Source organism: Shewanella sp. DW31 (genome assembly GCF_015767295.1).
GTDB classification, from domain to species: Bacteria; Pseudomonadota; Gammaproteobacteria; order Enterobacterales; family Shewanellaceae; genus Shewanella; species Shewanella oncorhynchi.
The window spans coordinates 1-57,671 of the sequence record NZ_JADWMP020000020.1 but is presented as its reverse complement, the minus strand read 5'-3'; the positions used below and the strand labels follow the sequence as shown (position 1 = coordinate 57,671).

The window sequence follows — 57,671 nt, the reverse complement described above, 5'->3', positions numbered from 1 at the left end:
CTATTTACTGGCAGCGCAGGCACATGGTGAACGCTGTGTCATGTTGATCCACGGTAAAGGCTATCAGAGTCAACCCTTTGCGGGATTGCTCAAATCCGCTGTGTGCTATTGGTTATCACAACTCGACATGGTGCTTGCCTATCATTCGGCGAAAACCGAGCAGGGCGGTGCTGGAGCACTTTATGTGATGTTAACTAAGTCAGAACAGCTTAAGCTTGAAAACCGTGAAGCCAATCGCAAAGGAATGGGATGGCGTTAGATTAAACAGATAAGTATTGAATAAAAATGCCCAATTTTATTGGGCATTTTGTTTTATGTTATTGGGTAATGATTTAACGAACCCTTACCAACCACACTGGCGGTTTGCGGTGGTATTTTGCTCATCTAACCATGTTTTAAGTGGGGCGAAGTAATCGAGCACCGCTTTTGCATCCATCGTTTCTTTGCCGGTGACTTCTTTCAATGCTTCTGGCCAAGGTTTACTTAAGCCTAACTCGAGCATCTTATTGAGTTTCTCTCCCGCGGCTTGATTGCCATAAATACTGCATCTGTGTGCCGGACCTTTATCGCCTGCAGTTTCACACAGCGCTTGATGGAATTGGAATTGCAAAATATGCGCTAGGAAGTAACGGGTGTAGGGTACATTGCCTGGTACATGGTATTTAGCACCCGGATCAAAATCTGCTTCACTACGTTCAGTCGGTGCTTTGACGCCTTGGTATTTTTCCCTCAGATCCCACCAAGCTTGGTTATATTGGGCGGGCGTGATTTCGCCGCTAAACACTTTCCAGCGCCACTGATCTATCATCAGGCCAAAGGGCAAGAAAGCAATTTTGTCTAAGGCTTGTTTTAGTAAGAGGCCGATATCCTTAGATGCATCAGGTACTTCTTCTAATAAGCCGATTTGCTTTAAATAGCTTGGCGTAATCGACAGTGCAATCGTGTCACCAATGGCTTCATGGAAACCATCGTTGGCGCTGTTTTTAAATAGGAAGGGTTGTTGCTTATAAGCGCGTTGATAGAAGTTATGCCCAAGTTCGTGGTGGATAACGCTAAAATCTTCGGCAGTTTTTTGGATACACATTTTAATGCGGATATCGTCGAGATTATCGAGATCCCACGCCGAAGCGTGACAAACCACATCACGGTCCTTTGGTTGAACGAATAGAGAACGTGCCCAAAAACTTTCTGGCAATGGTGCGAACCCTAATGATGTGAAGAAGCCTTCGGCTTGTTTCACCATTTTATGCTCGTCATAGCCTTTCTTTGCCAGTAACTCAGTGACATCGTAACCCGGATCGGCATTGTCAGGGGCGACGAGATCATACACATTGCCCCATTGCTGGGCCCACATGTTGCCAAGTAAGTGTGCAGGGATGGGGCCAGTGGTCGGTGCGACGCTATCGCCGTATTCTTTATTGAGTTCACCGCGCACATAACAGTGCAAAGATTCATAAAGGGGTTTTACTTGGCCCCAAAGACGATCGAGTTCCTGTGAAAAATCATCGGGTTTCATATCATATTGACTGCGCCATAGCTCAGACAGGTTGGCATAACCGAGATCCTTCGCGCCTTCATTGGCCAGTTCAACTTCGCGTTGAAACAAGGGGCGCATGGGTTTAGCTATTTCACGCCAGCCTTTCCACGCTTCCAGTAATTTTACGGGATCTCGTGATTCGGCCATTAAGCTCGATAGCTCAGGCTGGGTCATACATTTGCCGTCGGCAAAACAGTACTTTCCTTTGCCGTACAAGCCATTTAATTCTGAACTAATTTGCGCCAGCTCGGTATTCTTCGCAGGATCGAGCGGCGCGGGTAACACTAACGCACTGCGCAGGATATTGAGCTTGCGGGCATTTACGGGATCGAGTTGCACATTGGCATACTTAGCCGCCTCGGTTGCAAATTTTACCGACGCGGCACTGACCTTTTCGCCGACTACGGCAGACAGGGCCGCGGTATCATCAGTAATAAAGTTGCTGTAAATCCACTCGGCGCGATTAGATTCAATCGATAATTCGGCCATCTTGGCTTCAGCATCGTTAATAAAAGCAATGGCTTGTGCTTTATCTGGGGCGATATTGATGACAGCTGCTTCTGCAGTAGCTGTTTTGTCTGTTTTGTCTGTTTTACTTTGTGCATCATTACAGGCCGTTAATCCCAGCGCGAGTGCCACTGTGAGGGCGATTTTACTGCGACGATTCAATGAAATAACCATGTCTAGTTTTCCTTGTTGTTTTTGTGTTACACAGTTTACCTAAACCACAGGGTTATTGCACAAGGGTTAATTGACTTGTTTTTAACACTTATTCGGACATGTACGACATACCGCTTGTATCACAGACTAGAAAGCGGTGAATTTGTCCAATTTTAGTTTGACATCCGTGGTGCCAATGTTTAATTTAAACGAGTGTTTTAAATTAATTCAAGGTCACGGAATGGCAAGTCGATCCGATACAAAAACTAGAATACTTGATGCCGCAGAAAAACTCTTCGCCGAACGGGGCTTTTCTGAGACTTCCTTGCGACTCATTACCAGCAAAGCTGAGGTGAATTTAGCATCGGTCAATTATCACTTTGGTTCTAAAAAAGAGCTGATCCGTGCAGTGTTAGCCCGCTATTTAGACGTATTTATGCCTGCTGCTTCAAGCCAAATTCACCGTTTAAATGCCGCTCCAGCACAAGCAACACTCGAAGAGATCCTGTCTTCTTTGGTCGATCCTTTATTGGATTTAAACGCGCTACGTACAGAAGGCACCACGATCTTCCTGCAGCTTTTAGGCCGTGGCTATATCGAAAGCCAAGGGCATTTACGTTGGTTTATCACTACCCATTACGGCCAGCATCTGGATGCTTTTGTTAAAGCCGTTTCGGCCAGTGCACCACATATTCCACCCGCTGAAATGTTTTGGCGCTTACACTTTACCTTAGGCACTATCGTGTTCACTATGGCGTCCGCTGATGCCCTAAATGACATTGCTGCTGCTGAGTTTGGTGAGCATAACGACATCGAAGCCGTGATCCGTAAAGTGATCCCCTACATGGCGGCTGGTGTATCAGTCCCCGTTTCTTCTTAATTAAAAGGTCTTGATAATGTTGACGATTATAATTCTTGCCCTGATAGCCATTGTCGTGTTGTTTGCGGTGAAAAATATCCGGATGCAGTTTATTACCCGCCCAGTTTTTAGTTTTTTCAAGAAGGTCTTGCCGCCACTTTCAGATACCGAGCGCGAAGCGATGGAAGCCGGTGATGTCTGGTGGGAAGGGGAGTTATTTCGCGGAAATCCTAACTGGAATACCTTGCACAGCTACGGTAAGCCGACGCTGACAGCTGAAGAAAAAGACTTTATTGATAATCAAGTAATGACAGCACTGACGATGATCGATGATTTCGACATAGTGCATAACCGCAAGGATTTACCGCCGGAGCTGTGGGAATACTTTAAGAAAGAAGGTTTCTTCGCACTGATCATTCCGAAGAAATTTGGTGGTAAAGCTTTCTCTGCCTATGCAAACTCGACCATTGTCAGCAAATTAGCCAGCCGTAGCGTAAGCGCAGCTGTGACTGTGATGGTGCCGAACTCTTTAGGCCCTGGTGAGTTGCTAACCCACTATGGTTCGAGCGAGCAGAAAGAACGTTGGTTACCTGCTTTAGCTAAAGGCGATGAAATTCCTTGTTTTGCATTAACTGGTCCAGAAGCAGGCAGTGATGCCGGCGCTATCCCAGATGTGGGTATTGTGTGTCGTGATACTTTCAACGGCGAAGAAATGCTTGGGCTTAAACTCACTTGGGATAAGCGTTATATCACGCTGGCGCCTGTAGCAACAGTTCTGGGTTTAGCGTTCCAAATGCGCGATCCTGAAGGTCTGCTTGGCGATAAGAAAAACTTAGGCATTACCTGTGCGTTGATCCCAACGGATCATCCAGGTGTGGTTATTGGTCGTCGTCATAATCCGCTGGGTATGGCGTTTATGAACGGTACTACTCAAGGTAAAGAAGTGTTTATTCCGCTGGATTGGATTATCGGTGGCCCTGAGTTTGCCGGTAAAGGCTGGCGTATGCTGGTTGAGTGTTTGTCAGCGGGCCGCGGTATTTCATTGCCAGCATTGGCAACGGCTTCTGGTCACATGGCGACGAAGACGACAACGGCTTACAGCTATGTGCGTCACCAGTTTGGTATGGCAATTGGCCAGTTTGAAGGGGTGCAAGAAGCACTGGCGCGTATTATTGCCAACACTTATCAGTTAGAAGCTGCGCGTCGTTTAACAACCACGGGTATCGATCTTAAAGTCAAACCTTCGGTCGTGACCGCGATAGCTAAGTACCACATGACTGAATTAGGCCGTTCAGTGATGAACGATGCCATGGATATTCAATCGGGTAAGGGCATTCAATTAGGACCTAAAAACTATTTAGGCCACCCTTATATGTCGAATCCAATTTCGATCACTGTGGAAGGCGCGAATATTCTAACCCGCTCCTTGATGATTTTTGGTCAAGGTGCGACTCGCTGCCATCCTTACGTACTTGCCGAAATGGAAGCCGCAGCGATGGAAAACCAACATGAAGCCTTAGAGCGTTTTGATGCGTTATTAATGGGTCACATGGGTTATGCCACGCGTAATGCTTTCAGTGCTTTGTTTAGCGCGTTAAGCGGTAGCCGTTTTGGCAGTGCGCCAGTGAGCGGTGAAACTAAGCAGTACTATAAAGATATGTCGCGTATTTCGTCTGCATTAGCCTTAATGACAGATTTATCAATGCTGATCATGGGCGGCGATTTAAAACGCAAAGAAATGCTCTCAGCACGTATGGGTGATGTGCTCAGCCAGTTATATTTAGGCTCAGCAACCTTGAAGTTGTTTGAAGATAATGGCCGCCAACAGGACGATTTGCCTGCGGTACGTTATGTAATGGCCAATCGTTTGCACTTGGCGGCGAAAGCGTTGGAAGACACGATTCGTAACTTCCCGAGCCGTCCTGTGGCATGGTTACTGCGTGGCTTAATTTTCCCGCTGGGTAATCACTTCACTGCACCGAGTGACAAAATGGCGACCGATTTAGTTAGCGGCATGTTGAAGCCTGGCCCTGCTCGCGAACGTATTACTTTCTTATGTCCTGAATTTGAAGGGGATAAGGGCGGTATTGCTGAAGTTGAGCAAGCATTTATCGCGCAATATGCCTGTAAAGAAATCTATAAAAAACTGAAGAAAGCGCAGCGTGCCGGTGAGTTGCCAGCAAAAGTGCCGAATCTAGTTTTGTTTGCAAAAGCACTCGAGACTGGCGTTATCACTGCCGACGAAGAACAAAAGTTACAGCATGCTGATAAGCTGCGCTTAGCGGCAATTAATGTGAATGATTTCGAAGCGTTATAGTGATTGCTAGTGTTTAATGTTAGCGTTTAATGTTAGTGCAGTTTGGTCTAAGCGGTGTTAAGTTCGATAGCTAGCCGCTTAGGCCGTTTGGATTTCCCTCTGAAATGAGAGACCAACAAATCTTCACCAACAGAAATCTGCACTTACAGAAAACAGTCAATATAAAAAAACCACCTTCATGAGGTGGTTTTTTATTGGCTTTTTTCTAACGAACTTGAGTTGTTAGAAGAAGCTTAAGCTACGATCAACACTTTACAGGTGTTAGTGCCGCCGATGGTTTCCATTGCATCGCCTTTGGTCATCAGCACCATATCACCGCTATTCAAATAACCAGCCGCTGTTAATGCTTCTAACGCTTTTTGCGCTAGCTCATCGGCTGGGTGGATCGTTGAATCGAAGTAGATTGGCAACACGCCGCGGTACAAGGCCATTTTGGCTAAGGTTGTTGCGTGACGTGATAAACCCAGGATTGGCAGTGAAGAACTGATACGAGACATCAATTGTGGTGTTGCACCCGATTCAGTCAGAGCGATAATCGCCTTAACGCCTTCAAGGTGGTTTGCTGCATACATAGTTGATAGCGCAATGGTTTCTTCAACTGAAGTGAAACGCACATCTAATCTATGTTTAGACACAATCACACTTGGGTGAGATTCTGCGCCAACACACACGTTTGCCATTGCCTTAACGGTTTCTTCTGGGAAGTCACCGGCAGCAGTTTCAGCAGATAACATCACAGCATCGGTACCATCAAGCACAGCGTTCGCCACGTCCATCACTTCGGCGCGGGTTGGCATTGGGCTTGAAATCATCGATTCCATCATCTGAGTGGCAGTGATGACGACTTTATTCAGTTGGCGTGAACGGGCGATTAACTTCTTCTGCACTGCAACGAGTGCAGCATCACCAATTTCAACACCTAAGTCACCACGGGCAACCATAACAACGTCAGACGCTAAGATAACATCATCCATAGCGGCATCGGTCGCAACCGCTTCAGCACGTTCAACTTTAGCAACGATCAACGCATTACAACCTGCTTGACGAGCAAGATCGCGTGCATAGTCCAAGTCTGCACCACTGCGCGGGAAAGACACGGCTAAATAATCCACTTGGATCATTGCTGCAGTGAGAATGTCAGCCTTGTCTTTTTCGGTCAGCGCAGCAGCAGAAAGTCCGCCGCCTTGTTTGTTAATACCTTTGTTGTTAGATAAAGGGCCAGCCACAGTCACTGTGGTATGCACTTTACGGCCTTCAACACGCTCAACGCGTAATTGAACACGGCCATCATCTAACATCAGGATATCACCAACAGTTACATCGTCTGGCAATTGCTTGTAATCGATACCTACTTGGGTCTCGTCGCCTTCACCTTTGGCTAACTCGGCATCAAGTACATAGGCTTGACCTAATACGAGTTGTACTTTCTTATTGTCTTTGAAAGTAGAAACGCGGATTTTAGGGCCTTGTAAGTCACCAAGAATGGCCACATGAACGCCTAACTCTTTAGCGATTTCACGCGCTTGAGTTGCTCGTTTTAAGTGATCTTCTGGGGAACCGTGGGAGAAATTAAGACGTACAACGTTTGCACCTGCCGCGATGATGCGGCGTAGGTTATCATCACGATCGGTAGCGGGACCTAGAGTGGTGACGATTTTGGTTCTGCGGAACATAAGGATACTCCGTTAAAGTTAAAAAAATCTTGGGACTATATTACCATGCAATTCCAAATTTTGTAGTAAAGTTACAATCAAATTGATCTAAAGTTATGTATGAAAATTGTGAGGTATCGCTGATATTTGCACGATAAATGGCTAGGTTAAGGATCAACGCTAGCCATTTTTAGAAAAGGAAGTGAGTTACAGTATCGGATCTTTATTGATGCGAGACTCTTTTAACACTTCTTTCACTCGTTTCAAATTATCGCGGAAACGTGGGCCTCTACGTAAGGTAAAACCCGTTGCCAATACATCTATAGTGACTAATTGGGCTAAACGCGAGGCCATAGGTAAATACATGTCAGTATCTTCTGGCACTTCCATTGTCACGGGCAGTGTACATTCCATTGACAAAGGCGAGTTGCGGGCGGTAATACCAATCACAGCTGCACCATTTTCTCTCGCTAAACGCGCGATTTCAATCAATGACTTAGTACGGCCAGTGTGGGAAATCAATACCACCACATCGCCCTCATTACTGTTAATACAGCTCATGCGTTGCATTAGAACATCGTCAAAACAGATGACAGGGACATTAAAGCGGAAGAATTTATTTTGCGCGTCATGGGCAACTGAAGCGGATGCGCCTAGGCCAAAAAAGGAAATAGTCTTAGCTTGAGTGAGAATATCAACGGCTTTATTAATGGCTGAAATGTCTAGGCTTTGACGTGCGGTATCGAGCGAAGCCATTGAAGATTCGAATATTTTTGTCGTATAAGACTCAGTCGAATCATCTTCTTCAACGTGGCGGCTCACATAAGGTGTACCGTTCGCAAGACTTTGCGCTAGATGTAACTTAAAATCAGGGAAACCTTTAGTATCTAAGCGGCGGCAGAAACGATTCACAGTAGGTTCACTGACATCTGCCATCTTAGCCAGTGTGGCGATGCTAGAATGTATAGCTGTCTGTGGTGATGCTAAGATCACCTCTGCAACTTTGCGTTCTGATTTACTAAAATGGGTGAGGCTTTTTTGAACCTTTTCTAGGGTATTCATACGCGTATGTCCGCTAAATTGAGAATGTAATTTTATTTATTTTTATTTCGTGGGAGCAGATCAAGACTGGCGGCCCACTAATAGACTCTATGTAGTAACTTTTCAGTACAATTTTGAAATAAGACTTTACTACCTTCAGTAATTTAAGCACAAAAAGCATATCAGATTTATGCAGCAAGTGACTAGTTAGCAAGAATGTTAATATTTATAAAAATAGATGCATTTAACAAATTCTGTTGTTATATTACAACAAAAGTGTGGATTTCTTCATCGACATGAAGGGACACGACATACAAAGGAGATCGTAACGCAATGGGCAAAACAACATCAGGCGCCAAAGCTTGTGACTTCGTACTCTTTGGTACTAAAGGCGATTTGGCACGACGCAAGTTGTTACCTTCTTTATACCAGCTAGATAAAGCTGAACTTCTCGATAAAGATACGAAAGTGATCGGTGTCGCGAAAGACGAGTTTACTCAAGATGAGTTTATCGAATTAGTCACGCTTGCATTAAACACCTTCGTGAAAGAGCCTTTGTGCGAAGAGACTCTCCAGCGTTTCCTGTCCCGCTGCCACTATATAGGCACTAACTTTACTGATTCAGCGGGCTACAGTGCCTTCCATGATCTGCTCAAACCAGAAGAGCGCGTGATGGTCAGTTACTTTGCTACGCCACCTGCAATATTCGGCGACATTTGCCGTTGTTTGCATGAACAAGATCTTATCCACCCAGATTCACGCGTGGTGCTCGAAAAGCCCATCGGCTCAGATTTAGACTCTTCTCGCGTCATCAATGACCAAGTTTCCGCTTACTTCAAAGAACGTCAGGTTTACCGTATCGACCATTACTTAGGTAAAGAAACCGTACAGAACTTGATTGCCCTGCGTTTTGCGAACTCTTTATTTGCCTCTAAGTGGGACAACCGTACGATTGACCACGTCCAGATCACAGTCGCAGAAGAAGTGGGTATCGAAGGCCGTTGGGGTTACTTCGACAAAGCGGGTCAGATGCGCGATATGATCCAAAACCATTTGCTGCAAGTGTTAACGCTCGTTGCCATGGACCCACCTGTTAACTTAGACGCTGACAGCATCCGTGATGAAAAAGTCAAAGTGCTCAAATCACTGCGTCCGATTAATTCTGACAATGTGTATGAAAATACCGTACGCGGTCAGTACAGCGCAGGCTTCTTAAAGGGCAGCCCAGTCCCGGGTTATTTAGAAGAAGAAGGCGCCAACCTTCAATCACACACAGAAACCTTCGTGGCTATTCGTGTGGATATCGACAACTGGCGTTGGGCGGGCGTACCTTTCTATTTACGTAGCGGTAAACGTATGCCGTTTAAGAGCTCTGAAATTGTGGTGTATTTCAAAAACCCACCGCATAACTTATATCGCTCAAGCTACCGTAATCTGCCACCGAACAAGCTGACGATCCGTCTGCAGCCCCATGAAGGGGTTGAAATCCAGATGATGAACAAAGTGCCAGGTTTGGAGCAAAAACAACGTCTACAAACCACTAAACTCGATTTGAGCTTCTCTGATACCTTCAAAAATGAACGTATCGCCGATGCCTACGAGCGTCTGTTACTCGAAGCTATGCTCGGTAATCAAGCGCTGTTCGTGCGCCGCGACGAAGTCGAGCAGGCATGGACTTGGGTGGATGGTATTATCCAATCGTGGGAACAAAGCAACGAAAAACCAAAACCTTATCCTGCGGGTACTTGGGGTCCAGTTGCGTCAGTTGCTTTGATCACCAAAGATGGCCGTTCGTGGGACGAGTAGGAGACTTTGATGATTAAAGAAACCGTATTCAAATCTTTCGATACGCCAAGTGCGTTAGAACAACAGCTTGCGAATAGAATTGCGAGCCAGTTGCAGGAAGCCGTCGATGCCCGCGGAAAAGCGAGCTTAGTGGTTTCCGGTGGTTCGACGCCGCTTAAGTTATTTCAACTATTGAGCATGAAATCCATCGATTGGAGTGATGTTTATATCACGCTTGCCGATGAGCGCTGGGTTGAAGCCGACGCCGATGCTTCTAATGAGCGTCTCGTGCGTGAACATTTATTACAAAACCGTGCGGTGAATGCCAAATTCCGCGGTTTAAAAAACATGTTTTCGACCGCAGAAGCGGGCGCCGATATGGCCGCCGAGTCCTTGTCTAACTTCCCACGTCCTTTTGATGTGGTGGTGTTAGGCATGGGTAACGATGGTCATACCTGCTCTTGGTTTCCCTGCAGTGCTGAGCTTGAAAATGCGCTCACAACCCAAGCCTTGTGTGTGGCGACGAACCCCACCACAGCGCCCCATGGTAGAATTACGCTCTCTAAGAGTGCGATTCTGAACAGCAGACAAATTTATCTGCACTTGGTCGGGGAACAGAAATTATCCGTATATCGTCAAGCGTTAGAAAGTGATGATGTCCATGCTATGCCTATCAGAGCCGTATTAGCGCAGCGTAAAACGCCCGTTGATGTGTTCTGGAGCGCTTAAGGAGTCACTATGCACTCAGTAGAAATACACTCAGTAGTTCAAGCTGTTACCGACAGAATTATTGCCCGTAGCAAAGCGTCACGTGAAGGTTATCTCGCCGCATTGAATGATGCCCGTAACCATGGTGTACACCGTAGCTCATTGAGCTGTGGCAACTTAGCCCATGGTTTTGCCGCCTGTAATCCAGACGACAAAAATGCATTGCGTCAATTGAATAAGGCGAACATCGGCATAGTGACGGCATTTAACGATATGTTATCTGCGCACCAACCCTATGAAAAATATCCTGAATTGCTTAAAAAAGCCTGTCAGGAAGTTGGCAGTGTTGCACAAGTGGCAGGCGGTGTTCCGGCCATGTGTGATGGTGTGACTCAAGGTCAACCCGGTATGGAATTGAGCTTACTGAGTCGTGAAGTGATTGCGATGGCAACGGCTGTGGGCTTGTCTCACAACATGTTCGATGGCGCTTTACTGCTCGGTATTTGCGATAAAATTGTTCCAGGCTTACTCATAGGGGCCTTAAGTTTTGGTCACTTACCTATGTTATTCGTGCCGGCAGGGCCGATGAAATCAGGTATCCCGAACAAAGAAAAAGCCCGTATTCGTCAACAATTTGCTCAAGGTAAAGTGGATCGCGCGCAGCTGCTCGAAGCAGAAGCACAGTCTTACCACAGTGCAGGAACTTGTACTTTCTACGGCACGGCAAACTCGAATCAGTTGATGCTTGAAGTGATGGGTCTGCAGTTACCTGGCTCATCTTTTGTGAATCCTGATGATCCACTGCGCGAAGCGTTAAATAAGATGGCGGCTAAGCAAGTGTGCCGTTTAACTGAAATGGGGACTCAATATACCCCAATCGGTGAAGTGGTCAGCGAAAAATCTGTGGTTAACGGCATAGTCGCGCTATTAGCGACAGGCGGTTCAACTAACTTGACGATGCACATTGTCGCCGCGGCTCGTGCTGCCGGTATTATTGTGAACTGGGATGATTTTTCTGAATTATCCGATGCTGTACCATTAGTGGCGCGCGTGTATCCAAACGGTCATGCCGATATTAATCATTTCCATGCAGCCGGTGGCATGGCGTACTTAATCAAAGAATTGCTCGATGCGGGTCTATTGCATGAAGATGTGAATACCGTTGCGGGCTTTGGTTTACGCCGTTATACCCAAGAGCCAAGGTTACTTGACGGTGAACTGCGCTGGGTCGATGGCCCAACGACTAGCTTAGATACTGAAGTGTTAACGTCAGTCGCATCACCTTTCCAAGGCAACGGTGGCTTAAAATTACTCAAAGGTAACTTAGGCCGCGCTGTGATCAAAGTGTCAGCAGTACAAGAACAACATCGTGTCGTTGAAGCGCCCGCAGTGGTGATTGACGATCAAAATAAACTCGATGCCTTGTTCCAAGCCGGTGCTTTGGATAGAGATTGTGTTGTGGTGGTTAAAGGTCAAGGCCCGAAAGCTAACGGTATGCCAGAACTGCACAAGTTAACCCCATTATTGGGAACGCTTCAGGACAAAGGCTTTAAAGTCGCGCTGCTGACCGACGGTCGCATGTCTGGTGCGTCGGGTAAAGTCCCTGCGGCCATTCACTTGACGCCAGAAGCCTTAGATGGCGGTTTAATTGCTAAAGTCCAAGATGGCGACTTGATCCGTGTCGATGCGTTAACAGGCGAACTGAGCCTGCTTGTATCTGAAGCTGAACTTGCCACCAGAGCCGCGGGAATAGTGGATTTACATCGCTCACGTTATGGCATGGGCCGCGAGTTATTTAGTGCGCTACGTTCAAATCTAAGTAGTCCAGAAACTGGTGCGCGTTGTACTAATGCCATCGATGAACTTTATTAATACAAAGGAAGAATAACGCAATGCTTGAGAATAACTGGTCACTACAGCCACAAGATATTTTTAAACGCAGCCCTATTGTTCCTGTTATGGTGATTAACAAGATTGAACATGCGGTGCCATTAGCGCGAGCACTGGTTGCCGGTGGCATTAGCGTGTTAGAAGTGACTTTGCGTACGCCTTGTGCACTCGAAGCTATCACTAAAATCGCCAAAGAAGTGCCTGAGGCCTTAGTGGGCGCAGGGACTATCCTAAACGAAGCTCAGCTTGATCTTGCGATTGCCGCTGGCGCGCAGTTTATTATTACCCCAGGTGCAACGGTTGAACTACTTAAAGCGGGTATGCATGGTCCAATCCCTTTAATTCCAGGGGTTGCGAGCATTTCAGAAGTGATGACGGGGATGGCGCTCGGTTACACCCACTTTAAATTCTTCCCAGCCGAAGCCTCGGGTGGTGTCGATGCTCTTAAAGCCTTCTCGGGTCCGCTAGCGGACATTCGCTTCTGCCCAACAGGTGGCATTACGCCAAGCAGCTATAAAGATTATTTAGCGCTGAAAAACGTCGATTGTATTGGTGGTAGTTGGATTGCGCCAACGGATGCAATGGAACACGGCGATTGGGATCGTATCACTCAACTTTGTAAAGATGCCATTGGCGCTTTATAAATCGAGTTTGAAATAGTGACAAAATAAAAAACCACCGCGAGGTGGTTTTTTGTCTTTTATCTTTAGCCTTTGATAAAGAATGTCTGCGATAGCCGACGCTATAGAAAGTCTAGCTTTTATAGAAACTCGTACATTTACAAACGGTCTGGCTTTATAGCAAGTCGGGCCGCGCAATGTCTGTTTACCTACATTTCCTTGCTCAGTTCCACATTTGAGCCGGCTTTTGGGCTAAATAGCTGTTGATACAGTCTGCCTGCAAACTCATCGGTCATCCCCGAAATATAGTCCGCCAACACTCTGTGACTGTTTAAGCCTTGTTGCTCACTTTCGTGCCAGCGCTCTTGGGTGTTCAGTGGCAGTAAACGCTCTGGATCGGAAGCGAAGGCTTCGAATAAACCCATCACAATTTGCTGGCCCTTATATTCGAGCATTTGGATCTCAGGTTTACGAATAACGTATTTATAAACCAGTTGCTTGAGCACATTGAGCGCAATGGCAAATTCTGGCTCTAACGTCGCATTAAAGCGCAATAATGGCTCTTCGAACACGTCATCTTCTGAGATAACAATAGCGGTGACAAAGCCATTAACGAGTGTGCCTATGGCATCTTTACGCAGGTGATGCTCATGGGAAAACAGCTTGTTGCCAATATCTGCCAGCTCTTGTTTTATCCACGCATCACTGCTGTTCGTCAGTGTCGGCGCCACATCTTGATGCCACTGGGACGCTGTGACTATGCCCATCACAATCGCATCTTCGAGATCGTGCACCGCATAGGCGATGTCATCAGCCAGTTCCATGATCGAGCAATCGAAGGATTTAAACTGGGTTCGCAAATGCGGATAGTGGTGCAGGGCGGGGTGTGAACCTTGCTGAGTTGATGTAAAACGACGGCTATCTGCCTCAGATAAAGGCTCAAGCACCCAAGCGAAGATGTCGTTATCATCGTCGAAAATGCCCTTAACCGGCGGCCATTGTGACGGTTTTAACTGTCTGTGGTTGGTGATTTCACTATGCTCGCCCGCGACAAACAGCTTCGAGTGCGGCGCAGGGTATTTCAAAATCCCGAGCATGGTACGCCGACACAAGTTCATCCCAAAATCTAAAGTGTAGGGCTCAAGTTTCGATAAAATACGAAAGGTTTGGCCATTGCCTTCAAAACCGCCGTGGTCGCGCATCATGTAATTCAATGCGACTTCGCCGCCATGGCCGAAGGGAGGATGACCAATATCGTGGGCTAAACATAAGGACTCTAATAAGCTCATAGAGCAAAGCAGTTGTTTATGTTGTGGATATTTACGTCTGAGCTGCGCGGCTATGCCGGTGCCAATTTGCGAGACTTCGAGTGAGTGGGTTAATCGGGTGCGATAGAAGTCATTCATGCCAACGCCGAGCACTTGTGTCTTAGCCTGTAGGCGGCGAAAGGCGGCCGAGTGGAGAATACGCGCCCTGTCTCTTTGGTAAGGGCTGCGGTGATCGTTACGCCGTTGTTTATCTTCACCATGACGGCGTTCTTGCCAAACACTTGAAGTCATATGCATTCCTAGCGAGAGTGGAAAATCAAAGCATCTTGTTAATTTCGTCTAAATTCAAAGTGAAACTGGGTACAAAGCAGCTCATAAAATACTGTACTGAGGGATCAGGATTCGTCGACAGCATGTCTTCGAGACGCTTACGGGCGGTATTGAATTCACTGTTGCCAGCACGGTTTTCTTCAAGGCATTTAAGATAGGCACACAGAGTGTCAGCCGATTTCACTATGGTCTTGTAAACGGGATCGGCGTAATCGCTGATGAACAGACTGCGATAATCCTCTTTAAATTCCTCAGGTACCATATCTAACATGCGCTGCTCGGCAATCGCCTCAATCTTTTTATACTCGGCTTCAATTTCTTTATTGAAGTATTTCACCGGCGTCGGTAAGTCACCCGTGAGAATTTCACTGGCATCGTGAAAAATCGCCAGACTCGTGGCTTGATGGGGATCGAGCGTCGTGCCGAATTTCTTATTACTGATGATCACCAGTGCATGGGCCACCATGGCAACTTGCAGCGAGTGTTCTTGAACATTTTCAGTGCGAACGTTGTACATCAAAGGCCAGCGTTGGATAAGTTTCATGCGAGCTAAATGCGCAAATAAGTGACTCATAGTTTTCCTGCTAAAGAGTGAAATCGGTAGGCGACAAGCTGCAATGGAAGACATGATACGAGTGAATAGGCAGTATTGACGCTAGTGAAGTCTTAGATTATCACAGCCTTGGATGACACGTGAGCATGAGCGTGGGGGATTTAAAGAAATAGCTAAAAATAAAGCGACCACTAGGATCGCTTTATGTCTCAAACCGTTAAAGGGATATTTTACTGTCGATAGTTTTCGAGGAAGGCGCCAAACTCGGTAAATGCTTTCTTCAGATCTTCTTTATAGGGCAAGAAAACCACTCGTAAATGGTCGGGCTCAGGCCAGTTAAAGGCGCTGCCATGGACTAACAGGATTTTCTTTTCTCTGAGTAAATCCAGCACTAAACGCTCATCATCCCGCAGATTGAATTTTTTCATATCCAGTTTCGGGAAGGCATAGAGTGCGCCCTTGGGTTTTTTAACGCTCACGCCTGGAATTTGGTTAAGCAATTCGTAACAGGCATCCCTTTGGACTGTGAGGCGGCCATTAGGCAAAATAAGCTCGTTAATACTCTGATAACCGCCGAGCGCAGTTTGAATCGCATGTTGATTGGGCACGTTTGCACAGAGGCGCATCGAGGACAGCATCTCTAAGCCTTCGATGTAACTTTTAGCAGCCTTAAGATTGCCAGATAACATCATCCAACCAACACGAAATCCTGCTGCACGATAAGCCTTTGATAAACCGTTAAAAGTAACAGTTAAAATATCATCTGATAGACCCGCAGCAGGAATATGCTTGGCTTCATCGTATAAAATTTTATCGTAAATTTCATCGGCAAAAAGGATCAGATCATGTTGACGACACAGTTCAACCACTTGCAGCAGTAATTCTCTGCTGTATACCGCTCCGGTTGGGTTGTTCGGGTTAATCAGCACTATGCCGCGGGTACGTGATGAAATTTTACTTTTAATGTCGTTGAGATCGGGGAACCAGTCCGCTTCTTCATCGCAGCGATAATGCACAGCCTTGCCGCCCGCGAGATTCGCCGCTGCTGTCCACAGGGGATAGTCTGGTGAGGGGATTAAGATCTCATCATCGGTATTTAGCAAGCCTTGCATTGCCATCATAATGAGTTCTGAAACGCCGTTACCTATATAGATATCTTCAATATCGACACCAAAAATCCCTTGGGCTTGATAATGTTGCACTATGGCCTTACGGGCAGAGAATAATCCTTTTGACTCACAGTAGCCTTGGGCACTGGGTAAATTGAGGATCACATCGCGCACAATTTCTTCAGGCGCTTCGAAACCGAAGGGGGCCGGATTACCAATGTTGAGTTTGAGGATTCGATGCCCCTCGTCTTCTAAACGTCTGGCTTCCTTGTGCACTGGGCCGCGGATGTCATAGCAAACGGTATCCAGCTTGTTGGATTTGATGATAGGGCGCATTTACACCTCGGAACATGCATAAAGTTTTGGCTTAAGTTAGCGCACCATAACGAAATTTCATTGCAGATGAAAGGGGGGATAAGCACAGAATTGCGCTTTTTTTATAAATATCCCTCAGTTAAATATGCTTTAACAGTCGATTAAAGAAATCTGCACAAGTTTTATGTTCTGACATTGGCATGATTTTAAGATTGTTTATCTATTGGGTTGGTAGGGGAATCTTGTTTATGTTTTTTCATTTCGAAAGATGAAAATGCGTTTTCATTAGCTGACCCATATTTAATTTCTCTATATTAGCCATATCAATCGTGACAGAAGAAAATGTATTTTAGCTGATACTTAATGGTTGATTTTTAATCACAGATTTTTGATAAGGTAAACTTATGCAAGCGGCATTTTATTTTGTGATAATTAGGCATATTTATTGAATGCTTATTAAGCTAAGAAGATCATAAATGTTTAAGTTACAATGGCGTTAAAAGTCTTATGGATTATACGGTTATGTAAAATTGTCTCGCGGAAAATAAATTTATTTTCTATCAAGTTAAATTTATAGTTGACTCAATATTCGATGCGCTTTATTTTCTGCGCGATGTTTTTGGCAAGGCACCTTAGATAGCAAGCAATTCGCGGGTTTTATCTTCAGGGTTAGTCATCATGAAGCAGCTGTGTTGACGTTCTGAATCGTGTTGATTTCAGGCGTTATTCTAAAACCATTTGCCTTTTAGGCGATTTATTTAGAGGACCTAAGTGCATGTCTGAACCGACAGCGTTAAGTCTCATTCCACCTTTGGTGGTATTGGTGTTAGCTATTTGGTTACGCCGTCCTATTTTATCTTTGATCATAGGTGCGGTAACCGGTTTCCTGTTACTCGATCCCAGTCAAGTCTTAAACAATTTTGCTAGTGTGTCATTGAAGGTTATGGCCGATGAAACCATAGGTTGGTTGATTCTGGTGTGTGGTGGTTTTGGCGCGCTCATCGCACTTTTAGTTCGAACTGGCGGCGCATTAGCGTTTGGCCGCAATGCACTTAAATTGGCGAAAGGACCTAAATCTTCCCTATTAATGACTTTTATCCTTGGGATCGTGATTTTTATCGATGACTATCTCAATGCGTTGACCGTGGGTGAAACCATGAAGCGTGTAACGGATAAATTTAAAGTGTCCCGTGAAATGCTCGCCTATGTCGTGGACTCCACCGCCGCGCCCGTGTGCGTGTTAGTGCCATTATCGACTTGGGCGGTATTTTTTGGTGGATTACTGGTGGATAACGGTGTGGCAGCCGAAGGTCAAGGCATTGCAGTGTATATGCAAGCCATTCCTTACATGCTTTATGCTTGGTTAGCTGTGGCTATGGTGCTACTTGTCGCATTAGGTATTGTGCCCGCCATTGGTCCAATGAAGACTGCGCAGCTGCGCGCTGCCCAAGGTGAACCCGCGGAAGCGCAAGTGGATTTCGACCAAGTTCAAACTTCGGATGAATATGCGGTTAAAGCCATAGAAGAGGAATTTAAGCACGCCGATAATCAGGGCAAACTGCATAACTTTTTAGTGCCCATTGGTTTGTTAGTTGCCTTTACCGTGTACTTTGATATCGATGTGTGGAAAGGCTTGCTGGCGACCTTAGTTATCACGATTCCTTATTATGCAGTGCAGCGCTTGATGCCATTTTCAGAGATGATGGACCAAATGATCGATGGCTTTAAAAGCATGCTACCGGCCATTAGCACTGTGATTGCGGCGTTTGTATTTAAGGATGTGTGCGATCAGTTGTTACTGCCGCAGTACGTCATTGAATCATTAAGCCCATTTATGACACCTAAATTGCTGCCTGCGGTAGTGTTCTTATCTATGGCTATACTCGCATTTGCCACAGGTTCGAGCTGGGGTATATTTGCCGTGACGATTCCTATCGTGATGCCATTAGCGCAAGCGGTTGGGGCGGACATCCCATTAGTCATTGGGGCCTTATTGTCTGCATCATCATTTGGTAGCCAAGCGTGCTTCTACTCAGATTCAACCGTATTGGCCGCCCAAGGCTCAGGTTGTAACTTAGTGAGCCATGCTGTGACTCAGTTACCTTATGCACTTATCGCAGCAGTAATAGCATTTATCGGCTTTATTGTGATTGCATAACTTCTGTCACGATTAATATAAGAAACCAGCTACGGCTGGTTTTTTTATGTCTGCCGTAATTAGGTTAGACGGCTAGAGTGAGTAAAAGGTGAATAAAGAGTGATGAGGCTTGAACTAGGATAAACACGATTACACTGTTAAATGAAGATTTTCAACTGATGTCAAATTATATTTTACGAAATTGTCATTTATATTTTACATATTTCATCATCGCCATGTAGCTTTTCAAATCAAAGCCTGATTATACTTTGCATCCTTCAGGGCATTATTTTCAACATTAGTGGCAAACGAATCAAATGGACTCAACTCTTCTTACTGCGTTTTTCGAGCACGGCACAATACGTGATGTCGAGTGTTTATTCCCTGATATTTCAGGCTATCCAAGGGGAAAGCTTATGCCAGCCCGAAGTTTTGCTCAGGGTGCTGAATTACGTATTGCCCAAGCGATTTCGATGCAAGCGATTACCGGTGAGTATTCCTACGATCCTGTTTTCCCTGATGCTGATCCTGATCTTTTACTCGTCCCCGATTACAGCACTCTCAAGATGATCCCATGGAGCACAGTGCCGCGCGCATTTGCCATCCATGACTGCGTATTACTGGATGGCAATTTATGTCCATTTGCGCCGCGCTCTATGTTAAAAAATGTGTTGGCCCGTTACCAAGCCCTTGGGTTAACGCCCGTGGTGGCCCCTGAGATTGAGTTTTATCTGACTGAAGCCAATACCGATCCGAGTGTTCCGTATCAGGCACCCATTTCAAAAAGTGGCCGAGCTGAAAATGGTCAATCTGCGTTTAGCATGAATATGCTCAATGAACTCGCGCCATTTTGGGATGAGTTTAATGCCGCCATCGATGCGATTGGGATTAAAGGTGACACTTGGATCCATGAAATGGGGCTATCACAATATGAAATTAACTTAGTGCATGGTGATCCGTTGGCTCTTGCAGATCAAGCCTTTATATTCAAATATGCGGCGAAAGAAATCGCCATAAAACATGGTTTGAATGCGATTTTTATGGCGAAACCCATAGCGGGTCAACCCGGCAGTTCTATGCATCTACATCAAAGTGTCGTTGATGATAAAGGTAATAATATTTTCAGCCATGCTGATGGTAGCGACACTGACCGTTTTCACCACTACATCGGTGGATTACAAAAGTATCTACCTGATTTAATGTTGTTATTTGCACCCAATATCAATTCATTTAGACGTTACATTTCCGGCAGTCAAGCACCGATTAATTTAAGTTGGGGCGTTGATAATCGCACCACTGGCTTACGTGTGCCATTGAGTGCTCCGGTGGCTAGACGGGTAGAGAATCGTATTGCGGGCGCCGATGCTAATCCGTACCTGATGATTGCCGCATCTTTGGCTGCGGGCCTTGCCGGAATGGAAGAAAAATTATCGCCAAGTGCACCAGAAACCGGGAGCGCCTACGATAGCAGCCATGACCTCGCGCAGACATTTTTAGCTGCGTTAACGCAAATGCGCCAAAGTGATTCGGCACGACGCTTACTCGGGGACGATTTTGTCACTGGCTTTGTATCGGTGAAGGAAATTGAATTCCAAAGTTATTTGAGTGAGATAGGGGCTTGGGAGCGACGTTTCTTAGGGCCGCAATGCTAACGCTTTTATGAATAAGGGAATTATTACTTATAAAAGTTTTAACCCCTTCAATGACTCAAGAGTCTTAAAAATGAGTGACTAAAAAATAGCGACAAAAAAGCCAGTGCAAGCACTGGCTTTTCTTCGTCTGGAAACGAAAAGGGCGATTAAACGCGCTTCTTGAATTCACCAGTACGAGTGTCGATTTCAATTTTGTCGCCTACTTTCACGAAGTCAGCAACACTCACTGTGCCACCGCCAGTGATAGTCGCTGGCTTCATCACTTTACCTGAAGTATCGCCACGAGCTGAAGGCTCAGTGTAGATCACTTCACGTACGATAGTGGTTGGCATTTCAACAGAGATAGCTTTGCCATCATAGAAAGTCACTTGGCAAGTTTCTTCCATACCGTCAACGATATAAGCCGCTGCATCACCTAGGTTTTCAGCTTCTACGTCGTATTGGTTGTATTCTGCATCCATGAATACAAACATAGGATCTGCAAAGTAAGAATATGTGCAGTCAAGACGATCTAGGATGATGTCTTCTAACTTATCTTCACCTTTGAAAGTCGTTTCAGTACCAGAGTTAAGCAGTAAGTTTTTCAACTTTAACTTAACGATAGCAGCGTTACGGCCAGAACGAGTTGTTTCAGTTTTCTGCACAACCCATGGGCTGCCATCTAACATGATCACGTTACCAGGACGGATTTCATGAGCAGTTTTCATTACACTATTTCCTATATTTAGATTTTTCTGTTTTCGCGCAGTATCTTAGCTGTTTTTAACGAACTGAACTAGTCGAGTAGCGAGATCTGCAGCATTTAATGCATTAATTGGCCATTGTTTAGCATGGTGATGCAACAAGGGCAAATTAACAGGATTAAGGTTTTGCCAGTGAAGGCTCACGGCTGATTGCTGTGCTTGGTTGAACGCGAGATTCAATTCAGACCAATAACAAGCAATTTTAGGTGGCAGATTATCGCAGTAAAGTTTAAGAAAAGCTTCTAATTTTACGAGGTGATAATCATCTTCTTGGGGATAAATGTGCCAAATGAAGGGTTTTGCGGCCCATTGGGCACGTAAAAAGGAATCTTCACCGCGCACGATATTAAAATCACTGCTCCAGAGCAGGCGATCAAACCCCTGTTGGTCTGTCATAGGTAAAATGTGCAGGGTTAAATTGCCATGATTTATCTGTTGACCCGGCACTAGAGCGGCAATTTCACAGGGCAGTAAATGTGTCAGACTGTTTAAGCTACGCCCCTTGGGGATCAGCGCATGGATTTTTTCTACCGATTGCTGCCATAACTCACATAATGCGGGTAGCGCCTCGGTCTCATAGCTAAAAACGCTAATAACAGTGTCTTGTGCCTGAATGTCCTTAAGACCTAGATCAGTAAAAAGCTGCAATTTATTGGCAGTATCAGCTTGCCAAGCATCACGCTCTGCAAACAAATTTTGCTCGCAAATGAGTCCACCCGTTTTGGCGCTAAAACCGGGAAAGTAGAAATACTTCTTCAAACCATTGGCTTGTAACGATGGCAAACCATGGCAGCCTTCAACCCAATCCTCAGCACTTAAATACTCTAAATTCAGCCAGACAGGTACAGATTTTGGGGCGTTCTGATGTAAATAAACCAGCTGCGCTTTTACCTGTTCGGGTAATTCACAGGCAAAGGCTTCGATGAGCACAGCTCCTGCAACAAACTTTATAGGCAAAGGCTCTTTCCAATGAATAATATTAACACCATTGAAGGTTTGAGTGGCTTTTAGTGGATAGAGTGTCGGTAAGATATGCGAGAAGCTTGCGAGGTCATCGACCCACAAATTAACGGGAATGTGGTACTCATTAGCCATTTGTTTGGCTAAACGCCAAGTGACGCCAATATCGCCATAGTTATCGACGACGGTACAAAAGATATCCCAATGAGTGGAGCGGAGTGTGTTGGTCATGAGTGTGGTATGTCGTTATTCTTAGTCAGAAATATATGCATAAAAAAAGCGGCGTTAAGCCGCTTTAATCAAATGGTTAACAGAATTAATCTTCTAATTCAGCTAAACACATTTCTTCGTAAATTTGCTTAACCCAAGCATCAACACGTTCTTCAGTCAGCTCTGGCTGGCGATCTTCATCGATACCTAAACCAATAAAGTGGTCGTCATCGACTTGACCTTTAGAGGCTTCAAAATTGTAGCTTGCAGTTGGCCAATGACCGATGATGATGCCACCACGGGCCTGAACAATATCACCAACCATGCCCATGGCATCAAGGAAGTACTCAGCGTAGTCTTCTTGATCACCACAACCAAAAATAGCGACAAGTTTGTCAGTAAAATCAATTTGCTCTAATTCAGGGAAGAAATCATCCCAGTCACATTGCGCTTCACCGTAATACCAGGTCGGGATGCCGAACAGCAGCAAGTCATACTCTGCAATCTGTTCTTTGGTACTTTTGGCGATATCTTTCACCTCAACCATTTTTTTACCCAGTTTTTTCTGGATCATCTTGGCTACAGCTTCGGTGTTACCTGTGTCGCTACCGAAAAAAAGACCTACAGTTGCCATTGTCTATCCTTTAATGTCTAGTTCACTTATTAGGTTAATCTTGCTGGTACTCGTTCAGCACTCAACTTGTTGCTGAAGAATTAATTCGATTAACTGGCTACGGCTGATGTTACTGGCCAATGCCTGCTCATTCAAGGCGTCATACAAATCTTGTGACACCTTTAACTCTATTCGCTTTAATCCGTTGGCTTTATCGCGCTGGATTTGATTGCGTTTGTTGACCTTAAGCTGTTGGCTACGGGACAAAGGATTACTTCTTGGGCGGCCCCGGCGCTTTTCATTGGCAAAAAGGTCAATGGTGGTTCTGTCTGTCGCTTCTTTTGCCATGTTCTTATTGTTAACCGATCCCTGAGCCTTCCCAAGTGATCTGGATAATACCTTTTACAATAAACCCGGCGCAGCCGAGAAATAACACTAACCAAACAATAAATCGACCAAATTTTGGCACGTTACCTTGTTTAAGCACATCGTGGATGGCCATGCCGATAAAGAAAAATATCGAGGCAAAAAACAGGTTCAGGCCGATGGTTTCAATTTGTTCCATGTACTGAGATAACATACTTTCTTAGTCCTTGAGAGTGTTCTAAGGCCAAAAGAGGCGCGAATATATCACAACAAGATGGCGGCTGCCATATGCTTTCGGTCGAGTTTGCTGCTGATTTACATTGAATGTTTGTCAATAAATTCAGACACGATCCGGTTAAAAATGGCGGGTTTTTGCGCATGCAACCAATGACCACATCCTTCAAGTGTTTTTGCCTGTGCCGCGGGGAATTGCGCCATGATAGCGCTTCTGTGCTCACTAGTGACATAATTTGAGTCGCCGCCGCGAATAAACAGAGTTGGTCCAGCATAGCTTTGTACTGGATTTGGCGTCTGATTTTGCCAGCCAATAATATTAGGATAACAAACCTTTAGGCCACTTAAGTTCATTTTCCAACGAAAGCCAGTATCAGTGCGTTGTAGATTTTTGAGTAAAAATTGTGCCGTCGCTTCGTCAATACCATTGTCAATTAAGTGGTTTAGGGCAAAGCGTCTGTCGGTATGGCCTTCTAAGGGCAGACTTTCTAATGCCGCAAACACTGTATCGTGTCTTGGCTCATAGGCGACAGGGGCGATATCGGCTGCCACCATGCTGATAATGCGCTCTGGAAAGGCTAACGCCGTCGCCATGGCGATTTTACCGCCCATGGAGTGACCCACAATATGGGCGCGTTCAATAGCCAGTTCGTCGAGCAAGCTGATCATTGCAGTGGCGAGGCGAGGGTAGTCCATTTGATCCCAATGCTCACTTAAACCATGATTGGGCACATCGACACGAATAACTTGATACTGATTTTCTAATACTTGCCCTAGACCTTTGAGGTTATCTAGATTACCGAACAAGCCGTGGATCAAGAGCACTGTGGGTCCTTGGCCTGTGGAAACAAAGTTCATGGTGATTCCTGTTGGAGATTTTTAGCTTAGCGTGACGCGAATTGTGCCCTTAATGCCGTTGGCTTGACAAGTCAGTTGCCATTTCTATAGTGGGGGCGGCCAGTAACTTGTGTGCTTTTTCGGCAATTGTCGATTAACTGCTAGTTTGCTGTGCTATTTCCCGCACTTTTAGAATAATGGCGCTTTATCAGATTGATAGAGATAGATACACTGGTAACAGATCGCAATGATCTGCCCCGATCGCTGTGGTACACTTTTTTCGGTTAAGCCTGTCGAATAACAAAGGATAATTAAGGTTATGAAATATATCGAAGTAGATGAAGAGCTCTATCGTCATATTGCCAGCAAAACAGAACGTATTGGTGAGAGCGCCTCTGACATTCTTCGTCGATTACTCGGCCTGTCCGTCGATGCGGTCGAACAACCCCAGCCTTTGGCGATTAGCCAACCCAGTCTTGAAGCTGAACCTATTCAGCCCATCGCGGCGCAAACAGTGCCAGCAGTGAATGATTTTAGTCGCTTAGTCGATGAACATCAGTTATCGCAGCAAAAAGGCGCAGTAGGTCGTTTTCTGTTTTTGCTCGAAAGTTTGTATCAATTAGCCCCAGAACAATTTTCACAAATTCTGCAGATCCAAGGGCGCGATCGTTTGTATTTTGCTCGCTCTAAGGAGCAACTGCTCGAAGCGAGTGCTTCGGCTAACCCAAAAGAAATTGGTGCAAGTGGTTTCTGGGTAACGAGTAACAACAATACCGCCAAGAAACGCACTATTTTATCGGAAGTTTTAGTGCAATTTGGTTGTGATGCGACAGTAGCTGCGGGCATCGCCGAGCGCGTTTAATCCGCGGGTGAGCCAAGTTAGTACGACATTTTTCTACTTTTTCTAATTATAATTGAGTGCAGGAGAGCCATAGGTGGCAATACATCAAAGGGCAGGACAAATCGCTAATCAGACGGATCTGGTCAATATTCCAAAACTGATGAGCCATTATTACAGCATCACGCCAAATATGGATGACGTACAACAACGCGTCACCTTTGGCACTTCTGGGCACAGAGGCTGCGCCTTCAATGGCAGTTTTAACCAACAACACATTTGGGCGATTACCCAAGCTGTGGTGGACTACCGTCAATCGGCAAATATCGATGGGCCGCTGATCCTTGGGATTGACACCCATGCGTTATCCTATGCGGCCTATTTGTCGGCCATTGAAGTGCTGGCGGCAAATAAAGTCACAGTGAAAATCCAACAGAACGACGGATTTACGCCAACGCCAGTGGTTTCCCATGGGGTGATTTGCGCCAATCGCGAAGCCAATATTACGGGTGCGGCATTGTCCGATGGTTTGATCATTACGCCTTCCCATAATCCTCCTCAGGATGGTGGCATCAAGTACAATCCACCCCATGGCGGACCAGCCGAAGGTAATATCACGGCTTGGATTGAATCGCGAGCTAATGATTACCTGCGCCAAGCATTAGTTGGCGTGCAAAAATTAACCTATTCCGATGCGCTGACTTCGGGTTATGTGCAATCCATTGACTTGATTACACCCTATGTGGCTGATTTAGACAATGTCATCGACATGCAAGCGATTGCCAACGCTAAGCTGCGTATCGGTGTGGACCCGCTCGGTGGTTCGGGTATTTTCTACTGGGCACCGATTGCTGCGCGTTATGGGCTCGATATCACGTTAGTTAATGATAAGGTTGATCCAAGCTTTAGCTTTATGCCGTTGGATAAAGACGGCAAAATCCGCATGGATTGCTCGTCTCCCTATGCGATGGCAGGTTTACTCGCACATAAAGAATCCTTTGATTTATGCCTTGGTAATGATCCCGATTATGACCGTCACGGCATAGTCTGCCCGGGTACCGGCTTGATGGACCCTAATCATTATCTTGCGGTCGCTATTGATTATTTACTGACACACAGACCAGATTGGAGCGATACCTTAGCCATAGGTAAAACCTTAGTATCGAGTGCGCTTATCGATAAAATCTGTGCTTTCCACGGCAAAAAGTTACTCGAAGTGCCAGTGGGCTTTAAGTGGTTTGTCGACGGTTTAGCTGAAGCCACAATCGCCTTTGGCGGTGAAGAGAGTGCTGGCGCGGCATTTTTACGCCGTGATGGCAGCACATGGTGCACAGATAAAGACGGTTTTATTCTAGGATTACTTGCCGCAGAAATTCTTGCGGTGACAGGTAAAACCCCAGGTCAGCGTCACCAAGAGTTAGTAAAACAATTTGGCCAAAGTTTCTATAAGCGTATCGATAGCCCAATCAGTCTTGAAAACAAAGCCAAGTTTGCTTTGCTCAATGCCGATACCTTAAATGCCACTGTGCTTGCAGGTGAGACAATCGAAAACGTGTTAACCCATGCGCCAGGCAATAATGCGGCGATTGGCGGCATCAAAGTGACTACTGCTAATGGTTGGTTTGCGGCACGTCCTTCGGGCACTGAAGCGTTATTTAAAATCTACGGCGAAAGTTTTATCAGTGAGCAGCATTTGGCTGAGATCATCAAAGATGCGCAGGCATTAATTGATAAGGCGCTAAACGCTTAATGCAGTAGTAGGTTTAGCTAACGTCTCAAAATAAAAAACGCACTCAGATTTGAGTGCGCTTTTGTTTGTGTCTAATTCAGCTGTGAATAGTTAATCTAATACTGATTTGACCGTATTTAGTACTCGATATGACAACTCGGTAAGTTATTCTTATCGATGTAATTTTGATGATATTCCTCAGCCACATGGAACTGTTGAAGTGGCACTATTTCTGTGACGATATGGCGTAATCCCCAACGCCCCGAGCGGGCAAAAGCTAACTTTGAGGCTTCTGCGGCCGCTTTTTGCTCACGGTCGTGGAAGAAAATGGTACTGCGATATTGAGTGCCAATATCTCCGCCTTGCATGTTCAGACTCGTTGGATTGTGGTTTTTCCAAAATACATCGAGCAAGTCTTCATAACTGACAAGGGCAGGGTCAAATTCCACTTGCACCACTTCGGCATGGCCCGTTTTGCCTTTTTTGACTTCTTCATAGGTTGTCGCCGCATTATTGCCGCCCATATAGCCGCAGGTGGCATTGGATACGCCGTTCACTTGTCTAAAAAAATACTCTACGCCCCAGAAACAGCCGGCACCAAAGGTTGCTAACGCCATAATTAAATCCAATAGAAGTCTAGATGGCTAAGGATTGTGATAAAACTTGAGTGCAAAAGCAAGCCTCAAGCTGGAATATTTATCATGGGAAATTCTTAGGGAATGTCCTAAGAATTTAACAATCAGCTTAGTTGAATGTCATTCCGCTTAAAACTGGGTCCTACGGCAATAAATGTCTGAGAACAGCACTAAAAACATGTGTTAGTATTGAAGCCGTTTTTTAGGTGCGAGTGAGATTAACCGCGGTGAGATAAATGCTTAAGTGGTTATTACTGCCTGTACTTATGCTATTGCGCCAATACTGTTACACATCATTATAAGGAGAATTCTGTGTTACAAGCTCTGTTAGATTCAAAGGATTTTTTAGCGCTCACCTTAGCCCATCCTGTACAGTTCGATGGCGAATTTTCATTTAACTTAGGCGATCATACTCAAGTGGAAGTGTGGGATACCGGTGTTATTGTTTTCGAACCAATACAGAATGAAGGAAAAGATATTGTGCTTTCCTGCGGTGTTCACGGTAACGAGACCGCGCCCATTGAACTCTGCAATAGCTTAATTAAACAACTTTTACAGCAAAAGATCATCGCAAAGCAGCGCACTTTATTTCTCATTGGTAACCCATTAGCGATTAATAACGGCACGCGGATTATTGACGAAAACATGAATCGTCTGTTTAGTGGTGAGCATTCCAATCCACCAGGGTTAGTGAACCCTGAGCGAGTACGCGCGAAAAAACTCGAAGCCTATGTCGATCGTTTTTATACTACGGTTGCCGATGGACGTCAGCGCATCCATTATGATCTGCACACGGCGATGCGCGCCTCGAAGCATGAAAAGTTCGCTATCTATCCCTATCGTCCTGGGCGCGCCTTTAGCGGCGAGCAAATTATGTTTTTAGCCGCAAGCGGCGTCGATACGGTACTTTTCCACCACGAACCGACCACGACCTTCAGCTATTTTTCCTCTGAACGCTACGGTGCCGATGCCTTTACCATTGAGCTTGGCAAAGTGTATCCCATGGGGCAGAACGACATGACGCGTTTTATCGTCACCCATGAAATGTTCATGCGCTTGATCACCGCTAAGCCGTTGAAGCTGGATGCATTTGATGCCGATAAGGTTAACTTGTACCAAGTGTGCCGCGTCATCAATAAACATTTCGATGATTTTGAATTTACCTTCGCAACTGATGTCGAAAACTTCAGATCTTTCCCGAAGGGCTTTGTTTTAGCGCGGGAAGGTGGGCAAGAAATTAAAGTGGAACATGAGTTTGAGTCTGTCGTGTTCCCTAATGCCAAAGTGCCTATTGGCAATCGCACTGTGATTTGCCTGATCCCTGCGGTGAATGCGGACGTGCGTTAGGCTTGTAAAGCAATATATACATGCGTGGCAGGGATAACTTGTGGTTTGAGCTATGCCAATGGTTGATAGGTAGTTTACGTTAACGTAATGTTCGTCGGGCATATTCGTATAAACAGACACATCAAAACGCTTTGATGCGTAATGAGATAACAAGAGCACAATATGAGCAAAGCAACACTCAACACTGATACAGTGCACCGTGTCGGCTTCTTGGATAAGGCATCGCTACACATTCCTATCCTTCGAATTCTACAAGCCGACGGCACCACTTATGAAACCGCGGTTTTACCTGTGATAGATGAAACCTTAGCCACTAAAATTTACGATACCTGTGTATTCACTCGGGTACTTGATGAACGTATGCTTGGCGCCCAGCGTCAAGGGCGCATCAGCTTCTACATGACCTGTACGGGTGAAGAAGCGGCGATTGTCGGCAGTGTGGCCGCACTCGATCAAGAAGATGTGATCCTCGCACAATATCGTGAGCATGCGGCGCTGCGTTATCGCGGCTTTACCACTGAACAGTTTATGAATCAGATGTTCAGTAACGAGAAAGATCTTGGTAAAGGTCGACAAATGCCAATCCATTACGGCAGTGCGGCATTGCATTATCAAACGATTTCGTCACCGTTAGCCACGCAAATCCCGCAGGCGACTGGTGTGGGCTACAGCTTAAAAATGCAAGGTAAGCGCAAAGTCGCGGTTTGTTATTTTGGCGAAGGCGCTGCATCGGAAGGGGATTTTCATGCTGGCCTAAACATGGCCGCGGTACTGAAATGCCCAGTGATTTTCTTCTGTCGTAACAATGGCTACGCGATTTCTACCCCCACTGAAGAGCAGTTTGCTGGAAACGGTATTGCCAGCCGCGGTGTGGGTTATGGCATGCACACCATTCGTGTAGACGGCAATGACATGTTGGCCGTGTTAGCGGCAACCCAGCAAGCCCGTGCCTATGCGATTGAGCATAATGCGCCTGTGCTGATTGAAGCCATGACTTACCGTCTCGGCGCACACTCTTCTTCAGACGACCCCTCAGGTTATCGCTCGAAAGATGAAGAAGCCAAGTGGCAGCAACACGATCCGGTTAAACGCTTCAAATTATGGCTTATCAACAAAGGTTGGTTGGCTGAAGCGGATGATGTGAAACTGCATGAAAAATATCGTGAAGAAGTATTGGCTGCGGTAAAAGTGGCTGAAAAAATTCCTGTGCCTATGCTGGATGAAATTATTGAAGATGTGTACGACAAGCCGACGCCAGTGCTGAAAAAGCAACTCGCCGAGCTTAAAGAACATATCAAGAAATATCCGCAAGCCTATCCAAAAAGTGCAGGGAGACTATAAGCCGTGGCTGAAATGAATATGTTACAGGCCGTCAATGAGGCCTTGTCGATTGCCATGCAAGCCGATGAACGCATGGTGGTTTTTGGTGAAGATGTGGGCCACTTTGGCGGGGTATTTCGCGCCACCTCCGGTCTTCAAGAAAAATTCGGTCGCGCTCGCTGCTTTAATACGCCGCTGACAGAGCAAGGTATTGCCGGTTTTGCCAATGGTTTAGCCTCAAATGGCATGACCGCCGTGGCTGAAATTCAATTCGCCGATTATATCTTTCCGGCGTTTGATCAAATCGTCAACGAGTCTGCTAAGTTCCGTTACCGTAGCGGTAATGAGTTCGATGTCGGTGGATTAGTGTTCCGTACGCCCTATGGCGGCGGCATAGCGGGCGGCCATTATCACTCGCAATCACCTGAAGCCTATTTTACCCAGACGCCGGGGTTAAAAGTGGTGGTGCCACGCAACCCTGAGCAAGCCAAAGGACTGCTGTTGGCGTCAATCCGTGACAAAAATCCGGTGATCTTCTTTGAGCCTAAGCGTTTATATCGTGCATCGGTTGGCGAAGTGCCCGCGGGCGATTATGAAATTGAACTGGGTAAGGCTGAAGTGGTTCGCGAAGGTAAAGACATCACCTTAGTGGCGTGGGGCGCGCAAATGGAAATCCTTGAAAAAGCCGCCGATATGGCCGCTAAAGAAGGGATCTCCTGTGAAGTTATCGATTTACGCACCTTGTCACCCTGGGATATCGATACCGTTGCCGATTCAGTCAAAAAGACCGGACGTTTACTGGTCAACCATGAAGCGCCATTAACCGGTGGTTTTGCTGGTGAGATAGCGGCGACGATTCAGCAAGAATGCTTCTTGTATCTAGAGTCGCCCATCAGCCGCGTTTGTGGTTTAGATACCCCGTACCCACTCATTCATGAAAAAGAATACATGCCAGATGCATTCAAAACGTTTGAAGCCATCAAAGCATCAGTGACCTTCTAGGAGTCCGGTATGATTAAAGATTTTATTTTGCCGGATATTGGCGAAGGTGTTGTGGAGTGTGAGTTGGTTGAATGGCTGGTCAAAGAAGGCGACACAGTCGTTGAAGATCAGCCGATTGCTGATGTCATGACAGACAAAGCCCTAGTGCAAATCCCTGCGCCATTTGCGGGCGTGGTCACTAAGCTGTATTACGCCAAGGGCGATATTGCGAAAGTACATGCGCCACTTTATGCCGTACAAATTGAAGGTGCCGTTGAAATTGCAGGCGAATCTGTTGCGGCTGAACCTGCTGCGACGACTGCAAAAGTTACTGAGCCTGTGGCGGCTACAACTGCCAATTCGTCATCCAGTTCATCCGTCAGCATTGAAGAATTCTTACTACCGGATATCGGCGAAGGCATTGTTGAATGTGAACTAGTTGAATGGCTAGTGAGCGAAGGTGATTGGGTTGAGGAAGATCAACCGATTGCCGACGTGATGACAGATAAAGCGCTGGTGCAAATTCCTGCCATTAAAGCGGGTAAAATTGCCAAACTGCATTATCGCAAAGGTCAGCTGGCCAAAGTGCATGCGCCTTTATTTGCCATTGAAGTTGAACAGGCGGCTTCTGCACCTGCGGCGACAACAAACACTGATACTGTGGCCAATGCGGCACCAGCAGCGCAGATTGTGAGTGCAGAACCTGCTCGTCAAGGTAAAGCCTTAGCCAGCCCTGCGGTTCGCCGGATGGCGCGGTCGTTAGATATCGATTTGAGCCAAGTACCTGGCACAGGAAAGCACGGCCGTGTGTATAAGGAAGACATCACTCGTTTCCAACAAGGCGCGAGCAATGTTTCTGCTCCAAGTATGGCTTCGGTAAAAGAGGCGCCAGTTCAAGCGACTCAAACATCTCAAACCCAAGTTCCAACATCTACAGTGACTCAACGCGCTGACACGGTTGAGCCGATTCGCGGCGTAAAAGCTGTGATGGCACGCATGATGGTTGAATCTGTATCGAGCATTCCGCACTTTACCTATTGCGAAGAGTTTGATTTAACAGACTTAGTTGCACTGCGTGAAAGCATGAAAGTGAAGTATTCGTCAGATGAAGTGAAGTTGACCATGATGCCTTTCTTCATGAAGTCAATGTCGCTCGCGTTAAGTCAGTTCCCTGTGATGAACAGTCAAGTGAATGCTGATTGCACTGAACTAACTTACAAGGCACGTCACAATATCGGCATGGCGGTGGATTCTAAAGTCGGTCTCTTGGTGCCCAACATCAAAGATGTGCAGGACAAGAGCATTTTAGAAGTGGCGGCAGAAATCACCCGCCTGACCCAAGCAGCCCGTAGCGGCCGCGTGGCGCCAGCGGATCTGAAAGACGGCACTATATCTATTTCTAACATTGGCGCCTTAGGTGGCACAGTGGCGACGCCTATCATCAACAAACCTGAGGTGGCGATTGTGGCCTTAGGTAAGTTGCAAACCTTACCGCGCTTTAACGCGAAAGGGGAAGTCGAAGCTCGCCAAATCATGCAAGTGAGCTGGTCAGGTGACCATAGAGTGATCGATGGCGGTACGATTGCTCGCTTCTGTAATCTGTGGAAACAGTATCTTGAGCAACCTCAAGAGATGTTATTAGCGATGCGCTAAGCCGCTGGCACGAATAACTGACACTAAAAGGACGCTAAAAGCGTCCTTTTTTATTTGCTTTGCACAAATGGGTTAATCTTTTGATCCCGATTACGTATAATTCCCGAACGTAGTTATCCTGATGGATGTGTTATGAGTCAGTTAGCCCCCAGCCCATTTGCTCCAACAATAGAAACCATTGATTACCCGTTTCCGCCTAAACCAGTGCCTTTGTCCGATGCGCAAAAAGCCGATTATAAGGCGCGTATCAAACAACTGCTCATTGAAAAAGATGCCGTTCTGGTTGCCCACTATTATACCGATCCTGAAATCCAAGCCCTTGCCGAAGAGACTGGCGGCTGCGTTTCAGACTCCTTAGAAATGGCGCGCTTTGGCCGCGATCACCCAGCAAAAACCTTAATCGTTGCTGGGGTCAAGTTTATGGGCGAAACCGCCAAGATTTTGAGCCCAGAAAAAACCATTTTAATGCCGACCTTAGAAGCGACCTGTTCATTGGATTTAGGTTGTCCAATCGATAAGTTCAGCGCTTTCTGCGACGCCCACCCAGATCATACTGTGGTGGTTTACGCCAATACCTCGGCTGCGGTTAAAGCGCGCGCCGATTGGGTGGTGACCTCCAGCATTGCCCTTGAAATCGTTGAACACTTAGATAGTGAAGGTAAAAAGATCATTTGGGGACCCGATCGTCATTTAGGCAGTTATATTGCCAAACAGACGGGCGCCGACATGTTAATGTGGCAGGGTGATTGTATCGTTCATGACGAGTTTAAATCTAATGCACTGCGCGATATGAAAAGCGTTTACCCAGATGCAGCGATTCTTGTGCATCCTGAGTCGCCAGCCAGTGTGGTGGCGATGGCCGATGCGGTTGGCTCAACTAGTCAGCTAATCAAAGCGGCGCAAACCATGCCGAATGAGCGTTTTATCGTGGCAACCGATCGCGGTATTTTCTATAAAATGCAGCAGGCGGCGCCAGGTAAAATTTTAATCGAAGCGCCAACGGGCGGAAATGGCGCCACCTGTAAGAGCTGTGCCCACTGTCCTTGGATGGCGATGAACGGTTTGCAGGCAATTGAAGCGTCACTCGCCGACAGCGATAAAACCACCCATGAGATTTTTGTGGATGAAGACTTAAGAGTGAAAGCGCTTATTCCGCTAACGCGTATGCTGGATTTCGCCAAAACACTGAATATGAAAGTGAAGGGTAATGCCTAAGCCTATTATTTAGCTTTCTTCAGTGTAATAAAAATCCCCGCCATAGAGTGGGGATTTTTTATGTCTGTTGTTTTTATTAAAACTAAGGCAATAAAAAGCCTCGCAAATGCGAGGCTTAATTGAGTAACGCGGAATCTAGTGACTAGATTACTTTACGCTTACTTACTTGGCGTTCATCAGTGCAACCGCGTTATCTAACATACGGTTACTGAATCCCCATTCGTTATCATACCAAGACATCACTTTCACTAAACGACCGTTTACACGGGTTTGAGTGGCGTCAAAGTTTGAAGAAAACGCATTGTGGTTAAAGTCGATAGACACCAATGGCTCTTTGTTTACCGCTAACACTTCGCTTAATGGCGCAACGCTGGCAGCACGTTCAATAATGGCATTTACTTCTTCAACCGTAGTATCACGGGCAGCGATGAAAGATAAATCCACGAGTGATACGTTAACTGTAGGTACACGAACCGCTAAACCGTCGAATTTACCTTGTAATTCAGGTACAACCAAACCTACAGCAGCAGCTGCGCCAGTTTTAGTTGGGATCATTGACAGTGCCGCTGCACGGGCACGACGTAAATCTGTGTGGTACACGTCAGATAAACGTTGATCGTTGGTATAAGCGTGAATAGTGGTCATCAGGCCTGATTCGATACCAATCTCGTCATTTAACGGCTTAGCAAAAGGGGCTAAACAGTTTGTTGTACAAGAAGCATTTGAAATCACTGTCATGTCTGACGTCAGCACGTTGTTGTTCACACCGTAAACAACAGTGGCATCGACGTTTTTGCCTGGAGCAGAAATAATTACTTTCTTCGCACCAGCGGTTAAATGCGGTTGAACGGTTTCTTTAGAAGTAAAGATACCGGTACATTCGAAAACCACGTCAACCTGTAGCTCTGCCCATGGCAGTTTTGCAGGATCACGTTCTTGGAAAGTGAGGATCTTATCGCCATTCACATAAATGGCTTCGGCATCATGGTCAACCTTGGCATTGAAACGACCGTGAACAGAATCGTATTTTGTCAGGTGGGCGTTGATTGAAGCGTCGCCTAAATCATTAATAGCGACAATCTTGATTGGATAAGCTTTTTCGCTTTCGTACAAGGCGCGTAATACGTTTCTACCGATACGGCCATAGCCATTTATTGCTACACGGATAGTCATCTCATATCCCTCTGGTGATTATAAAATTCAACTGGTAGTAAAATTACCAAACTGACAGCTATCGTCAAGTTAAATCGGCATTTTACCGCTGTCTTGATTAACAAATTAGGTATTTTTTTTACATCGGTCGCGAAATCGCCATTTTTCACGCGTTAATTGGGTAAAAAATTACAAGATGGCAAACATTTTGCCATCAGTTGCTTAGTTTACTTTTTCGACAGGCGCAGGCGGCACAGCTTCGGTTTCAGTTGGCGCTTGGGCAACCGCTTGAGGATCAAGCCATTGTCTTACTGGACTCATAGAATAAGTGCCCTTTTTTAGCGCATCGATAAGGGCTTGGGCTTTTAAATCGAGTTCAGTTGCCAGCGTTTTATTGCCACCGAGCAAGGCTAGCATTTTTTCCTCTGAATACTTCTGCTGCGTAAGTAGTAAATTTGCTTTCGTCAGCATATAGGATTTATCTAAAACTTGTTGCTGGCGATAGGCAGATGCGAGCCCAAGTAACCAGTTAACGTCGAAATCATCGTATTGGATCTCCGCAAAGACTTTAAGATAGAGTTGTTGCGCTTTGATGGCATTTCGATTGCTGTAATAGGTTGCGACTTGGGCAAGTAGAAAGGGGTCAGTCACTTCGCCAGCGTTTTCCTGTTCTAATAATCTATTTAACGCTGCGGTATCGCCAAAGCGAGTCCATTGGTAATAGGACATAAAAGGGTCTTGCCGTTCACGGGTTTGATCTTGTAGTAAACTTAAATTTTGAGTGCTTAGTCTAAAGGCTCTGGCTCTATCTGCTGTGCGATTGGTGTGGATGATATGCTGAACGCCAGAGGCGAGTTCAATACAACGGCTGTAATCCTCAAGGTAGGTTAATTGTGAGTAGAGCTGCTTACCTGTGAGGTTTTCGTTGTCTTTTAACTTGTAGCGGTTTTGGATAAGTTTGGTCTTTTCAGTCAAACACCAGCTGTCCTTATGCAAATCGGCACAAATTTCAGGATTATTTTTACAAATTGCTGAGATATTTCGGTCATTATCACAACCGAAAAGACCGAAAAAGCTCATCCCTAAGGTAAATGATGTAATTATTACTAGATTTTGTCTCAAAACACTCTCCAAACGATAATTTTTCTAATAAAATTACAGATTTACAGAAAATATCTTACTGGCAACAAAGCGCGACTTTCATTACAATGGCGCCGACCAAAACAGGGTTTTCCCTAAAACCCGCATTAGATTATTGGTCTTTTCGTCATGTTACTCAAACCTTTCAGTACATTTTATTGAAAAGTGAGATAAAGGATCTGTAAATGAGCGCTGATAAACACCTACAAAGTTGGCAAGAACGTTTTGAAATGGCAGAGGCGATGCAGCCTTTGTTAGGCAAGTTGTACCGTAACCAAGGCGTTGAAGTCGTGGTCTACGGCAAGCCGTTACTCAATGCTTCTACGATTGAAATCATTAAAGCGCACCGTTTAGTTCGTCGTCATGTCGGTGAAAAATTACGTTTACGCGAGAGTTTCCCCTTCGTTCAAGCTTTGAGCAAACTCGCAGTTAAACAATGTAAAGTGGATATTGGTAAGCTCGCTGTCAATTACTGGCGCGACCATACTGATGTCAGCGAAATTGAAAGCTATATGGCAAAAGAATTGGCCGATGCTATCGACCATGCCGATGATGTCGCGCCGCGTGACGTCGTGCTTTATGGTTTTGGCCGTATCGGTCGCTTATTGGCACGCTTGCTGATTGAACGCACAGGTCGCAGCAATAAGTTAAGGTTACGCGCTATCGTTTTACGTGGCGGCAAGAAAGGCGATTTAGAAAAACGCGCGAGTTTACTGCGTCGTGACTCAGTCCATGGTCCTTTCAATGGTTCTGTTGAAGTTGACGAAGAGAACAACGCCATCATAGCCAATGGCACTTATATCCAAGTGATCTATGCTAATTCACCCGACGAAGTGGATTACACTAAATACGACATCAATGATGCATTGATTGTTGATAATACAGGTATTTGGAAAGATGAAGCGGGTCTTGGTTTACACCTTAAGAGTCCAGGTGCCAGCAAAGTATTATTGACGGCTCCTGCAAAAGGCGCGATTAAGAACATCGTTTACGGTGTGAACGAAGGCGATATTACCCCAGAAGACATTATCGTTTCAGCGGCGAGTTGTACCACCAATGCTATTACGCCAGTACTGAAAGCTGTGAATGATAAATATGGTATCGAGAATGGTCACGTTGAAACGATTCATTCTTATACTAACGATCAAAACCTGATTGATAACTATCATACCGCTGACCGTCGTGGCCGTAGTGCACCATTAAACATGGTGATCACTGAAACGGGTGCAGCAAAAGCAGTTGCTAAAGCTTTACCTGCATTAGCCGGTAAGTTAACAGGTAACGCGATTCGTGTGCCGACGCCTAACGTCTCTATGGCGATCATCAGCATGAACCTGAATGCTGAAACCAGTAAAGATGAGCTTAACGAGTATCTGAAAGATACGGCGCTACAATCACCACTGCAAAATCAAATTGACTACACAGACTCTACTGAGATTGTATCGAGCGATTTAGTCGGTTCTCGCTACGCGGGTGTGGTTGATTCACAAGCGACTATTGCAGAAGGCAAGCGTGCCATTCTTTATGTATGGTATGACAACGAATTTGGTTACAGTTGCCAAGTGGTTGGCGTAATGCAAACGATGTTAGGTTTAACGACGCTATCTCTACCTGCGTAAATTGCCCACGTAGGTTTTGCTCGAGTGATTAATGACTTTGCTTAACCTTTGAATAAAGCGCCCAATAGGGCGCTTTTGTTTTTCTATACTTCTACAATTTTATTGGACTCGACTCCATAACTCACCATCATCCCCTGTTTATCTGCCGCGTTTAATTAGCGGTAGCATCGGCATCAGTATCGGTACAAAGCCTAAATTGATGAATGAAACATCAACTTTACTGAGGTGTGGCGGTTTATTGGGCAAACGATGCGGCTTAGATCATTTTTTAAAAATTGTTGATTGACTCTGAGGTCTAAATCGGTAGAATGCCAATCCGCAGTCAGAGGAAAGCATGCCGAGCATGAGTTCAAATGATTAAGCGCAATGATAGGCGACATTAGCTCAGTTGGTAGAGCGATACCTTGCCAAGGTATAGGTCATCGGTTCGAACCCGATATGTCGCTCCAAATTTTAATAAATTTGGCAGTTTGGGCGCGATGGCAGAATGGCTATGCTGCGGATTGCAAATCCGTCGATCTCGGTTCGACTCCGGGTCGCGCCTCCATAGATTAAAGTATTAATGACACGATTCCCGTCGTTAATATAAAGAGTTTGCCCGAGTGGTGGAATCGGTAGACACAAGGGATTTAAAATCCCTCGCTGGTAACAGCGTGCCAGTTCAAGTCTGGCCTCGGGTACCAAAAAACAGAAAAGCCCTGACTGATGTCAGGGCTTTTTTGCTTTATAACTTCTACACCCACATTTCATGATTCTTAATCTAGTATCACTACAGCTATAGATTGGTTAGGCCCAAGCCCACTATTTTACTCATTCAGTATTGCGACTTCTGACCTGTTTCTTTTCTACAATATAAAACTGAGTGATTTTGTGATCTAGATGTTGTAAATCGCTTTATTTAAGTAATGTCACTATTGGGCTAATAATTGCGTAATAAAATGTACTTTTTATTGTTGAATCGACAATAGTGTAATAATTTCCCTAAGAAGGGACTTAAGTCGCTATTACCCCCTTAAAGACAGTGGTATAAATAAGCCGAAATTTCCCCTACACGCGCATATTAGGATACGTAGTCATGATTTTCTCTCAAGTATTACTCGCACCCGCTGATCCAATTCTTGGTTTAACCGATACCTTTAAAGCTGATCCGCGTCAGGATAAAGTTAATCTTGGTGTTGGCATTTATAAGGATGAGGCAGGACAGACTCCCGTTCTGGCTTCAGTGAAAAAAGCCGAGGCCATTTTACTTGAGCAAGAGAAGACCAAAAACTACTTAGGCATTGAAGGCGTTCAAGCTTATAACCGTGTAGTACAAACATTGTTGTTTGGCGAAGGCAGTGCATTAATTTCTTCTGGCCGTGCTGCCACAGCGCAAGCTCCTGGTGGTACAGGAGCACTGCGTATTGCTGCTGAGTTTTTACTGCGTAATACCGATTCGCACACTATTTGGGTGAGCAATCCAACGTGGGCCAACCATCAAAATATTTTTGAAACGGCGGGTTTAACGGTTAAAGAGTTCGGTTATTACAAAGCAGAAGCCCATGACATCGATTTCGATACCATGATGACTGACTTGTCTCACGCCAATGCGGGTGATGTCGTGCTGCTACACGGTTGCTGCCATAACCCAACGGGTATCGATTTAACGTTGGCGCAATGGGAACTTGTTGCTCAATTGTGTGCTGATAAGAAACTCGTGCCACTGTTTGACTTTGCTTATCAGGGTTTTGGTGCTGGCATTGAAGAAGATGCGGCAGGTCTGCGTTTAGTCGCGTCTAAAGTGTCTGAGTTGCTGGTCGCTAACTCTTTCTCGAAAAACTTTGGTTTATACAACGAGCGTATTGGCGCCGTGACTGTGGTGGCTGAAGATGCTGATGCTGCCGTACGTGCTTTTAGCCAAGTGAAACGTACCATACGCGCCAACTATTCTAATCCGCCAGCCCACGGCGCACTGATCGTCAGCACAATATTAAATGATGCAGCTCTGAAGGCCATGTGGGTGCAGGAAGTCAAAGAGATGCGTGAACGTATCGCCGAAATGCGTACTCTGTTTGTTGATAGCTTAAAGGCTGAGGGCGTGACTCAGGACTTCAGTTTTATTTCTCGCCAAAATGGCATGTTCAGTTTCTCAGGTTTAAACAAAGCCCAAGTGGCACGTTTGAAAGACGAATTTGGTGTCTATATTGTCGGCTCTGGACGCATTAGCGTTGCAGGCATGACTAAGACGAATATGCCTGTTATCTGTAAAGCCATAGCACAAGTGTTGTAATGGTTATTGCAGCCTTATAGACAGACTAAAAGGACATTCCTTTTAGCTTTACAATATAAAGGACAGCACTTGCTGTCCTTTATTATTTCGATTAAATGATTAACAGGTAAGCGCTAGCAGGCAAGCGGTTGTTGAGTGAGATCATTGATCCGCAGCAGGGCGCTTAATGCATCTAATAAGTTCGCTTGATCATGTAGATTGGGATTATGGCGGTTCTTCAACGGAAAATAGTTGATCAGTGGCCCTAAACGCGTTTGTTCCCCATGACGTAGCACTTTGTGAATAATGGGCTTGCCAATCACCTGATGACACCAAGCGATACGTTGCTCAATGCTAAATCGACCCGCGGGTGAGGCCTCTTCGGCCAGGTTATCGATAAAGATCACCTGCGCTTTAGTTGCAGCGAGGCTTTTCGCGAACTTAGGTAACAGCAGCGGCGGCATGATACTGGTTAAGAAACTCCCAGGGCCTAGGATAACTAAATCTGCGTGCCGAACGGCCTCACAGGCTTCAAAGGTGGCATCGACCTGCGGCTCAAGGCAGAGCGCGATAGGAGCCTCATTCATACTGTCGACATTAATCTCCCCAAAGACTTTACTGCCACAGGCTTGCAGGGCCACTAAGTGAGTGGGCTGCTCTGACATGGGAATAAGTTGAGTTTCTATCTTAAGTAAGTTACGGATGAGATTAACTGCTTCTAATGGACGAACGCAGAGTTGATCAAGAGCCAGTAAAATTAAGTTACCTAAATTATGGCCACTGAGTTCAGTGGCACCTTGGAAACGGTATTCGAACAATTGCGAGCCAACGGAAGGACGATTAGCTAAATGGGATAAGCAGTTACGTAAATCCCCCCAAGCAATACAGTCTTGCTCGGCTCTCAGTCGACCAGTAGAACCGCCATTATCAGTGGTGGCGACAATCCCTGTAAGGCGGTTGCCTAAAAAATCGAGCGAGGATAATACTCGGCCTAAACCATGGCCTCCGCCGATGGCGACGACACGTTCAAATTGATTTAACATCAAATGCTGCATCTGGGTTTTTCCTTCCTGAATACCCGAAAATTTAATGTCATAGCCATCCATTGTCGCTATAAGCGGGATGACTCATGAGCCGTTGTGCAATGGTGATAACGCTAAGGAACCTTAGTATAAATACTCAGTCAAATGCTTGCATCTATAAATGACGGCGTAATAGCAAGCTCGACTCGATAATGGTGCCTCAGGCGTAATATTGTACCTGAGTTCGTGATCATGATGATGGGCAAATTTCGTGAAATCTGACAAATAGCTTATAATCCGGCCTTTATTTGCCCAATAAGGGCGTTACACCTAAGGTGAATGATTGAAAACGGGTAGAATCGGTTCGTTTACATTGGCATTAGCCATGGTCATAGTGGCGATTTTTGCATTACGAGTTTGGATCATTCCTCACTCGAATGACTCATCCGCTATTGCGCCCCAATTCGTTAGCGATGTCGATCCTGTTACGCAAGTCCCTGACTTTTCTGCGATCAGCGACATTACCGAAAAGAAGAAAGCTTTTTTTGATTTCCTGCGGCCGATTGTTCAGCAACAGAATGCCATTATCTTGATGGAGCGTGGCTTTATCAATGAGATGCTTGCCTTAGTCGATAATGGTAAGAGTTTATCTGATACCGAATTAGCGCAGATCAATGCGTTATTTGATAAATACCAATATGCGGCGCGTAACGTAGATGCTAAGTCATTAGCAAGCTTACTTAAACGTGTCGATATCGTGCCGGAATCTATGGTGTTAATTCAAGCCGCGAATGAATCGGGTTGGGGGAGTTCACGTTTTGCCAGAGAAGGTTTTAACTTTTTTGGCGAATGGTGTTTTACTTCTGGCTGCGGCATAGTGCCGTCCTCACGTGGTTCGGGTAAAAGTCATGAGGTGAAAGTGTTTTCATCGGTTGATGAATCGGTTTCATCCTATATGCGTAATTTAAATTCTAATACTGCCTATGCGTTATTTCGCTCTATTCGAGCAGATTTACGTTCACAGGAGCTAGAGCCAACAGCGGATCAATTGATTTACGGTTTAGTGAATTATTCTGAAAGACAAGAAGCTTATATTGATGAGCTGCTTGATATGTTACGTCATAATGAAAAATATTTGGTGAATGTCGATGTATAAAAAACTGTTGTTTAGTAGCCTGTTCTTTTTGGCAACTAGCGCTGCTGCAGAAACTGTATCCCTTGAATATAAAGGCTTTTATGATAGATTGAAACAAGTCAATAAAGGCGGTTATCAACTCGTGGAAGTGGCGTTTAGTGTTCCAATGCAAAAGAATTGTTTGATCCAAAGTGGTTCCATTTCCAGTGAAAAAACCTCAACGCCACTGACGTATACTGATGCTCAGCGGTTATTCATTCCCTTAGATGATGATTTAAAAGATCAGCGAGCCTTGGTTAATCTGAATTTCGCTGGCAGCGCTGAGGGATGTGGTATTGCAATGCAAGTTAGAGCAAAACAGACATTAGCCGAGTACGATAAAACGCGCCTACAACAAATCATGACTGAGATGGACACGCTGCTCGGTGCTATGCAAGGCTTCCCGATGCGTTATTTTAGGGAATCCATTACTGGCTTAAACTTTGAATTCTCACCTGAACAAGAAGTCTATGTACGCCTTAATGGCCGTGAAGAAGCGATAAAAGGCAGTTATAAATTAGCCGCTAATGAGCTTGAAAGCATCACCACGCTAAGCTTCAGTGTCCAGCCATTAGTCTTGAGTCCTTGGGTGAAGTAATCATCTTTGTATCTTTGAATAGGCGTCTTGAGATAAGCGATTCAGAAGCGCTGGCTCAAAGATAAACTTATTCTGTAGCCATAAAAATGCCCACATTAAGTGGGCATTTTGTTGTGCTAATTTATCTTGCTTACTTTCGGTTCGTTAACTTCTCTTACTGACTAGGCGCTAAATTCAGTCTAAGTTAGACTTCGTAAGTGTTAACAATATCAATGCGTTTTGCTGCATCCAAATCGATACGACCGCTATTGGCGATATCAAGAAAATCGAATGCAGGTAGATTGGCTTCAGCAACATCACCACGCATAGGCGCATCTGGGTCACGTGTTAGAGACACAAAGTCGAACTGTTCACGGTCAACACCCTGTGATGGTGCGGTGTTTTGCATGGCGGTGAAAATCGTTTCAATGCGGCCTGGGTATTGTTTATCCCATTGATTTAGCATGTCTTTGACTGTGGCGCGCTTTAAGTTTTCCTGTGAGCCACACAAGTTGCATGGAATGATTGGAAATTCTTTTAAGCTGGCATATTCTTCGAGATCTTTCTCGCGACAATAGGCTAGGGGACGTATGACGATATTAGCACCATCATCCGACAGCAGCTTTGGCGGCATTGCTTTCATCTTACCGCCAAAGAACATATTTAAGAACAAGGTCTCGATAATGTCATCCCTGTGATGGCCTAGGGCGATTTTAGTGGCGCCGATACGCTGAGCAAAGCCATAAAGCGTGCCGCGGCGCAGGCGAGAGCACAAGGAGCAGGTGGTTTTACCTTCAGGGATTTTGTCTTTCACTATCGAGTAAGTATCTTTCTCGAGGATGTGATAAGGCACATTGAGCTTATCGAGATAGGCGGGCAATACATGCTCAGGGAAGCCCGGTTGCTTCTGATCTAAATTAACCGCAATGATTTCAAACTGAATGGGCGCACGTTGCTGCAGATTCATCAAAATATCGAGCATGGCGTAGCTGTCTTTACCGCCACTGAGGCAGCACATGATCTTATCGCCATCTTCAATCATATTGTAATCGGCAATCGCGCTGCCCACTTCACGACGAAGCCGCTTCTGTAATTTATTCAGACGGGTAGTTTGTTTTTTTGATAATTCTTCCGGCATAGGATTTACCGTAACTTCAGATATAGCTTCAAGCATAAAAAAGCGCCCAGTAACACAGTTTCAGGGCGCGTATTATTCCAGCTATCTTTGGCGGGGTAAAGAGCCGCGTATTGCTTAGGCTTCTTCTAACGGTGATTTATAACCGTCGGGCTTTATAGCCAATAAATCGCAGTTGATGCTATCGATAACATGTTCAGCGGTATTACCTATCAGTGCTGCTGAAAATCCGGTACGACCAACAGTCCCTAGGATCACCAATTCAGCATCAAGTTTTTCAGCAAGCTCAGGGATCACATCCTCTGGTAAACCTTCTTTTACATGGCAATGACTTGGATTAATATCATAAGCGCTCGCAAGATAACTCACGCGCTGCTCATGCTGCATGCGAATGGTTTCGTTGTATGACTGGGCATCAAAGTCAGGAAGCTCAATGGCTAAGTTAACTGGCGTGCCGGGATAACCATTAACTAAATGTACTTCAGCAGAGAACTTTTTCGCCAAATCTTTTGCATGTTCAATAATTTTACCGTTAAGCATTTGATGATCGGTATCTTCGGTTGCCACATTCACAGCACAGAGGATTTTGCCCGCGGCTGGCCAGTCATGGGCTTTCACCATCAATACTGGCACAGGGGCTTTACGCATTAAATGCCAATCAGTTGGAGTGAAGATCACCGCCTTGAGTTTGTCGTGGGCATGGGTGCCTTTAACAATCAAATCGTATTGCCCTGAAATAGCATGATTAATAATGCTTTCAAAGGGGCGGTTATGCCAAATGACTTGAGTATCGATATTGAGTTGCAGATGAGTATAAGCGGCGAGTAAGTCTTGGATCCAAGCGAGCCGTTGATCTATGACACCTTGACGCATGGCTTCGCGTTCTTGATTCGACAGAATCGAAGTCATTTCGTAAGAGAAGTCGAAGATAGAAAGAAACACAGTGACTTGAGCGTTGCATTTACTGGCCAAGGCGACCGCTCGTGCAAGGGCAACTTGATTCTCAGTGGTAGGGTCAACCACAACCAGTATTTTTTGATAATCCTTCATGTTTGGTTCCTTTAGTCATAGGCTCAATATCATCATGAGCCTTTGGCAGTGAGCTGTATTGTTCTAGATCAAACTCATTTGAAATTGATTAAAACTCGCTTAAAAATCATGCCTTAATCTGCATGACATGTCTAGCAAGCACAGCTTTTACCATTAAACTGTTATGCTATTGGCGACAATTATTTAGGCTTGATCTCTCACGGTTAATGCTTTTGCGATTGACTATCTCGCGATGCGAGAATTACCCGCTAACAGATTTAGCTCTTGCGAGTCGAGGATAGTGATGTACTTACCCTTAACCTCAATCAAGCCTGACTTTTGGAAGCGTCCAAGTAAGCGGCTGATGGTCTCAACGGTTAAACCGAGATAATTGCCAATGTCACCACGGGTCATGGTTAAACGGAATTCTTTAGGTGAGAAACCACGGCTGCCGAAACGATTTGCTAAATTACTGATAAACGCTGCTAGACGTTCTTCGGCATTTTTCTTACTGAGCAGCAGGATCATTTCTTGATCGCTCATGATCTCATTACTCATTAGACGCATGATCTGCTGACGTAACTTAGGCATAGTGCCCGAAAGTTCATCGAGGATATTAAAGGGGATTTCACAAACCATAGAGGTTTCGAGGGCCTGTGCAAAACTCTGGTGCAACTGAGCGTGAATACCATCAAAACCAATCACATCACCCGCGAGATGGAAGCCAGTTATCTGCTCATCACCTTGCTCAGTAATAGTGTAACTTTTGATGGTGCCAGAGCGGATCGCAAACAGGGATTTCAATGCATCACCTGACTTAAAAATTTGCTCGCCTTTCTGGATTGGCTTTTTACGCTCAATAATATCATCGAGCTGATCTAGCTCACTTGCATTGAGGGTAAAAGGAATACAAAGGGTACCCATACTGCAATCGTGACAATGGATTGTGCATCCGCTAGCGGCAGGACGACGATTCTTATTTTGTTCAATTGTCATGTTGATTCTCAAGTTTATCCACTGTAACCATGTTAAACCAATTCACTCACTTGGGCTAGTTTAGCTGCGCGAGTGCGATATATAAAGTTTGACCACCAAAGGCAATTAACAGTAAGCCGCTCAATAGTCTAACGGTTTTCTTTTGTACCCATGCAGCAAGGCGTTTTGCCGCCACGCCAGCACTTAATAGGGCGGGTAAAGTACCCAAGCCAAAGGCTAACATAATCAAGGCGCCTTGGCTGGCAGAGCCAGATGCAACCGACCAAGTTAAGGTGCTATAGACGAGGCCGCAGGGGAGCCAGCCCCAAATGAATCCCGCCATGACTGCTTGGCTCGGATTCTTGATTGGAACAAGACGCTGCGCTAGCGGTTTTAAATATTGCCATAGCCATTGACCTACACGCTCAATTTGCACTATTCCAACCCATATTTTAGCGATGTAAAGCCCTGTTGCAATCATCATCAGTCCAGCAACCATGCGCAGGACAATCAGATAAATATCCAGTTCAAATAAGTGACCAAGACCTGCCGACGATGCGCCCACTAAGCCGCCCGCTAAGGTGTAACTTAAAATACGGCCTAAATTGTAACTCAGTAAATATTTAAGCTGATGGGCCAGCTGGTTACCTATTTTAGGATGAGGGATTTGGGCGGAAAACGCGCCCACTAAACCGCCACACATACCAAAACAATGTGCAGCTCCCATCAAGCCGACGAGAAAGGCACCGGTAACATTGTACTCAATCACAAAGGCATGCCTTTTTGCTGATTTTTTATCGCTTGCTGCGCTGCGATGTCATCATGTTCTGCTGTTGACTGAATGGCGGGGGTGGGTAGATGGCCAGGTTTGTCAGTATTTTCATCAAACAATATAGAAACACTTTGACGGTCAAGATCGTCAAATTGCTCAGATTTCACTGCCCAGAAAAATACCATTACCGCAATGGCGACGAAGATCATGGCAATGGGGATAAGCACATAAATAATTTCCATAATGACCTCTTAGTATCTGGTTAAACATTTTATTATGATCACACTTTTACCCGTAATAATCTCAGGCTATTACCGACCACAATCAAAGAACTCGCCGACATGCCAATCGCGGCAATATAAGGTGCCACATGACCAGTGACAGCTAAAGGCAAGATAAGGGCGTTGTAACCCAGCGCCCACGCTAAATTTTGTTTAATAATTTGCGTGGTCAGTTTAGCGACCGCGACAGCTTGGGTGAAACGGGATAGATGATCGCCCAGTAAAATCAAATCGGCACTGTTTTTGGCAATCGCACTGCCACTGCCCATGGCGACCGACAAATCAGCCCCCGCAAGTACAGGCGCATCATTGATGCCATCGCCAAACATCGCCACGCGAGTATGCTGTTGTAATTTCGTTACTAGGGCAAGTTTACCCGCGGGCGTTAATCCGCTGTGCACATCTTCAATTCCCAGCTCTTTGGCCAGTTGATGCACATGTCCGGAGCTATCGCCGCTGGCGATACTAATGCGGCAACCTTGTTGCTGTAATATCTCAATCGTGGCCTTACTGTCTTGACGAATATTGTCTTGAATTTCAAAGCTGGCCAGCACTTCAAGCTGCTCATTGGCTGAGCGAGCTAACCAAATCTTTTGGGTTGGGTCCTGAGTATCGACACGTGCGCCAGTAAATACAGCATTACCAATTAAATAGTCAGTCCCCTCGATACGGCCTCGAACACCAAAGCCGACTTCATGGTGAACTTGCTCCGCGACCAAGGTATTATCGGCAAATAGGGCAAATGCAGCCGCAATCGGATGGCGAGAGCCCGTTTCCAGCGCTGCTGCAATGGCTAAGGCCTGCGTCTTTGTTAAATCGGCAATGCACTGCGTTTGCCCGATAGAGAGCGTACCACAGGTAAGGGTGCCAGTTTTATCAAAGACCACATGTTTAATCTGCGGCAGTTTTTCAAAGACACCTGCCTTGCGAGTAATGATCCCAAGACGGGTAAAAATGGCGGTTGCACAGGTGACGGCGGTCGGTGTCGCTAGCGCTAAGGCACAAGGACAAGTTGCGACCAGAACCGATAGCGTTACCCAAAAGGCATCCTCTGGGGAAATCTGTTGCCAAACCAAATAGGTCATCGTCGCGATTGTTAGAATCGTACCCGAGAAATAGCGGGATAATTTATCGGCTAATAGGGCTATCGCAGGTTTTGTATTGGATGCCAGCTCCTGCAGTCGAATAATTTCCGCCACGAGTTGGTCTTGCCCTAACGCTGTAACTTTAACTTTTATCGGTTGATCGACGTTGATAGTGCCAGCGTACACTTGCTGATCTTGCTGCTTTTCAATGGGCATTTGCTCACCAGTGAGCATAGCTTCATTGATGTTTGTGTGGCCTTCAATCACCACACCATCGGCCGCAACCATTTCCCCTGGTTTTACAAGGATCACATCATTGAGGCGTAACTTTTTGGCCGGAATTTCTTCTTGACCATTTTCGGTGACTAAGTGTGCAGTGAGCGGCACCAATTTATGTAAATTACTGGAGCTGACCGAGGCCTTTTGTCTTGCCTTTTGCTCGAAGTAACGGCCGAGTAACAAAAAGAATGTAAACATGGATACGGATTCAAAATACACTTCGCCTGTGCCATTCACTGTGGCAAAACAGCTTGCGGTATAGGCACCACCAATGGCAATCGAAACAGACACATCCATATTGAGTTTGCCGCTGAGCAGGGTACGAATGGCGCTAAAATAGAAGGGTTGCGCTGAATAAAGCACCACAGGAGTGGCAAAAATCATGCTAACCCAGCGGAAATAGTCCCGATACTGCACGTCTAAATCGGTGAAGTAGCCAGTATAAAGGGCGAGGGCGAACATCATAACTTGCATAGTCGCAAAGCCAGCTAAGCCTAAACGCAGTAAAAATTTGCGACTATTGAGTTTATTGTTGAGCTCTTGTTCGTCAACTTGGTAGGGTGCGGCTTGATAGCCGATACGACTAATTTGTCCGAGAATATCGCTAAGTTTTACCTTGCGTTTATCCCAACTGATCATAGCGCGTTGGGTGGTTGAGTTGACTAGCACTTGGCTCACGCCCGCGAGTTGTTTGACTTTGTGTTCAATTAACCAAGCACAGGCGGCACAGGTGATACCATCGATGGAGAGTGATACTGATTCGACATTGTCCTCAGAATGCACAAAGTCTTGCTGCACTTCGGGCAAGTCATAGGCGCTAAATTGCGTTAATGCTTCGGGGACCAGGGCATTCTGTTTACTGCCAGGCTCAGTGCGGAACTTGTAATAACTGAGTAATCCCGCATCGACAATCGCTTGAGAAACCGCCTGACAGCCAGGGCAACACATAAGTTCATCACGGTCATTAATGCGAGTCACAAACTGCTGGCCCGTCAGAACGGGCTCTTGGCAGTGAAAACAACTTGGATACGTCATAGCGCTACTTATTTAACCACAATCAATTCAGCCAAAGTTGGACGTGATCTTTTAATTCAACGCGTTGGTGAATTCGCCATTTACCGTCGTAACTTTCGAGGCGTACTTCCCAAGGGCCGGTTAGGGTAGTAGGGATGGTAATGCGATACACATTGCTGGCATCGGCCGTCGCAGTGAGTTTCATATCTCTGTCGGCAATGGTTGGATGATAGAACTCGACTTTCAAGGCGGCTTGATATGCTGGTCCCCCTTGCTGCGTCAGTAAAATCTCATTATTGGCTTGATCGAGTGAAAAGTTCATGCCTATTTGTTTGGCATACTTCACTTTACTTAAGTCCATATTAATGGCTTTGCCATCTTTGTAGTAATCCTCGGCGACTAAAGAGTCCGAGTTCGTAAGGGCAATTTTTAGTGTGGTAAAACTTGCGACGACGGCACATAAAGGAAGAATAATTAAAAACCAAGGCCAGAACTGCTTATACCAGGCTTGTTGTTCGCTCATGTCAGATACCCATTCAAAAAATTTGCGCCATTTTACCGTTAAAAGACGGTTTTAGCACTTTAAAAAAAAGGCCTCGAAGTCTTCGAGGCCTTAGTGTTACTTATACCTAATTACTTGTTTGACAAGCTATAAACATAAGCTGTAATGACGTGAACTTTCTCTTCACCGAGAACGTCTTTCCACGCTGGCATCACACCTGCGCGACCATGTTTAATGGTCTCTTCGATCATGCCACGGCTACCGCCATATAACCAAACATCGTCAGTTAAGTTAGGAGCACCCATAAACTTGTTGCCTTTAGCGTCCATACCATGACACGCAAAACAACCTTTCATGAATGAGCCTTGACCTTGGGCAGCGAGTTTCTCGTCATGCTCACGACCAGACAATTTAACAACGTATTCAGCTAAACCAGCAATCTCGCTATCTTCGATTGGCAAACCACCTTTGGGTGGCATCATGCCATGACGACCTGCCATGATAGTGGTCTTAATCGTGGCTAATTCACCACCATATAACCAGTCACCATCGGTAAGATTAGGGAAGCCTTTGCTACCACGTGCATCAGAACCATGGCACTGAGCACAGTTTTGTAGGAACAAACGGCCACCCACTTTCAACGCTTCTTGGTTTTTCACTAATTCTTCTAGTGGTGTTGCCAAGTAAGCTGCGAAGATTGGGCCATATTTTTCATCAGCATGTTTTACTTCTTGATCATACTGAACATAAAGACCTTCTTTTGCTGCTAGCTCAATCGCTGCGGCAGAATCGGCTTTAATGCCATGCTCTGTGCCGATACTCTGGTTAGAACTGGTCCAGCCTAATAGGCCTTTATAGTTACCTAAACCAGGAAATAGGGCCAAATAGATCAAGCCAAACACGATAGTGATATAGAACATATAACTCCACCATTTTGGCAGTGGGTTATTGAGTTCTTCAATACCGTCGAAACTGTGACCCATGGATTCGCCTTCTTTTACGTCAGTGGTGTTCTTAGAACACACACGCAGTAATAGAAAACAACCCGCGATCACGACTAACGAGAGTACAGTAATCCAAACACTCCAGAAGCTACTCATCACTTATTCTCTCCTGAGTCCTTCGATACCTTGTTGATTTCCTCATCGGAAAACACAAGGTTAGCTGCTTCATCAAATGATTTTTGACGACGCGAGCTATATGCCCAAGCAAATATACCGACGAAGGTCAGCATCACAATGATGGTTAAAATGCCTTGTAATGTGCCGTAATCCATATATTGCCTCCTTATTTGAGTGCGTGACCCAAAGACTGAAGATATGCAATCAAGGCGTCCATTTCTGTCTTACCTGCAACAGCTTGCTGTGCGCCTGCGATTTCTTCATCGGTATAAAGATCATTACCTTTGTAACCGCCTTTATGCAGGTTACGTAGGATAGTCATCTTGTCACCCGTTAGTTTGCCGTCTAACTTGTTTTCGGCTAACCATGGGAACCCTGGCATATTCGATTGAGGAACTACAGCACGAGGATCGATTAAGTGAACTTCATGCCATTTATCGCTATAACGACCGCCAACACGTGCAAGATCAGGACCCGTACGCTTAGAACCCCATTGGAATGGATGATCCCAAACTGATTCGCCCGCGACAGAGTAATGACCATAACGTTCAGTTTCTGCACGTAAAGGACGGATCATCTGGCTGTGACAGTTATAACAACCTTCACGAACATAAATGTCACGACCTTCAATTTGCAGGGCAGTGTATGGCTTTAAACCTTCAACTGGCTCAGTCGTATCTTTTTGAAAAATCAACGGTGTGATTTCAACGAGACTACCGAAGCTGATAGCGATAACGGTAAAAATCGCTAACAAACCGATGTTTTTTTCAACTATCTCATGATTAAATTTCATCGAGTTTGCTCCTTTAAGCCGCTGTTGGTTCTGCCAATGCTGGCAATGAATCTTTAGAGGCTTTCACAGTACGGATCACGTTATATGCCATGATCAGCATACCGGTCAGGAAGAAACAACCGCCAAGGAAACGTACAAAGTAGAAAGGATAAGAAGCTTCCAGACTTTCAACAAAGCTATAAGTCAAAGTACCGTCAGCATTCACTGCGCGCCACATCAGACCTTGCATTACACCTGAAATCCACATAGAGACGATGTAAAGCACAGTACCAATAGTCGCTAACCAGAAATGGACGTTAATTAACTTGATGCTGTACATACGGCCGTGACCGAACAATACAGGGATCAAGTGATACAGAGAACCGATTGACACCATTGCAACCCAGCCTAGCGCGCCGGAGTGAACGTGACCGATAGTCCAGTCTGTATAGTGTGATAGTGCGTTAACTGTCTTAATTGCCATCATAGGGCCTTCGAAGGTAGACATACCGTAGAAAGACAGAGAAACAACTAAGAAACGTAACACAGGGTCAGTACGCAGTTTATGCCAGGCACCAGACAAGGTCATGATACCGTTAATCATACCGCCCCAAGAAGGTGCGAATAGGATAAGTGACATCACCATACCTAAAGACTGAGTCCAGTCAGGTAAAGCTGTGTAATGTAAGTGGTGAGGACCAGCCCAGATATACAGTGCGATCAGTGCCCAAAAGTGGACAATAGAAAGACGGTAAGAGTACACAGGACGACCTGCTTGCTTAGGTACGAAGTAATACATCATCCCCAAGAAGCCTGCGGTTAATAAGAAACCTACAGCGTTGTGACCATACCACCACTGCACCATAGCATCGACAGCGCCGCTATACAGAGAGTATGACTTGAACAGACTGACTGGTACTGCCATAGAGTTAACTATGTGTAGTACGGCAACGGTAATAATAAAGGCACCAAAGAACCAGTTCGCCACATAAATATGCGAAGTTGTTCGTTTGATAATAGTACCGAAGAACACGATAGCGTAGGACACCCAAACGATAGTAATTGCGATATCGATAGGCCATTCTAATTCAGCGTATTCTTTTCCTTGGGTGAAACCCATTGGTAAAGAGATAGCTGCTGACAGAATGATGGCTTGCCATCCCCAAAACGTAAATGCGGCTAACTTAGGTGCAAATAGTCGGGTTTGACAGGTGCGTTGTACGACATAATAGGATGTTGCAAAAAGGGCTGATGTACCGAACGCGAAGATCACCGCATTGGTGTGTAATGGTCGCAAGCGACTATACGTTAACCAAGGAGTGTCAAAGTTCAGCTGAGGCCAGATTAACTGAGCCGCAATTAATACGCCGACTGACATACCAACAATACCCCACAAAACTGTGGTTAAGGCAAATTGGCGGACAATGGCGTAATTGTAATCAGCGCCTGTTGGCTGGGAATGGTTCATCATAATGCTTCCACTGCTTATTACTTTTACTTTTAGTAAAGACAAGCTTTACCTGTTATAAATGACATAAAACTCAGCCTCCCTATTAAGGTTGCTGAGCGATGTCAATGCGTTACCCTGCATATTTTTGCTCAAATATGAGGTTTCGCAATGATACTTGAGCCATATCAAAAAAGATACCAAAGAAGGGGTGTGGAAAGTTGATCTAGATCAACCTACGCCATAGAATGTTAACATATTGCATCATAAGGTTAATCTTTGTGCTAACTCGTCTGAGTCCCTATTTATTTATCGCATTATTTAGCTTCAATCTCACAGCTTGTAAGGAAGATGCAAAGCAAGTCACACTTAAAAGCAGTCTTGATCCTTCACTTTGCCAATTTTCTAAGGGGGATTGTGTTAAAAAAGTTGGGGATGTTGAGCTCACTTTTCGCTTGTCACCAGGGAGTGCACCAAGCGAAAAGCCATTGACATTACAGTTGTTATCTTCCATGCCAATTTCTAATGTGCAAATCCGCTTAGAAGGAAGAGACATGTTTATGGGCGTTATTCCTGTAAATGTGAAGCAAACTGACGAAATGACTTATATCGGTCAGTTAGTCTACGGTTCTTGTAGTAGTGGCTACATGGTTTGGCGTGGCTTTGTGAGTTTTAGCGTTAATGGTGAAACTAAAACGGCTGTTTTTGATTTTCTCGCAGATGATAATGGTTAGATATATCTTTGAAAGTGCCTGATATGGATTTCTAAACATCAAGACAATCAACTATACAGATTAGTGATCCTTCCAGTTTTCTTTTACTTTGACAAAAATGTCTACATTTTCAATAAAGAGCTGTAATAAGTGAGGATCAAAGTGTGTTGCCGCCCCTTTACGCATTTCAGCTAAGACCTCTTCTAAAGGCCAAGCTGCTTTATAGCAGCGGGCATGGGAAAGGGCATCAAACACATCTGCGATTGCCACAATCCGCGAGAAAATGTGAATTTCGTCTTGTTTTAGATTTGCAGGATAACCAGAACCATCATATTTTTCATGATGTTGTAGTGCAATAATTGATGCGGCCTTTAGTATTGGTCGCTCAGAATTTGCAAGAATTTGATGGCCAATCATAGGGTGCTGACGCATAACTTTCCATTCTTCGTCATCTAATTTGCCGGGTTTAAGTAGGACAGCATCGGGGATCGCAATTTTGCCTATGTCATGCATTGGTGAGGCACGGCGCAGTAAATCGGCTTCGTATTCACTTAAACCGGCGAGTAATGCTAATTGAGAACAATACTCCGCCATACGTTTCACATGATTGGCAGCTTCTTTCGAGCGGCTTTCAACAACATCACCTAAACGTAAAATAAGCTCTGATTGTGTATCTTCCACCTCCTGATTGAGCAGCAAATTTTCAAAGGCTATGCCCACGTTGATGGCAAAAATATCAATGAGTTTCTTATCAAGATCATCAATTCTATCAATACCATCCATATAAAGTAGATTGATTAAACCGCCTTTGGTGGGAAAGTAACCGATAAAACAATTGTCTTCATAAAGGCACCGCTGTTGGGTGAGCGCACTGCGCAGTAGACGATCAATATGTTCAGGTAGTTGCGTAATGTGGGATTTATTCGCAAATTGGCCAGTACCAGCAAGGATTTCTATATTGACAGGTTCAACATGACCACTAATCGCATCAATTGCATTACAAGTCAGCAGTAGCGTTTCTGAATCGAGATTAAGTAGAGTGGCCACTTGAGTCAGTAGCCCATCGGCGAATTTATGCAGGGTGCGCAGTTCAAATAATCCTGAGGTGGCTTCTAGTACTCTTTCTAAGCCCTTACGGTGATTTATTTGGGTGCGCCTTGCTTGCTCGATTTCCATGATATCGCGATAAGAGCGAAGGGCTGAGTAGACGCTGGTCATCAGCTTACGGGAATCGAGTTCAGCTTTTGCTTTGTAATCATTAATATCGTAATTGACGATAACGTCTTCTTCTGGTGCTTGCCCTGGCTGGCCTGTACGTAAGATCAATCGAGTGGTTTTATTCAGTAATTCTTCACGGATCCACTTTACTAGTTCTAACCCTGCATGGTCACTTTCCATGACAACATCAATAAAGGCAATGGCGATGTCATGTTCTTGATTGAGTAATTCTTTTGCTTGTTCGGCACTATAAGCATTGATAAAGGTGAGGGCACGGCCATCAAGTTTAAAGCGGGAGAGGGCAAGCTTAGTGACGGTATGAACATCAGGTTCATCATCGACCACTAATACCTTCCAAGGAATACCAGACTCTGTTGTCTCGGTAGACTTTTTACCGGAAAAAAGAGGGTTTTTCTTTGCAAGATCAATCAGCATCCGATACCTCATTCAAGTAAAAATAATGATCACATAATCAGTGTAGTAGACACATTTCAAAGCGGTGCAAAATCTTGCATAAAATAGCGAGGTGAGTGGCAATCCTTAAACTACATTGTTGATAACGATTCTCATTTGTGTATTCTATTACTATCAAACAATGATAGGGAGGGAAAGGGCATGACTAATCGAATTAACTTATCAATTTCAGCGCATAAATTGGCACAGCTGATATATGATGGACACATCTGCGCATCTGACTTCACGTGCTTAGATAGCCAATCGAAACAGCAAGTGTGGCAGCTATGCTTGATCTGTTGCAAAAAGCGTATTACTTGTCAGCAATGTTCATTTTCAAGTTGCACTAAAAATCTGACATATCTTGATGCCGATAAATAACATTATCGGCATTTGCGTTTAAGTATTATCATATCAGAAACCCTTATAATTCAGATGTAATATGCAACTTCCTCCAGTAATCCCGTTATTTGACTCATTTGAATTCATACAAGTTGGCAATAGTATTGTTAACCAATATATCACCCAAATTAGCATGAAAAAGGTGGTTGATGCGGGCTTAGTCATCGAGCATGCCAGTGATTGGCTATTTGAGCAAAAGCATAACGAAAACAACTATAAAGCTTATCGCAGTGAACTCACTACGTTTCTGCATTGGTGTTTTGATGTAGTTTCAATGTCTCCCATTCAAGTTACGCGCAAAGACATGAGCCGTTACGTTGATTATTGCCAAGCACCGCCGATTGCACTGATCGGTTATTTTAATGTGCCACAGTTTAAGTACGATAAACTGCATGATGAACGGGTTCCAAACTCGCAATGGCGACCATTTGTCGGCAAAAAACAACTCGGGCAAATCCAGCCTTATGTGTTAAGCGATAATGCGTTAAAAACAAAAATGGCCATTTTGTCTTCGTTTTATTCGTACCTGACAAGTGAAGAATATTGTGAGCGGAATCCTGCACAAATCTGGCTTAATCACAGTCGATTTGCAGCAAACAGGCAATATCAGCGTCAAAGTCATGAAGATGAAAATAGTCTCGCATTCACTGAATTACAGTGGTCATATATTATGGCGACCGTTACTGGACTAGCAGAAGAATTTCCTGAGTTACATCAAAGAAGTTTATTCCTCATTACATTGATTTATTGCTGTTATTTACGCATTTCAGATGTGTCTGCACGTGCGGGTTATTCGCCGGTGATGAACCAGTTTAAACGTAATCAGCAAACGGGCATCTGGAGTTTTCATATTCCGTTGAGTAAAGGTGGTAAAAGACGCAGTGTTGCGATTTCAAAAGCCTTGCTCGATGCATTAGTCAAATATCGTCAGTTTTTAGGATTAACGGATTATCCAGGACCAAACGAAAATCATCCTTTGTTTGTACGGCATAAAGCTGCTGGACGCGGCCGAGATGTTGGTATCCTCAATGCCAATCTAGGCATTCGTCATGTTCGCGACGAAATTCAAAAAATAATTAATCTGGCTGCAGAACGTATAGAAATCGATGGCTTTACACAAGATGCGGCGCAGATGCGCAAACTTACTGCCCATAATATTCGTCACACCGGTATTACGCACGATATCAATATCAACCGCAGACCGTTATCTCATGTACAAGCCGATGCTGGCCACGAAAGTATCGACACTACATCGCAATATTTGCACACAAGCCAAATTGAACGTCATGAAAGTGCATTCAACAAACCAATCGACCATTTGAAAGGTATAGAGTGATTAGATATAAAAAGTGCGCACAATGTATATTATCTAGTCTGACAGGTGCATAGGAACGGCTATACAAGGCTTTCCTATATCGATGTTGTAT

The 57,671-nt window shown here is 45.2% G+C and carries 51 protein-coding genes and 3 tRNA genes (1 of these 54 running past the window's edge); 26 read left to right on the top strand and 28 right to left on the bottom strand.

Translation table 11 applies throughout. From position 1 onward, the window contains the following. Positions 1-259, top strand: partial view of a DNA endonuclease SmrA gene (gene smrA, locus GWI56_RS16110; protein WP_198573474.1) — the final stretch only. The gene continues 332 nt to the left of window position 1, outside the view; only the last 259 of its 591 coding nucleotides appear in the window; the start codon falls outside the window, past its left edge; it ends in the stop codon at positions 257-259. Between the two features lie 84 nt (positions 260-343). Here the strand turns inward: smrA and GWI56_RS16105 are convergent, their stop codons facing one another. After that, positions 344-2,218, bottom strand: a complete 1,875-nt coding sequence (locus GWI56_RS16105) for a M2 family metallopeptidase (protein WP_198573473.1) — start codon at positions 2,216-2,218, stop codon at positions 344-346. A gap of 220 nt (positions 2,219-2,438) precedes the next feature. On the opposite strand from GWI56_RS16105, the gene GWI56_RS16100 reads away from it, so the two are divergent. Further along, a complete protein-coding gene (locus tag GWI56_RS16100) occupies positions 2,439-3,077 on the top strand; it encodes a TetR/AcrR family transcriptional regulator (protein ID WP_028760001.1) in 639 nt (212 codons plus the stop codon). Positions 3,078-3,093: 16 nt separating this feature from the next. After that, entirely contained in the window at positions 3,094-5,373 is a 2,280-nt protein-coding gene (locus GWI56_RS16095; protein ID WP_198573472.1) for an acyl-CoA dehydrogenase, read from the top strand. 233 nt (positions 5,374-5,606) lie between these two features. Here the strand turns inward: GWI56_RS16095 and pyk are convergent, their stop codons facing one another. Both pyk and GWI56_RS16085 read right to left on the bottom strand, forming a co-directional pair. After that, positions 5,607-7,046: a pyruvate kinase gene (gene pyk, locus GWI56_RS16090; RefSeq protein WP_105252459.1), complete on the bottom strand. Its 1,440-nt coding sequence runs from the start codon at positions 7,044-7,046 to the stop codon at positions 5,607-5,609. Between the two features lie 186 nt (positions 7,047-7,232). Continuing rightward, positions 7,233-8,087, bottom strand: a complete 855-nt coding sequence (locus GWI56_RS16085) for a MurR/RpiR family transcriptional regulator (RefSeq protein ID WP_006081563.1) — start codon at positions 8,085-8,087, stop codon at positions 7,233-7,235. Between the two features lie 312 nt (positions 8,088-8,399). Between GWI56_RS16085 and zwf the strand changes: the two genes are divergently transcribed. The 4 genes from zwf to GWI56_RS16065 are packed head-to-tail and all read left to right on the top strand — an operon-like array spanning position 8,400 to position 13,093. Then, positions 8,400-9,872, top strand: coding sequence for a glucose-6-phosphate dehydrogenase (gene zwf / locus GWI56_RS16080; RefSeq protein WP_028759998.1), 1,473 nt, complete (start codon positions 8,400-8,402; stop codon positions 9,870-9,872). A 9-nt stretch (positions 9,873-9,881) separates the two neighbouring features. Then, a complete protein-coding gene (pgl, locus tag GWI56_RS16075; RefSeq protein WP_198573471.1) occupies positions 9,882-10,580 on the top strand; it encodes a 6-phosphogluconolactonase in 699 nt (232 codons plus the stop codon). Between the two features lie 24 nt (positions 10,581-10,604). Then, positions 10,605-12,431, top strand: a complete 1,827-nt coding sequence (gene edd, locus GWI56_RS16070) for a phosphogluconate dehydratase (RefSeq protein ID WP_198573512.1) — start codon at positions 10,605-10,607, stop codon at positions 12,429-12,431. A gap of 20 nt (positions 12,432-12,451) precedes the next feature. Continuing rightward, on the top strand, positions 12,452-13,093 hold the full coding sequence (locus tag GWI56_RS16065) for a bifunctional 4-hydroxy-2-oxoglutarate aldolase/2-dehydro-3-deoxy-phosphogluconate aldolase (RefSeq protein ID WP_028759995.1): 642 nt from the start codon (positions 12,452-12,454) through the stop codon (positions 13,091-13,093). Between the two features lie 185 nt (positions 13,094-13,278). On the opposite strand, the gene GWI56_RS16060 is transcribed toward GWI56_RS16065, so the two are convergent. The 3 genes from GWI56_RS16060 to GWI56_RS16050 form a co-directional block, all read right to left on the bottom strand. Next, the gene (locus GWI56_RS16060; protein ID WP_198573470.1) at positions 13,279-14,628 is read right to left on the bottom strand and encodes an anti-phage deoxyguanosine triphosphatase; all 1,350 of its coding nucleotides are present in this window, start codon (positions 14,626-14,628) and stop codon (positions 13,279-13,281) included. 25 nt (positions 14,629-14,653) lie between these two features. After that, a complete protein-coding gene (gene yfbR, locus GWI56_RS16055) occupies positions 14,654-15,241 on the bottom strand; it encodes a 5'-deoxynucleotidase (RefSeq protein ID WP_168825242.1) in 588 nt (195 codons plus the stop codon). Between the two features lie 209 nt (positions 15,242-15,450). Then, complete coding sequence (locus tag GWI56_RS16050; RefSeq protein WP_131524175.1) at positions 15,451-16,665, bottom strand: pyridoxal phosphate-dependent aminotransferase; 1,215 nt, start codon at positions 16,663-16,665, stop codon at positions 15,451-15,453. Positions 16,666-17,419: 754 nt separating this feature from the next. Between GWI56_RS16050 and GWI56_RS16045 the strand changes: the two genes are divergently transcribed. Together GWI56_RS16045 and GWI56_RS16040 are read left to right on the top strand one after the other, a co-directional pair. Next, positions 17,420-18,802 (top strand): Na+/H+ antiporter NhaC family protein, encoded by a 1,383-nt coding sequence (locus GWI56_RS16045; RefSeq protein ID WP_113939692.1) that lies wholly within the window; start codon positions 17,420-17,422, stop codon positions 18,800-18,802. A 296-nt stretch (positions 18,803-19,098) separates the two neighbouring features. After that, positions 19,099-20,433 carry a glutamine synthetase family protein gene (locus tag GWI56_RS16040; RefSeq protein WP_198573469.1) on the top strand — a complete coding sequence of 445 codons (1,335 nt, stop codon included), beginning with the start codon at positions 19,099-19,101 and terminating at the stop codon, positions 20,431-20,433. Between the two features lie 146 nt (positions 20,434-20,579). Here GWI56_RS16040 and efp read toward each other — a convergent pair whose 3' ends face one another. The 6 genes from efp to GWI56_RS16010 form a co-directional block, all read right to left on the bottom strand. Next, on the bottom strand, positions 20,580-21,140 hold the full coding sequence (gene efp, locus GWI56_RS16035) for an elongation factor P (RefSeq protein WP_105252465.1): 561 nt from the start codon (positions 21,138-21,140) through the stop codon (positions 20,580-20,582). A 45-nt stretch (positions 21,141-21,185) separates the two neighbouring features. Further along, positions 21,186-22,367 carry an elongation factor P maturation arginine rhamnosyltransferase EarP gene (gene earP / locus GWI56_RS16030; RefSeq protein ID WP_198573468.1) on the bottom strand — a complete coding sequence of 394 codons (1,182 nt, stop codon included), beginning with the start codon at positions 22,365-22,367 and terminating at the stop codon, positions 21,186-21,188. Between the two features lie 85 nt (positions 22,368-22,452). Next, positions 22,453-22,980 (bottom strand): flavodoxin FldA, encoded by a 528-nt coding sequence (gene fldA, locus GWI56_RS16025; protein ID WP_006081576.1) that lies wholly within the window; start codon positions 22,978-22,980, stop codon positions 22,453-22,455. Between the two features lie 54 nt (positions 22,981-23,034). Continuing rightward, positions 23,035-23,307 (bottom strand): LexA regulated protein, encoded by a 273-nt coding sequence (gene ybfE, locus GWI56_RS16020; protein WP_006081577.1) that lies wholly within the window; start codon positions 23,305-23,307, stop codon positions 23,035-23,037. Positions 23,308-23,317: 10 nt separating this feature from the next. Continuing rightward, a complete protein-coding gene (locus GWI56_RS16015; RefSeq protein WP_006081578.1) occupies positions 23,318-23,539 on the bottom strand; it encodes a DUF2788 domain-containing protein in 222 nt (73 codons plus the stop codon). Positions 23,540-23,640: 101 nt separating this feature from the next. Beyond that, positions 23,641-24,417: an alpha/beta fold hydrolase gene (locus GWI56_RS16010; protein WP_198573467.1), complete on the bottom strand. Its 777-nt coding sequence runs from the start codon at positions 24,415-24,417 to the stop codon at positions 23,641-23,643. Between the two features lie 298 nt (positions 24,418-24,715). Here GWI56_RS16010 and seqA point away from each other — a divergent pair, with 298 nt between their 5' ends. Continuing rightward, on the top strand, positions 24,716-25,258 hold the full coding sequence (gene seqA, locus GWI56_RS16005; RefSeq protein WP_198573466.1) for a replication initiation negative regulator SeqA: 543 nt from the start codon (positions 24,716-24,718) through the stop codon (positions 25,256-25,258). 73 nt (positions 25,259-25,331) lie between these two features. Beyond that, positions 25,332-26,984, top strand: a complete 1,653-nt coding sequence (gene pgm / locus GWI56_RS16000; RefSeq protein WP_198573465.1) for a phosphoglucomutase (alpha-D-glucose-1,6-bisphosphate-dependent) — start codon at positions 25,332-25,334, stop codon at positions 26,982-26,984. 116 nt (positions 26,985-27,100) lie between these two features. Here the strand turns inward: pgm and msrA are convergent, their stop codons facing one another. Next, on the bottom strand, positions 27,101-27,580 hold the full coding sequence (gene msrA, locus GWI56_RS15995) for a peptide-methionine (S)-S-oxide reductase MsrA (protein ID WP_028759985.1): 480 nt from the start codon (positions 27,578-27,580) through the stop codon (positions 27,101-27,103). Positions 27,581-27,910: 330 nt separating this feature from the next. Between msrA and astE the strand changes: the two genes are divergently transcribed. The 5 genes from astE to nadA all read left to right on the top strand — a co-directional run bounded on the left by astE (position 27,911) and on the right by nadA (position 34,114). Next, positions 27,911-28,945 carry a succinylglutamate desuccinylase gene (gene astE / locus GWI56_RS15990; RefSeq protein ID WP_198573464.1) on the top strand — a complete coding sequence of 345 codons (1,035 nt, stop codon included), beginning with the start codon at positions 27,911-27,913 and terminating at the stop codon, positions 28,943-28,945. A gap of 162 nt (positions 28,946-29,107) precedes the next feature. Next, positions 29,108-30,286, top strand: coding sequence for a thiamine pyrophosphate-dependent dehydrogenase E1 component subunit alpha (locus GWI56_RS15985; RefSeq protein WP_113939702.1), 1,179 nt, complete (start codon positions 29,108-29,110; stop codon positions 30,284-30,286). Between the two features lie 3 nt (positions 30,287-30,289). Then, complete coding sequence (locus tag GWI56_RS15980; protein WP_028759982.1) at positions 30,290-31,267, top strand: alpha-ketoacid dehydrogenase subunit beta; 978 nt, start codon at positions 30,290-30,292, stop codon at positions 31,265-31,267. A 9-nt stretch (positions 31,268-31,276) separates the two neighbouring features. Beyond that, the gene (locus GWI56_RS15975; RefSeq protein ID WP_198573463.1) at positions 31,277-32,899 is read left to right on the top strand and encodes a dihydrolipoyllysine-residue acetyltransferase; all 1,623 of its coding nucleotides are present in this window, start codon (positions 31,277-31,279) and stop codon (positions 32,897-32,899) included. Between the two features lie 132 nt (positions 32,900-33,031). Continuing rightward, positions 33,032-34,114 carry a quinolinate synthase NadA gene (gene nadA / locus GWI56_RS15970; protein ID WP_028759980.1) on the top strand — a complete coding sequence of 361 codons (1,083 nt, stop codon included), beginning with the start codon at positions 33,032-33,034 and terminating at the stop codon, positions 34,112-34,114. Positions 34,115-34,276: 162 nt separating this feature from the next. Here the strand turns inward: nadA and gap are convergent, their stop codons facing one another. Beyond that, entirely contained in the window at positions 34,277-35,287 is a 1,011-nt protein-coding gene (gene gap / locus GWI56_RS15965) for a type I glyceraldehyde-3-phosphate dehydrogenase (protein ID WP_006081590.1), read from the bottom strand. 201 nt (positions 35,288-35,488) lie between these two features. After that, entirely contained in the window at positions 35,489-36,388 is a 900-nt protein-coding gene (locus tag GWI56_RS15960) for a DUF2989 domain-containing protein (protein WP_198573462.1), read from the bottom strand. 203 nt (positions 36,389-36,591) lie between these two features. On the opposite strand from GWI56_RS15960, the gene GWI56_RS15955 reads away from it, so the two are divergent. The 5 genes from GWI56_RS15955 to GWI56_RS15935 all read left to right on the top strand — a co-directional run bounded on the left by GWI56_RS15955 (position 36,592) and on the right by GWI56_RS15935 (position 40,294). Continuing rightward, a complete protein-coding gene (locus GWI56_RS15955) occupies positions 36,592-38,025 on the top strand; it encodes a glyceraldehyde-3-phosphate dehydrogenase (RefSeq protein WP_028759978.1) in 1,434 nt (477 codons plus the stop codon). Between the two features lie 373 nt (positions 38,026-38,398). Beyond that, positions 38,399-38,474, top strand: a tRNA-Gly gene (locus GWI56_RS15950). 24 nt (positions 38,475-38,498) lie between these two features. Further along, positions 38,499-38,572, top strand: a tRNA-Cys gene (locus GWI56_RS15945). 49 nt (positions 38,573-38,621) lie between these two features. Beyond that, a tRNA-Leu gene (locus GWI56_RS15940) sits at positions 38,622-38,708 on the top strand. Positions 38,709-39,100: 392 nt separating this feature from the next. Next, positions 39,101-40,294: an amino acid aminotransferase gene (locus GWI56_RS15935; protein ID WP_198573461.1), complete on the top strand. Its 1,194-nt coding sequence runs from the start codon at positions 39,101-39,103 to the stop codon at positions 40,292-40,294. A gap of 113 nt (positions 40,295-40,407) precedes the next feature. Here GWI56_RS15935 and GWI56_RS15930 read toward each other — a convergent pair whose 3' ends face one another. After that, a complete protein-coding gene (locus GWI56_RS15930) occupies positions 40,408-41,328 on the bottom strand; it encodes a YvcK family protein (RefSeq protein WP_105253119.1) in 921 nt (306 codons plus the stop codon). A gap of 310 nt (positions 41,329-41,638) precedes the next feature. On the opposite strand from GWI56_RS15930, the gene GWI56_RS15925 reads away from it, so the two are divergent. Together GWI56_RS15925 and GWI56_RS15920 are read left to right on the top strand one after the other, a co-directional pair. Then, positions 41,639-42,451, top strand: coding sequence for a glucosaminidase domain-containing protein (locus tag GWI56_RS15925; RefSeq protein WP_028759975.1), 813 nt, complete (start codon positions 41,639-41,641; stop codon positions 42,449-42,451). Further along, positions 42,444-43,067, top strand: coding sequence for a DUF2987 domain-containing protein (locus GWI56_RS15920; protein WP_198573460.1), 624 nt, complete (start codon positions 42,444-42,446; stop codon positions 43,065-43,067). Before GWI56_RS15925 ends, GWI56_RS15920 begins: the two co-directional genes overlap by 8 nt. Positions 43,068-43,251: 184 nt before the next feature. Here GWI56_RS15920 and ttcA read toward each other — a convergent pair whose 3' ends face one another. The 11 genes from ttcA to ccoN all read right to left on the bottom strand — a co-directional run bounded on the left by ttcA (position 43,252) and on the right by ccoN (position 53,482). Next, positions 43,252-44,220, bottom strand: coding sequence for a tRNA 2-thiocytidine(32) synthetase TtcA (ttcA, locus tag GWI56_RS15915; protein ID WP_198573459.1), 969 nt, complete (start codon positions 44,218-44,220; stop codon positions 43,252-43,254). Between the two features lie 78 nt (positions 44,221-44,298). Then, on the bottom strand, positions 44,299-45,231 hold the full coding sequence (gene uspE, locus GWI56_RS15910; RefSeq protein ID WP_028759972.1) for a universal stress protein UspE: 933 nt from the start codon (positions 45,229-45,231) through the stop codon (positions 44,299-44,301). A 222-nt stretch (positions 45,232-45,453) separates the two neighbouring features. Further along, entirely contained in the window at positions 45,454-46,206 is a 753-nt protein-coding gene (gene etrA, locus GWI56_RS15905) for an electron transport transcriptional regulator EtrA (protein ID WP_006081599.1), read from the bottom strand. Positions 46,207-46,261: 55 nt separating this feature from the next. After that, entirely contained in the window at positions 46,262-46,954 is a 693-nt protein-coding gene (locus GWI56_RS15900) for a sulfite exporter TauE/SafE family protein (RefSeq protein WP_198573458.1), read from the bottom strand. Further along, positions 46,951-47,199, bottom strand: a complete 249-nt coding sequence (gene ccoS, locus GWI56_RS15895; RefSeq protein WP_173244909.1) for a cbb3-type cytochrome oxidase assembly protein CcoS — start codon at positions 47,197-47,199, stop codon at positions 46,951-46,953. Before ccoS ends, GWI56_RS15900 begins: the two co-directional genes overlap by 4 nt. 38 nt (positions 47,200-47,237) lie before the next feature. Next, complete coding sequence (locus tag GWI56_RS15890) at positions 47,238-49,637, bottom strand: heavy metal translocating P-type ATPase metal-binding domain-containing protein (protein WP_198573457.1); 2,400 nt, start codon at positions 49,635-49,637, stop codon at positions 47,238-47,240. A 22-nt stretch (positions 49,638-49,659) separates the two neighbouring features. After that, complete coding sequence (locus tag GWI56_RS15885) at positions 49,660-50,139, bottom strand: FixH family protein (protein WP_113940485.1); 480 nt, start codon at positions 50,137-50,139, stop codon at positions 49,660-49,662. A gap of 110 nt (positions 50,140-50,249) precedes the next feature. Then, on the bottom strand, positions 50,250-51,218 hold the full coding sequence (gene ccoP, locus GWI56_RS15880; RefSeq protein WP_028759967.1) for a cytochrome-c oxidase, cbb3-type subunit III: 969 nt from the start codon (positions 51,216-51,218) through the stop codon (positions 50,250-50,252). Continuing rightward, positions 51,218-51,394 (bottom strand): cbb3-type cytochrome c oxidase subunit 3, encoded by a 177-nt coding sequence (locus GWI56_RS15875; protein ID WP_198573456.1) that lies wholly within the window; start codon positions 51,392-51,394, stop codon positions 51,218-51,220. The genes ccoP and GWI56_RS15875 overlap by 1 nt, the downstream gene beginning before the upstream one ends. Before the next feature lie 11 nt (positions 51,395-51,405). Then, positions 51,406-52,032 (bottom strand): cytochrome-c oxidase, cbb3-type subunit II, encoded by a 627-nt coding sequence (gene ccoO, locus GWI56_RS15870; RefSeq protein ID WP_028759965.1) that lies wholly within the window; start codon positions 52,030-52,032, stop codon positions 51,406-51,408. Between the two features lie 13 nt (positions 52,033-52,045). Beyond that, positions 52,046-53,482: a cytochrome-c oxidase, cbb3-type subunit I gene (ccoN, locus tag GWI56_RS15865; protein WP_028759964.1), complete on the bottom strand. Its 1,437-nt coding sequence runs from the start codon at positions 53,480-53,482 to the stop codon at positions 52,046-52,048. A gap of 257 nt (positions 53,483-53,739) precedes the next feature. On the opposite strand from ccoN, the gene GWI56_RS15860 reads away from it, so the two are divergent. Next, positions 53,740-54,192 carry a hypothetical protein gene (locus GWI56_RS15860; RefSeq protein ID WP_113940483.1) on the top strand — a complete coding sequence of 151 codons (453 nt, stop codon included), beginning with the start codon at positions 53,740-53,742 and terminating at the stop codon, positions 54,190-54,192. Positions 54,193-54,252: 60 nt separating this feature from the next. Here GWI56_RS15860 and GWI56_RS15855 read toward each other — a convergent pair whose 3' ends face one another. After that, positions 54,253-55,824 carry a DUF3369 domain-containing protein gene (locus GWI56_RS15855; protein WP_198573455.1) on the bottom strand — a complete coding sequence of 524 codons (1,572 nt, stop codon included), beginning with the start codon at positions 55,822-55,824 and terminating at the stop codon, positions 54,253-54,255. Between the two features lie 180 nt (positions 55,825-56,004). Between GWI56_RS15855 and GWI56_RS21755 the strand changes: the two genes are divergently transcribed. Next, positions 56,005-56,223 (top strand): hypothetical protein, encoded by a 219-nt coding sequence (locus tag GWI56_RS21755; RefSeq protein WP_242068422.1) that lies wholly within the window; start codon positions 56,005-56,007, stop codon positions 56,221-56,223. Positions 56,224-56,284: 61 nt separating this feature from the next. After that, complete coding sequence (locus GWI56_RS15850) at positions 56,285-57,580, top strand: site-specific integrase (protein ID WP_198573454.1); 1,296 nt, start codon at positions 56,285-56,287, stop codon at positions 57,578-57,580. The last annotated feature ends 91 nt before the right edge of the window (positions 57,581-57,671 follow it).

Coding starts and splice junctions, on each gene's coding strand:
- GWI56_RS16105 (WP_198573473.1), bottom strand. CDS start 2,218: ATGGTTATTTCATTGAATCGTCGCAGTAAAATCGCCCTCACAGTGGCA.
- GWI56_RS16100 (WP_028760001.1), top strand. CDS start 2,439: ATGGCAAGTCGATCCGATACAAAAACTAGAATACTTGATGCCGCAGAA.
- GWI56_RS16095 (WP_198573472.1), top strand. CDS start 3,094: ATGTTGACGATTATAATTCTTGCCCTGATAGCCATTGTCGTGTTGTTT.
- pyk (WP_105252459.1), bottom strand. CDS start 7,046: ATGTTCCGCAGAACCAAAATCGTCACCACTCTAGGTCCCGCTACCGAT.
- GWI56_RS16085 (WP_006081563.1), bottom strand. CDS start 8,087: ATGAATACCCTAGAAAAGGTTCAAAAAAGCCTCACCCATTTTAGTAAA.
- zwf (WP_028759998.1), top strand. CDS start 8,400: ATGGGCAAAACAACATCAGGCGCCAAAGCTTGTGACTTCGTACTCTTT.
- pgl (WP_198573471.1), top strand. CDS start 9,882: ATGATTAAAGAAACCGTATTCAAATCTTTCGATACGCCAAGTGCGTTA.
- GWI56_RS16065 (WP_028759995.1), top strand. CDS start 12,452: ATGCTTGAGAATAACTGGTCACTACAGCCACAAGATATTTTTAAACGC.
- GWI56_RS16060 (WP_198573470.1), bottom strand. CDS start 14,628: ATGACTTCAAGTGTTTGGCAAGAACGCCGTCATGGTGAAGATAAACAA.
- yfbR (WP_168825242.1), bottom strand. CDS start 15,241: ATGAGTCACTTATTTGCGCATTTAGCTCGCATGAAACTTATCCAACGC.
- GWI56_RS16050 (WP_131524175.1), bottom strand. CDS start 16,665: ATGCGCCCTATCATCAAATCCAACAAGCTGGATACCGTTTGCTATGAC.
- GWI56_RS16045 (WP_113939692.1), top strand. CDS start 17,420: ATGTCTGAACCGACAGCGTTAAGTCTCATTCCACCTTTGGTGGTATTG.
- GWI56_RS16040 (WP_198573469.1), top strand. CDS start 19,099: ATGGACTCAACTCTTCTTACTGCGTTTTTCGAGCACGGCACAATACGT.
- efp (WP_105252465.1), bottom strand. CDS start 21,140: ATGAAAACTGCTCATGAAATCCGTCCTGGTAACGTGATCATGTTAGAT.
- earP (WP_198573468.1), bottom strand. CDS start 22,367: ATGACCAACACACTCCGCTCCACTCATTGGGATATCTTTTGTACCGTC.
- fldA (WP_006081576.1), bottom strand. CDS start 22,980: ATGGCAACTGTAGGTCTTTTTTTCGGTAGCGACACAGGTAACACCGAA.
- ybfE (WP_006081577.1), bottom strand. CDS start 23,307: ATGGCAAAAGAAGCGACAGACAGAACCACCATTGACCTTTTTGCCAAT.
- GWI56_RS16015 (WP_006081578.1), bottom strand. CDS start 23,539: ATGTTATCTCAGTACATGGAACAAATTGAAACCATCGGCCTGAACCTG.
- GWI56_RS16010 (WP_198573467.1), bottom strand. CDS start 24,417: ATGAACTTTGTTTCCACAGGCCAAGGACCCACAGTGCTCTTGATCCAC.
- seqA (WP_198573466.1), top strand. CDS start 24,716: ATGAAATATATCGAAGTAGATGAAGAGCTCTATCGTCATATTGCCAGC.
- msrA (WP_028759985.1), bottom strand. CDS start 27,580: ATGGCGTTAGCAACCTTTGGTGCCGGCTGTTTCTGGGGCGTAGAGTAT.
- GWI56_RS15985 (WP_113939702.1), top strand. CDS start 29,108: ATGAGCAAAGCAACACTCAACACTGATACAGTGCACCGTGTCGGCTTC.
- GWI56_RS15975 (WP_198573463.1), top strand. CDS start 31,277: ATGATTAAAGATTTTATTTTGCCGGATATTGGCGAAGGTGTTGTGGAG.
- nadA (WP_028759980.1), top strand. CDS start 33,032: ATGAGTCAGTTAGCCCCCAGCCCATTTGCTCCAACAATAGAAACCATT.
- gap (WP_006081590.1), bottom strand. CDS start 35,287: ATGACTATCCGTGTAGCAATAAATGGCTATGGCCGTATCGGTAGAAAC.
- GWI56_RS15955 (WP_028759978.1), top strand. CDS start 36,592: ATGAGCGCTGATAAACACCTACAAAGTTGGCAAGAACGTTTTGAAATG.
- GWI56_RS15935 (WP_198573461.1), top strand. CDS start 39,101: ATGATTTTCTCTCAAGTATTACTCGCACCCGCTGATCCAATTCTTGGT.
- GWI56_RS15930 (WP_105253119.1), bottom strand. CDS start 41,328: ATGCAGCATTTGATGTTAAATCAATTTGAACGTGTCGTCGCCATCGGC.
- GWI56_RS15920 (WP_198573460.1), top strand. CDS start 42,444: ATGTATAAAAAACTGTTGTTTAGTAGCCTGTTCTTTTTGGCAACTAGC.
- ttcA (WP_198573459.1), bottom strand. CDS start 44,220: ATGCTTGAAGCTATATCTGAAGTTACGGTAAATCCTATGCCGGAAGAA.
- uspE (WP_028759972.1), bottom strand. CDS start 45,231: ATGAAGGATTATCAAAAAATACTGGTTGTGGTTGACCCTACCACTGAG.
- etrA (WP_006081599.1), bottom strand. CDS start 46,206: ATGACAATTGAACAAAATAAGAATCGTCGTCCTGCCGCTAGCGGATGC.
- ccoS (WP_173244909.1), bottom strand. CDS start 47,199: ATGGAAATTATTTATGTGCTTATCCCCATTGCCATGATCTTCGTCGCC.
- GWI56_RS15890 (WP_198573457.1), bottom strand. CDS start 49,637: ATGACGTATCCAAGTTGTTTTCACTGCCAAGAGCCCGTTCTGACGGGC.
- GWI56_RS15885 (WP_113940485.1), bottom strand. CDS start 50,139: ATGAGCGAACAACAAGCCTGGTATAAGCAGTTCTGGCCTTGGTTTTTA.
- ccoP (WP_028759967.1), bottom strand. CDS start 51,218: ATGAGTAGCTTCTGGAGTGTTTGGATTACTGTACTCTCGTTAGTCGTG.
- GWI56_RS15875 (WP_198573456.1), bottom strand. CDS start 51,394: ATGGATTACGGCACATTACAAGGCATTTTAACCATCATTGTGATGCTG.
- ccoO (WP_028759965.1), bottom strand. CDS start 52,032: ATGAAATTTAATCATGAGATAGTTGAAAAAAACATCGGTTTGTTAGCG.
- ccoN (WP_028759964.1), bottom strand. CDS start 53,482: ATGATGAACCATTCCCAGCCAACAGGCGCTGATTACAATTACGCCATT.
- GWI56_RS15855 (WP_198573455.1), bottom strand. CDS start 55,824: ATGCTGATTGATCTTGCAAAGAAAAACCCTCTTTTTTCCGGTAAAAAG.
- GWI56_RS21755 (WP_242068422.1), top strand. CDS start 56,005: ATGACTAATCGAATTAACTTATCAATTTCAGCGCATAAATTGGCACAG.
- GWI56_RS15850 (WP_198573454.1), top strand. CDS start 56,285: ATGCAACTTCCTCCAGTAATCCCGTTATTTGACTCATTTGAATTCATA.